The 57,671-nt window shown below is 31.6% G+C and carries 52 protein-coding genes and 2 tRNA genes (2 of these 54 cut by a window edge); 20 read left to right on the top strand and 34 right to left on the bottom strand.

Going from position 1 to position 57,671, the window contains the following annotated elements; translation table 11 throughout:
- Positions 1–579: the 5' portion of a restriction endonuclease subunit S gene (locus tag HSX10_RS05030; RefSeq protein WP_173587114.1), read on the bottom strand. The gene continues 9 nt to the left of window position 1, outside the view; only the first 579 of its 588 coding nucleotides appear in the window; its start codon is at positions 577–579; its stop codon lies beyond the left edge, outside the window.
- A gap of 142 nt (positions 580–721) precedes the next feature.
- Here HSX10_RS05030 and HSX10_RS05025 point away from each other — a divergent pair, with 142 nt between their 5' ends.
- Positions 722–1,048, top strand: a complete 327-nt coding sequence (locus HSX10_RS05025; protein WP_173587113.1) for a phosphotyrosine protein phosphatase — start codon at positions 722–724, stop codon at positions 1,046–1,048.
- A 218-nt stretch (positions 1,049–1,266) separates the two neighbouring features.
- On the opposite strand, the gene HSX10_RS05020 is transcribed toward HSX10_RS05025, so the two are convergent.
- The 3 genes from HSX10_RS05020 to mutS form a co-directional block, all read right to left on the bottom strand.
- Positions 1,267–1,350 (bottom strand) — tRNA-Leu (locus HSX10_RS05020).
- A 49-nt stretch (positions 1,351–1,399) separates the two neighbouring features.
- A tRNA-Gly gene (locus HSX10_RS05015) sits at positions 1,400–1,471 on the bottom strand.
- A gap of 92 nt (positions 1,472–1,563) precedes the next feature.
- Positions 1,564–4,176 (bottom strand): DNA mismatch repair protein MutS, encoded by a 2,613-nt coding sequence (gene mutS / locus HSX10_RS05010; protein WP_173587112.1) that lies wholly within the window; start codon positions 4,174–4,176, stop codon positions 1,564–1,566.
- Between the two features lie 183 nt (positions 4,177–4,359).
- Here mutS and HSX10_RS05005 point away from each other — a divergent pair, with 183 nt between their 5' ends.
- Complete coding sequence (locus tag HSX10_RS05005; RefSeq protein WP_173587111.1) at positions 4,360–4,896, top strand: RNA methyltransferase; 537 nt, start codon at positions 4,360–4,362, stop codon at positions 4,894–4,896.
- A 90-nt stretch (positions 4,897–4,986) separates the two neighbouring features.
- The gene (locus HSX10_RS05000; protein WP_254453199.1) at positions 4,987–5,634 is read left to right on the top strand and encodes a class I SAM-dependent methyltransferase; all 648 of its coding nucleotides are present in this window, start codon (positions 4,987–4,989) and stop codon (positions 5,632–5,634) included.
- A 124-nt stretch (positions 5,635–5,758) separates the two neighbouring features.
- Here the strand turns inward: HSX10_RS05000 and folK are convergent, their stop codons facing one another.
- Positions 5,759–6,907 carry a 2-amino-4-hydroxy-6-hydroxymethyldihydropteridine diphosphokinase gene (gene folK, locus HSX10_RS04995; protein WP_173587110.1) on the bottom strand — a complete coding sequence of 383 codons (1,149 nt, stop codon included), beginning with the start codon at positions 6,905–6,907 and terminating at the stop codon, positions 5,759–5,761.
- Positions 6,908–7,118: 211 nt separating this feature from the next.
- Between folK and HSX10_RS04990 the strand changes: the two genes are divergently transcribed.
- The 5 genes from HSX10_RS04990 to HSX10_RS04970 all read left to right on the top strand — a co-directional run bounded on the left by HSX10_RS04990 (position 7,119) and on the right by HSX10_RS04970 (position 12,701).
- Complete coding sequence (locus HSX10_RS04990; RefSeq protein ID WP_173587109.1) at positions 7,119–7,823, top strand: queuosine precursor transporter; 705 nt, start codon at positions 7,119–7,121, stop codon at positions 7,821–7,823.
- Positions 7,824–7,979: 156 nt separating this feature from the next.
- Positions 7,980–10,652, top strand: a complete 2,673-nt coding sequence (locus HSX10_RS04985; RefSeq protein ID WP_173587108.1) for an AsmA-like C-terminal region-containing protein — start codon at positions 7,980–7,982, stop codon at positions 10,650–10,652.
- A gap of 126 nt (positions 10,653–10,778) precedes the next feature.
- Positions 10,779–11,642, top strand: a complete 864-nt coding sequence (locus HSX10_RS04980; protein WP_173587107.1) for a sigma-70 family RNA polymerase sigma factor — start codon at positions 10,779–10,781, stop codon at positions 11,640–11,642.
- A gap of 219 nt (positions 11,643–11,861) precedes the next feature.
- Positions 11,862–12,056: a 30S ribosomal protein S21 gene (rpsU, locus tag HSX10_RS04975; protein ID WP_173587106.1), complete on the top strand. Its 195-nt coding sequence runs from the start codon at positions 11,862–11,864 to the stop codon at positions 12,054–12,056.
- A gap of 126 nt (positions 12,057–12,182) precedes the next feature.
- On the top strand, positions 12,183–12,701 hold the full coding sequence (locus tag HSX10_RS04970; protein ID WP_173587105.1) for a gamma carbonic anhydrase family protein: 519 nt from the start codon (positions 12,183–12,185) through the stop codon (positions 12,699–12,701).
- A gap of 28 nt (positions 12,702–12,729) precedes the next feature.
- On the opposite strand, the gene HSX10_RS04965 is transcribed toward HSX10_RS04970, so the two are convergent.
- The 9 genes from HSX10_RS04965 to HSX10_RS04925 all read right to left on the bottom strand — a co-directional run bounded on the left by HSX10_RS04965 (position 12,730) and on the right by HSX10_RS04925 (position 21,415).
- The gene (locus HSX10_RS04965) at positions 12,730–13,077 is read right to left on the bottom strand and encodes a GTPase (protein ID WP_173587104.1); all 348 of its coding nucleotides are present in this window, start codon (positions 13,075–13,077) and stop codon (positions 12,730–12,732) included.
- Between the two features lie 33 nt (positions 13,078–13,110).
- Positions 13,111–13,893: a glutamate racemase gene (murI, locus tag HSX10_RS04960; protein ID WP_173587103.1), complete on the bottom strand. Its 783-nt coding sequence runs from the start codon at positions 13,891–13,893 to the stop codon at positions 13,111–13,113.
- A 63-nt stretch (positions 13,894–13,956) separates the two neighbouring features.
- The gene (locus tag HSX10_RS04955) at positions 13,957–14,457 is read right to left on the bottom strand and encodes an OmpH/Skp family outer membrane protein (RefSeq protein ID WP_173587102.1); all 501 of its coding nucleotides are present in this window, start codon (positions 14,455–14,457) and stop codon (positions 13,957–13,959) included.
- 41 nt (positions 14,458–14,498) lie between these two features.
- A complete protein-coding gene (locus HSX10_RS04950; RefSeq protein ID WP_246293560.1) occupies positions 14,499–15,650 on the bottom strand; it encodes an OmpH family outer membrane protein in 1,152 nt (383 codons plus the stop codon).
- Positions 15,651–15,791: 141 nt separating this feature from the next.
- Complete coding sequence (bamA, locus tag HSX10_RS04945) at positions 15,792–18,359, bottom strand: outer membrane protein assembly factor BamA (RefSeq protein WP_173587101.1); 2,568 nt, start codon at positions 18,357–18,359, stop codon at positions 15,792–15,794.
- Positions 18,331–19,071, bottom strand: a complete 741-nt coding sequence (gene uppS, locus HSX10_RS04940) for an undecaprenyl pyrophosphate synthase (RefSeq protein ID WP_173587398.1) — start codon at positions 19,069–19,071, stop codon at positions 18,331–18,333. Before uppS ends, bamA begins: the two co-directional genes overlap by 29 nt.
- Before the next feature lies 1 nt (position 19,072).
- A complete protein-coding gene (gene porG, locus HSX10_RS04935; protein WP_173587100.1) occupies positions 19,073–19,765 on the bottom strand; it encodes a type IX secretion system protein PorG in 693 nt (230 codons plus the stop codon).
- 112 nt (positions 19,766–19,877) lie between these two features.
- A complete protein-coding gene (locus HSX10_RS04930) occupies positions 19,878–20,756 on the bottom strand; it encodes an NAD kinase (protein WP_173587397.1) in 879 nt (292 codons plus the stop codon).
- 2 nt (positions 20,757–20,758) lie between these two features.
- Complete coding sequence (locus HSX10_RS04925; RefSeq protein WP_173587099.1) at positions 20,759–21,415, bottom strand: CBS domain-containing protein; 657 nt, start codon at positions 21,413–21,415, stop codon at positions 20,759–20,761.
- 232 nt (positions 21,416–21,647) lie between these two features.
- On the opposite strand from HSX10_RS04925, the gene HSX10_RS04920 reads away from it, so the two are divergent.
- The 6 genes from HSX10_RS04920 to clpX all read left to right on the top strand — a co-directional run bounded on the left by HSX10_RS04920 (position 21,648) and on the right by clpX (position 27,066).
- Positions 21,648–22,364 (top strand): pyridoxine 5'-phosphate synthase, encoded by a 717-nt coding sequence (locus tag HSX10_RS04920; RefSeq protein ID WP_173587098.1) that lies wholly within the window; start codon positions 21,648–21,650, stop codon positions 22,362–22,364.
- A 27-nt stretch (positions 22,365–22,391) separates the two neighbouring features.
- On the top strand, positions 22,392–23,156 hold the full coding sequence (locus HSX10_RS04915; RefSeq protein WP_173587097.1) for an alpha/beta fold hydrolase: 765 nt from the start codon (positions 22,392–22,394) through the stop codon (positions 23,154–23,156).
- Between the two features lie 20 nt (positions 23,157–23,176).
- Complete coding sequence (locus HSX10_RS04910) at positions 23,177–23,524, top strand: phage holin family protein (RefSeq protein WP_173587096.1); 348 nt, start codon at positions 23,177–23,179, stop codon at positions 23,522–23,524.
- Between the two features lie 80 nt (positions 23,525–23,604).
- Positions 23,605–24,927, top strand: coding sequence for a trigger factor (tig, locus tag HSX10_RS04905; RefSeq protein ID WP_173587095.1), 1,323 nt, complete (start codon positions 23,605–23,607; stop codon positions 24,925–24,927).
- A 161-nt stretch (positions 24,928–25,088) separates the two neighbouring features.
- Complete coding sequence (locus tag HSX10_RS04900) at positions 25,089–25,763, top strand: ATP-dependent Clp protease proteolytic subunit (RefSeq protein WP_173587094.1); 675 nt, start codon at positions 25,089–25,091, stop codon at positions 25,761–25,763.
- A gap of 73 nt (positions 25,764–25,836) precedes the next feature.
- Entirely contained in the window at positions 25,837–27,066 is a 1,230-nt protein-coding gene (clpX, locus tag HSX10_RS04895) for an ATP-dependent Clp protease ATP-binding subunit ClpX (RefSeq protein WP_173587093.1), read from the top strand.
- Positions 27,067–27,179: 113 nt separating this feature from the next.
- Here clpX and HSX10_RS04890 read toward each other — a convergent pair whose 3' ends face one another.
- A complete protein-coding gene (locus HSX10_RS04890; RefSeq protein ID WP_173587092.1) occupies positions 27,180–28,697 on the bottom strand; it encodes a GH3 auxin-responsive promoter family protein in 1,518 nt (505 codons plus the stop codon).
- 52 nt (positions 28,698–28,749) lie between these two features.
- Here HSX10_RS04890 and HSX10_RS04885 point away from each other — a divergent pair, with 52 nt between their 5' ends.
- A complete protein-coding gene (locus HSX10_RS04885) occupies positions 28,750–29,541 on the top strand; it encodes a DUF2797 domain-containing protein (RefSeq protein WP_173587396.1) in 792 nt (263 codons plus the stop codon).
- Positions 29,542–29,587: 46 nt separating this feature from the next.
- Here HSX10_RS04885 and HSX10_RS04880 read toward each other — a convergent pair whose 3' ends face one another.
- Positions 29,588–30,322, bottom strand: a complete 735-nt coding sequence (locus tag HSX10_RS04880; RefSeq protein WP_173587091.1) for a LytR/AlgR family response regulator transcription factor — start codon at positions 30,320–30,322, stop codon at positions 29,588–29,590.
- Between the two features lie 2 nt (positions 30,323–30,324).
- The gene (locus tag HSX10_RS18870; RefSeq protein WP_173587090.1) at positions 30,325–32,496 is read right to left on the bottom strand and encodes a tetratricopeptide repeat-containing sensor histidine kinase; all 2,172 of its coding nucleotides are present in this window, start codon (positions 32,494–32,496) and stop codon (positions 30,325–30,327) included.
- A 211-nt stretch (positions 32,497–32,707) separates the two neighbouring features.
- Here HSX10_RS18870 and HSX10_RS04870 point away from each other — a divergent pair, with 211 nt between their 5' ends.
- On the top strand, positions 32,708–33,739 hold the full coding sequence (locus HSX10_RS04870; protein ID WP_173587089.1) for an SIMPL domain-containing protein: 1,032 nt from the start codon (positions 32,708–32,710) through the stop codon (positions 33,737–33,739).
- 5 nt (positions 33,740–33,744) lie between these two features.
- Positions 33,745–34,911, top strand: coding sequence for a vWA domain-containing protein (locus tag HSX10_RS04865; RefSeq protein ID WP_173587088.1), 1,167 nt, complete (start codon positions 33,745–33,747; stop codon positions 34,909–34,911).
- Positions 34,912–34,984: 73 nt separating this feature from the next.
- Here the strand turns inward: HSX10_RS04865 and HSX10_RS04860 are convergent, their stop codons facing one another.
- Complete coding sequence (locus tag HSX10_RS04860) at positions 34,985–35,998, bottom strand: PorP/SprF family type IX secretion system membrane protein (protein ID WP_173587087.1); 1,014 nt, start codon at positions 35,996–35,998, stop codon at positions 34,985–34,987.
- A 6-nt stretch (positions 35,999–36,004) separates the two neighbouring features.
- Positions 36,005–41,458 carry an FIDD domain-containing protein gene (locus HSX10_RS18810; protein ID WP_302476785.1) on the bottom strand — a complete coding sequence of 1,818 codons (5,454 nt, stop codon included), beginning with the start codon at positions 41,456–41,458 and terminating at the stop codon, positions 36,005–36,007.
- Positions 41,459–41,637: 179 nt separating this feature from the next.
- Here HSX10_RS18810 and HSX10_RS04850 point away from each other — a divergent pair, with 179 nt between their 5' ends.
- The 3 genes from HSX10_RS04850 to HSX10_RS04840 all read left to right on the top strand — a co-directional run bounded on the left by HSX10_RS04850 (position 41,638) and on the right by HSX10_RS04840 (position 44,286).
- On the top strand, positions 41,638–42,540 hold the full coding sequence (locus HSX10_RS04850) for a NifU family protein (RefSeq protein ID WP_173587086.1): 903 nt from the start codon (positions 41,638–41,640) through the stop codon (positions 42,538–42,540).
- 200 nt (positions 42,541–42,740) lie between these two features.
- Positions 42,741–43,436, top strand: coding sequence for a hypothetical protein (locus HSX10_RS04845; RefSeq protein ID WP_173587085.1), 696 nt, complete (start codon positions 42,741–42,743; stop codon positions 43,434–43,436).
- 37 nt (positions 43,437–43,473) lie between these two features.
- Positions 43,474–44,286, top strand: a complete 813-nt coding sequence (locus HSX10_RS04840; protein WP_173587084.1) for a mechanosensitive ion channel family protein — start codon at positions 43,474–43,476, stop codon at positions 44,284–44,286.
- Here HSX10_RS04840 and tsaB read toward each other — a convergent pair.
- From tsaB to cyoE, 15 genes are all read right to left on the bottom strand, one after another.
- Positions 44,283–44,954 carry a tRNA (adenosine(37)-N6)-threonylcarbamoyltransferase complex dimerization subunit type 1 TsaB gene (gene tsaB, locus HSX10_RS04835; protein ID WP_173587083.1) on the bottom strand — a complete coding sequence of 224 codons (672 nt, stop codon included), beginning with the start codon at positions 44,952–44,954 and terminating at the stop codon, positions 44,283–44,285. The genes HSX10_RS04840 and tsaB overlap by 4 nt on opposite strands.
- Before the next feature lie 74 nt (positions 44,955–45,028).
- Entirely contained in the window at positions 45,029–46,318 is a 1,290-nt protein-coding gene (locus tag HSX10_RS04830) for an efflux RND transporter periplasmic adaptor subunit (RefSeq protein ID WP_173587082.1), read from the bottom strand.
- A gap of 2 nt (positions 46,319–46,320) precedes the next feature.
- A complete protein-coding gene (locus tag HSX10_RS04825) occupies positions 46,321–47,652 on the bottom strand; it encodes a TolC family protein (RefSeq protein WP_173587081.1) in 1,332 nt (443 codons plus the stop codon).
- Between the two features lie 52 nt (positions 47,653–47,704).
- A complete protein-coding gene (locus HSX10_RS04820) occupies positions 47,705–48,862 on the bottom strand; it encodes an efflux RND transporter periplasmic adaptor subunit (protein WP_173587080.1) in 1,158 nt (385 codons plus the stop codon).
- 19 nt (positions 48,863–48,881) lie between these two features.
- A complete protein-coding gene (locus HSX10_RS04815; RefSeq protein WP_173587079.1) occupies positions 48,882–50,141 on the bottom strand; it encodes an ABC transporter permease in 1,260 nt (419 codons plus the stop codon).
- Position 50,142: 1 nt separating this feature from the next.
- Complete coding sequence (locus HSX10_RS04810; protein WP_173587078.1) at positions 50,143–51,387, bottom strand: ABC transporter permease; 1,245 nt, start codon at positions 51,385–51,387, stop codon at positions 50,143–50,145.
- Complete coding sequence (locus tag HSX10_RS04805; protein WP_173587077.1) at positions 51,380–52,081, bottom strand: ABC transporter ATP-binding protein; 702 nt, start codon at positions 52,079–52,081, stop codon at positions 51,380–51,382. The genes HSX10_RS04810 and HSX10_RS04805 overlap by 8 nt, the downstream gene beginning before the upstream one ends.
- Positions 52,082–52,241: 160 nt before the next feature.
- Positions 52,242–52,475: a hypothetical protein gene (locus HSX10_RS04800; RefSeq protein ID WP_173587076.1), complete on the bottom strand. Its 234-nt coding sequence runs from the start codon at positions 52,473–52,475 to the stop codon at positions 52,242–52,244.
- A gap of 2 nt (positions 52,476–52,477) precedes the next feature.
- A complete protein-coding gene (locus HSX10_RS04795) occupies positions 52,478–53,023 on the bottom strand; it encodes a DUF420 domain-containing protein (RefSeq protein ID WP_173587075.1) in 546 nt (181 codons plus the stop codon).
- A 52-nt stretch (positions 53,024–53,075) separates the two neighbouring features.
- Complete coding sequence (locus tag HSX10_RS04790; RefSeq protein ID WP_173587074.1) at positions 53,076–53,837, bottom strand: SCO family protein; 762 nt, start codon at positions 53,835–53,837, stop codon at positions 53,076–53,078.
- Positions 53,830–54,549, bottom strand: coding sequence for a hypothetical protein (locus HSX10_RS04785; RefSeq protein ID WP_173587073.1), 720 nt, complete (start codon positions 54,547–54,549; stop codon positions 53,830–53,832). The genes HSX10_RS04790 and HSX10_RS04785 overlap by 8 nt, the downstream gene beginning before the upstream one ends.
- Positions 54,550–54,704: 155 nt before the next feature.
- The gene (locus HSX10_RS04780; protein ID WP_173587072.1) at positions 54,705–55,151 is read right to left on the bottom strand and encodes a cytochrome C oxidase subunit IV family protein; all 447 of its coding nucleotides are present in this window, start codon (positions 55,149–55,151) and stop codon (positions 54,705–54,707) included.
- Positions 55,152–55,171: 20 nt separating this feature from the next.
- Entirely contained in the window at positions 55,172–56,173 is a 1,002-nt protein-coding gene (locus tag HSX10_RS04775) for a cytochrome c oxidase subunit 3 (RefSeq protein WP_173587071.1), read from the bottom strand.
- A gap of 36 nt (positions 56,174–56,209) precedes the next feature.
- Positions 56,210–56,809: a cytochrome c oxidase subunit 3 gene (locus HSX10_RS04770; protein ID WP_173587070.1), complete on the bottom strand. Its 600-nt coding sequence runs from the start codon at positions 56,807–56,809 to the stop codon at positions 56,210–56,212.
- Positions 56,800–57,671, bottom strand: the 3' portion of a protein-coding gene (gene cyoE, locus HSX10_RS04765) for a heme o synthase (RefSeq protein ID WP_173587069.1). The gene runs 31 nt beyond the window's last position; the window shows 872 of its 903 coding nt (coding positions 32–903); its start codon lies beyond the right edge, outside the window; the stop codon is at positions 56,800–56,802. Before cyoE ends, HSX10_RS04770 begins: the two co-directional genes overlap by 10 nt.

The raw sequence follows: 57,671 nt of genomic DNA, 5'->3' as shown, positions 1-57,671 counted from the left end.
GTTTAAAAGTTGTGTGGTTGTTAATTTATTTTTTAGTTCTATTATTTTATTACTAAGCGCGAATTCCTCATTATGAAGATTTGCTATTTTGGCTATCTTAGATTGTACCTCTAATGATGGAAGTACAATAGGTGTTTCTTCTAATGTTGTTTTATTAATACTAGTGTTGTAAGTGCCCGCTTCATTGGTTTTGAAATAATTTTGAACTTTTGACTGGTTGATATACCAAGCGATAAAGTCAGGATTAGCTATACCATCATCTACTTTAATAACAAATAAGGCAGATGAGGCAATGGTTGGAATATGATCAATTTCCTTAAATACTAGCGCGAAATTATTAGTTCCCTTTCCTGTAAATAGAATATCTCCAGATTCTAAGTAATACTTACTTTTTATCATATCGCTATCAACTAGATAACAATCATCACCTATATAAGTGTAATTTTCTTCAAAGTCTTTTAATTGTATCACTCGAACACCTCCATTATGAGTGTTCTTTATCTTACCTCGAAAAGAGTATCCAGAGGATAGACCTTGGTAGCTTAGAATTGATTTTAAATTGACTATCTTGCTTTGCATAATTTAAATTACATAATCATTACGGTGCAAATATAATCAAAACTTATTAATAAAACAAGTTTATTTATGCATAATCGTTATGATGCATTTTATTTAGTGTTGTTTAATACTTATATTTACACTGTAATTAAAAGCAACTGTCTTGAAAATTCTATTTGTATGTTCAGCTAATAAACAACGGTCTAAGACTGCTGAGGATTATTTTGCTTCAAAATATAATAGTCACGAATTTTTGAGTGCTGGCACCAATCTTAAAATTTGCAGAAAAGAAGGAACAACAGCATTAACTGAAGATCTATTGCAGTGGGCAGATAAAGTTTATGTAATGGAACAAAGACATCTTGGGCAAATACAGAAGTATACAGGGTCTAGGTATTACTCAAAAGTTACCGTACTGAATATCCCTGATATTTATAAATATTATAGCCAAGAGTTATTGAAAATATTAAAGGAAAAAATCACTATTTAAAACTACTAGTATAAACGTTCTTTTATAATAGCTGAACGATTCAACTTCAGTAAACTTTCGAGAAACACACCGCTTTTTGGTAATTATCTCATTATTTTACTATCATTTACTACTAAGCAATCACAAATTAAATGAATCTAAGAAAAAGATGAAAATGTTGTACCTATGTTGTACCTGAATAAAAAAAAGCCTTTGCAGGAAATCCTGCAAAGGCTTAGTACTGAAGACGGGACTTGAACCCGTACGTCCTAATGGACATTGGATTTTAAGTCCAACGTGTCTACCAATTCCACCACTTCAGCATTATAATTACAAATAAATGTAATCAAATTGGTATATTTTTGTATTCAGAGCGAAAGATGGGATTTGAACCCACGACCTCCACCTTGGCAAGGTGATGCTCTACCCCTGAGCTACTTTCGCAATTTTAATGAACGTTTCGCTCTGTAAGCGGGTGCAAATTTACACTTTATTTACATACCACCAAACTTTTTTCGAAAAAAATTAAAAAAAATTTAAACTGGCTTTTTCTTCACCAACATTCTCTTAATTTCATTGAGCTTCATTAAAGCCTCAACAGGTGTTAAGGTATCTATGTCCGTATGGATGATTTCGTCCTTAATTTCAACGAGTAAGGGATCATCTAAATTAAAAAAACTAAGTTGTAAATCGTCTTTTAATCCTTTTACTTTATCTGTTAGTTCTTCACTAGAATGCGATTTCTCTAATTTTGATAAAATTTTATTTGCACGTCGGATGACTTGCTGAGGCATTCCCGCCATTTTTGCAACATGAATACCAAAACTGTGTTCACTTCCACCTTCAACCAATTTCCGAACAAAAAGCACATTGTCTTTTAATTCCTTTACAGCAACGTTGAAATTTTTAATACGACCAAACGTCTCTGTCATTTCATTTAACTCATGGTAATGCGTTGCAAAAAGCGTTTTAGGCTTAGAGGGATGTTCATGTAGATATTCACTAATAGCCCAAGCGATAGAAATACCATCGTATGTACTAGTTCCTCTTCCTATTTCATCTAACAACACTAAACTTCGGTCTGAAATATTATTAAGAATAGAAGCGGTCTCATTCATTTCTACCATAAAAGTAGATTCACCCATCGAAATATTATCGCTAGCTCCTACTCTAGTAAAAATCTTATCTACCAATCCTATACGCGCTTCTCCTGCAGGCACAAAACTCCCTATTTGCGCTAATAATACAATTAAAGCAGTTTGCCTTAAAATAGCCGACTTACCAGACATGTTAGGCCCCGTAATCATAATAATTTGTTGCGTTTCTCTATCTAAAAAAACATCATTTGCAATATAAGGTTCACCGATGGGTAATTGTTTTTCAATCACTGGGTGACGACCATCTTTAATTTCTAAATCGTAACTATCATCAATTTGTGGGTACACATATTTATTTGCATTTGCTAAACTTGCAAAACCACATAAACAATCTAATTGCCCAATAAGTTGTGCATTCTGTTGTACCGAAATAATAAATTGATGCATCCAAGTGACCAACTCACCAAATAATTGTTGCTCTATAGCTAAAATACGTTCTTCTGCCCCTAAAATTTTTGCTTCATATTCTTTAAGCTCTTCGGTAATGTAACGCTCTGCATTTACTAAAGTTTGCTTTCTAATCCATTCTTCAGGTACTTTATCTTTATGTGAGTTACGAACCTCTATATAATACCCAAAAACGTTGTTCGATGCTATCTTTAAAGATGTTATGCCTGTTCGTTCGCTTTCGCGCTTTAGCATATTATCTAAATAAGTTTTTCCGGATTGAGACAAACCTCTTAATTCATCTAATTCTTCTGAAAAACCAACAGCAATTGTATGCCCTTTTAAAACATTTACAGGCGCTTCTTCGTTTAAGGTTTCCTTTATTTTTTCGCGCAATAAATCACAACGATGTAAATTATCACCTAGTATTTTTAGAGCTTCATTCTCGCAAGTTTCCGCTACCGATTTAATAGGCACAATAGCATCTAACGAGTTTTTAAGTTGAATAACCTCTCGTGGGGAAACTTTTACCGTTGCTATTTTTGAAATCAGACGTTCAATGTCTCCTATTTGTTTTATTTGCGTTTGAACTTTTTCTAAAACCGTTTCGTTTTCAAGTAAATATTTGACGACTTCGTGACGCTGCTTTATTTTTTCGGCATGCTTAAGAGGCAATGCCAACCAACGCTTTAGCATACGACCTCCCATTGCCGAAATCGTTTTATCAATAACGTTAATTAAAGTTACAGCATTAGCATTAGTAGAATGGTATAACTCTAAATTTCGGATGGTAAATTTATCCATCCACACATAATCATCTGTAGCAATTCTAGAAACCGTAGCAATATGTTCTAATTTATTATGACGTGTTTCTCCTAAATAATGAAGCACTACACCTGAAGCGATAATCCCTTCATATAAATCTTCAATTCCAAACCCTTTAAGCGTTTTAGTATTAAAATGTTTGGTTAAAGTTTCATTAGCATAATCGGCTTGAAAAACCCAATCTTCCAAATAAAAGGTATGAAAATCATTTCCGAAGGTTTCAGAAAACACTTTTCTACTTTTCTTTGAAATTAAAACTTCACTTGGATTAAAATTTTGAAGTAACTTATCTACATATTCAGCATTTCCTTGAGACGTTAAAAATTCACCTGTAGAAATATCCAAGAATGCAATTCCGATACGTTCCTTTTCAAAATAAACAGCTGCTAAAAAGTTATTCGATTTAGAATGTAAAATATCATCATTAAAAGCCACACCAGGCGTTACCAATTCTGTAACTCCTCGTTTTACAATCGTTTTGGTTTGCTTAGGATCTTCTAATTGGTCGCAAATAGCAACACGTTCACCTGCTCTAACTAATTTAGGTAAATAGGTATTTAAAGAATGATGTGGAAAACCAGCCAACTCAATTTCACTCTCACTACCCGCACCACGCTTGGTTAAAATAATATCTAAAATTTTAGACGCTTTAACAGCATCGCTACCAAATGTTTCGTAAAAATCACCAACTCTAAACAATAATAATGCATCAGGATATTTTACCTTAATGGCATTATACTGTTTCATTAATGGGGTTACTTTTTTTGCGGATTTAGCCAATGGTAATCTGGTTTTAAGTTATATTTTTGTCTTGAAAAATTTCAAGATTGCAAGTTTGCTAAATTACTTATATTTTGAGGCTTATTAAAACCGAAAGACTAGAAGTTATTTACAGATGTTGATAATTACACTTTTCAGACCTGCAAGGTTTTAAAAACCTGATAAGTCTCCAAAACGATAAAAATGCGTAAACTAAAAAACGAAGAACTAGACCGATTAGAAGTTTCAGAATTTAAAACAGCTGAAAAATCACCAATCATTATTATACTCGATAATATTAGAAGCTTAAATAATATTGGTTCTGTGTTTAGAACTAGTGATGCTTTTTTAATTGAAAAAATCTATTTGTGTGGTATTACTGCACAACCACCGCATAACGACATTAGAAAAACAGCCCTAGGAAGTACAGAAACCGTAGATTGGGAATATACAGAAAACACCTTAGATGTTATTGAAAAACTAAAGGCAGAAGATGTTAATATCTGCTCAATAGAGCAAGCTGAAAATGCTACGATGCTAAACAAATTTACACCTCAACCTCATAAAAAATACGCTTTTGTATTTGGAAACGAAGTAAAAGGTGTTGCACAAGATGTTGTTGATGCAAGTGATGTTGTGATTGAAATTCCACAATACGGAACCAAACATTCCTTAAATATTTCTGTGAGTTGTGGTGTGGTGATTTGGGATGTGTTTTCGAAGATAGAAGATAGAAGATAGAAAATAGAAAATAGAAAATAGAAAGTTATACTCTTATTTCTTGAACAAAGTTGAACAACTTCGCTTTTTATTTACCTTAATAAAGAACAAATGAAAAAACCTTGGCCTACTAAAGCCGTAATGGAACAGATTTACGACAAGAAACTTTGGGGCGGAAAAGACTTTGATTTCTATTCAGGTGAAGGTTCTCATCATACAGAAATCATTCAACCTTATTTAGATTCGATTATTAGCTTCCTTAAATCTCATGATAATGATTTAGTGGTTTGCGATTTAGGTTGCGGTGATTTTAATATTGGAAAACAACTCACTAAACACACTAAAAAATATATTGGGATTGATATCGTTGAAAATCTAATTGAAAGAAACAAAACACTTTTTAAAGCTAAGAATTTAGAATTTCATTGTTTAAATATTGTAGAAGATGAATTACATAAAGCAGATTGTATTATTATAAGACAAGTCCTTCAACATTTATCTAATGTTGAAATACTTAAGATTGTAGAGAAATTAAAAAACTATAAATATATAATTCTTACAGAACATTTACCTCAAGGTAATTTTGAAGTTAATAAAGATAAAATTGCAAGCCAAGGAATTCGATTAAAACAAAATAGTGGTGTTAATCTATTGAAAGCTCCTTTTAATTTAGAAGTAAAGGAAGAACATCTACTTTCAGAAATTCACCTTGAAGATAACAAAGGCTGTATTGTAACTGTTCTTTATAAAACTATTTAATAAAGTTTTAATTATTACGCTGAGATGCGCTGAGTAACACGAAGTTTTCACAGAGAGATTTCTCTCAATTTTAAAATTATCTTATTTCAATTTTATTAAGCCTAAACTGCTTACTGCTTACTGCTTACTGCTTACTGCTTACTGAAGAATCATTAATTTCACCCAATAGCCACAAATAATCTTCACGAGACTTTACAAAATCTTTATCTGAAATATCAATAATCTTCACATTCATCTCTTGTTGACTCTTTAAAAAATCGAGATAACCAGCATTTATTTTTTCGAGATAATCGTCCTTAATATCTTTTTCGTAATTACGACCTCTCTTTTTTATATTAGCCTGAAGTCTTTCTGTATTCTGATATAAATAAATGTACAAATCTGGCTTAGCGATATCTTTATAAACCTGGTAGAATAGTTTTCTGTACAATCTAAATTCATCTTCTGGTAAGGTGATTTTAGAAAAAATTAAAGACTTAAACACATCATAATCACTCACCATAAAATCCTTAAACAAATCGAATTGCGATAAGTCGTCACTAATTTGTTGGTAACGGTCTGCTAAAAACGACATTTCCAAAGTAAATGCATAACGCTCTGGTTCTTTATAGAATTTTGGCAAAAATGGATTATCTGCAAAACGTTCTAAAATTAATTTCGCATTAAAATCTTTAGCAATCTTATTTGCCAAACTAGTTTTTCCAGCTCCAATATTCCCTTCGATAGCAATATAACTATGATTATTAAAAGTGTATGCTGTTCTTGGATTTTCTAAGTAAAAATCTAAAGATTCAATTTCTGAATTATCCTCGCATTCTGAAAGTAATAGCTCAATAGATTTATTTAAAACAGGATGTTCAAAATCTTTCGCAATATCTAAAAGTGGCTCTAAAACAAACTTACGCTTATGTAATTCTAAATGCGGAATCGTTAATGTTTTTTCCTCAATAATTTCATCTTCAAAAAACAAAATATCTAAATCAATTTCACGAGACTCATAACCTTTAGTCGTTTTTGATTTTCGCCCCAACTCTACTTCTATAGTCTGGAGTTCTCTCAACACTCTTTTAGGTTTCAATTCTGTATCTACCGTTATGCAAGCATTATAAAAATCATCACCTTCAAATCCAAAAGCAAGTGTTTTATAGACTTTAGAAATCTTTTTAACTACACCAATACGCTTAAAAACAGCATCAATAGCCAATTGCAAATACTGCAATTTATGACCTTTGTTACTTCCTAATGCGATGTGAATGGTTTTGGTTGGCTTCATAAATAAATACGGATTCTATGCCGAATCGGGATGGACAAAATAACTAAAACAAAATCTATTATGCTAATGATTTAAGGACTGTTCTTTTAAAAATAAAATCTTTTGTTTTTCATCATCTTTTTCTAATCCAGAATAAACTTAAGTTTAAGTAACTATTACAACAAAATCAAATTCTTTATCTTTACTGAAAACAAACTACAACCACAGCTTAATGACATTAAGAGACAAACTTTTAGCACAACGTATTTATCTCTTACTTGGCGGACTTTTTATTACATCGCTTGTCGTTTCAAATTTAATATTTCAAAAATTCTTTTATTGGTATCCTCTAGATATAGAAATCTTTGGTTCTAAATTATTTGAGATTTCTGTCGGAATTCTGCCTTATCCTATAACTTTTTTAATTACCGATTTAATTAGTGAGATTTATGGAAAAAAAAGAGCCAATGATATTGTGGTGGTTGGAATTTTTGCCTCGCTATTTTCCTTATTAATTATTTTTACCGCAAGTAGCATGCCTGCTACAGAATGGTCTTATGTAGACAACAAAATGTTTGATACGGTTTTTGGAAATACCACAATTGCTGTTTTTGCGAGTATGCTCACCTACCTATTTGCGCAATTTGTAGATATTCAAATTTATCATTTTTGGAAACGTATTACTAAAGGAAAACACTTATGGATTCGGAATAATTTTTCCACTTGGCTTTCTCAATTTATAGACACTTTTACAATTGTCTCTTTACTTTGTAGCTTTGGCATTATAGATTGGGCTAATTTTAAAGGCTTACTCATAAGTGGTTTTATTTTTAAAGTTATAGTTGCCATATTAGATACGCCGTTTTTATATCTTGGTGTTTACTTATTCCGGAAACGTTTTAACTTAAAAGTTAATCAAGAAATAGATTTACTTTAACACCCATACAACTAAATAATAGTATTTTTATTAATACAAATTAGACCTTACTAAATCATTAAAATCTTCTTAAACTTATTGATATTAGCAACTTTTATGCAGAAATTTGCGTATATATAGTATTGAGATATTATTTTACCAACCCAAATAGAACTTATGAAGAAATTTTTAAAAATTATCGGAATCGTATTAGTCCTTTTTATTGCAATACTTGTAGCTATTCCTTTTGTTTTAGAATCTAAAATAGATGCCATTGTTCAAAACTATGCAGATGAAAATTTAAATGCTGATTTATCTTTTGATGATATTAGCCTTAGTCTTATTAGTAGTTTTCCTAAAGCAGAAGTTAGTGTTGAAAATTTAAAAGTAATTAATCGCGCTCCTTTTGCTGGAGAAAGTTTAGCAACTGCGCAATCAATTTCTTTTGAAATGGGAATGATGCAATTATTAAATGGAACAGAAGACCCGTTAGAAATCAATGAAATTATCGCTAATGAATTACTCTTAGTCATTAAAACCAATAAAACAGGTGCTGTAAATTACGATATTGTAAAAGAAAGTGAAACCACTACAGAAACACCAACAGAAACAGAAAGTTCAGCGGGCTTTAGTTTTGATATTGATAACTATGAATTAAACAATAGTGCCTTTACCTATATAGATGAAACTTCTGATATGGCATTCTACCTTACAGAAATTAACCATAAAGGAACCGGAATTTTCTCTGGCGGGAAATCTGAATTAGACACTAATACTGAAGCAAACGTTAGTTTTGCGATGGATAGCACTTCTTATTTAACTAACACCCATATTAAATTAGATGCGTTAATTGACTTAGATTTAGAGCAAGAAAAATATACCTTTAAAGAAAATAAAGCCTACATTAATGCATTACCATTAGAGTTTGATGGTTATGTGCAATTGGTAGAAGCCGGACAACAGATAGACATCACTTTTAAAAATCCGGGAGCTACGTTTAAAGATTTCTTAGCAATAATCCCTGAAGCTTATGCTAAAGATGTTGCCGATGTTAGCACAACAGGAAACTTTTCATTCACAGGAATTGTAAAAGGTTTAGTTTCGGAAGAAACAATCCCGACTTTAGATATTAATTTACTTTCGGAAAATGCTTCTTTCAAATTCCCTCAACTTCCAAAAAGTGTAAAAAATATAGGTATTGATGTTTCTATAAAAAACACAACAGGGAATGTTGATGATACCTTTGTTAATATTGATAAGTTAAATTTTCAAATTGATGAAGATGTTTTTAAAGCCGAAGCTTCTATTAAAAATCTAACTAAAAATATGTTAGTAGCAGCGAAGTTAGATGGCTCTCTAAATTTAGCAAACATCACCAAAGCTTACCCTGTTGAATTAGACAATGAACTTAGTGGAATTTTAAAAGCCAACATAAGTACCTCTTTTGACATGGATGCTATTGAAACCAACGCATACCAACGTATTAAAAGCGTAGGAAATATTTCGTTATCTAATTTTGTATTTTCTTCAGATGATATTTTAAATCCAATTCAAATTAATAAAGCCGATTTAAGCTTTAAACCAGGAACTGTGAGTTTAAATAGTTTTGATGCCTTAACCGGAAAAAGTGATTTTTCTGCAACAGGAACCATCAACAACTTACTTGGTTTTATGTTAAGTGATAAAAACCTAGAAGGTAATTTCAACTTAAACTCTAACACATTTGCCCTTTCAGATTTTATGTCTGAAGATACTGTTACTACAGAAACAGAAACCTCTAGTGATACTAAATCAAACGAAACTGCAACCGTTGCCGAGTCTCTTAAAATTCCAGCATTTTTAGATTGCACTATCACAGCCAATGCTAAAACTGTTATTTACGATAATCTAAATTTAAAAAACGTAAAAGGTAAATTAGTCATTAAAGATCAAACGGCTAGTCTTCAAAATATGACTACAGATATTTTTAATGGACAATTAGGCATTACAGGTAGTGTTTCTACTAAAAATGAAAAACCAACCTTTGATATGAAGTTGGGAATGCAAAATTTTGATATTTCGCAGTCCTTTTCAAAATTAGAAATGCTAAAATCTATAGCACCAATAGCAAAAGTACTTCAAGGTAAATTTAACTCTACTATAGATGTTAGCGGATTACTAGACAGTAGTCTTTCTCCAGACCTAAGTACTATTTCTGGTAGTGCTTTAGCTAAAATCCTAACAGATAAGGTAGATACAAGTAACAGTCCTCTATTAAGTAGTTTAGATAGTAAACTAGATTTTATTGATTTTAATGGACTTGACCTTAAAGATATTGTAGCTAACTTAAGTTTTGAAAATGGAAATGTTTCAGTAAAACCATTCACTATCAACTATAAAGACATTCCTATTGAAGTATCGGGCACGCATAGTTTTACAAACACGATGAATTATAGTGCTGTTTTACAAGTACCAGCTAAATATTTAGGAAGTGAAGTCAATCAATTAATAGGAAAAATTAATGATAGCGAGGTAAATAACCTTACAGTTCCTGTAACGGCAAATATCGGCGGCACATTTGCGAGTCCTAATATCCAAACAGATTTAACAAGTGGCGTTACTAACTTAACAAAACAATTAGTTGAAATTGAAAAACAGAAATTAATTGGCAAAGGAAAAGATAAAGTTAGCGATTTATTAAGCGGTCTTGTCGGAGGAAATTCAAACACTACAAAAACAGACTCTACAGCAACATCTGAAGAATCTACAAAACAAAGTACAGAAGATAAAGTGAAAGAAGGTGTCGGAAATATTCTTGGCGGACTCTTAAGTGGAAAAAATAAAACTACGGACGATAAAACAGAAGATTAGACCAAAATAAGACCGTTAATCGGTTAAAATAAAAAAAATCAACCACTTTTTGTTAATAATTCCATAATTTTTTGGAATTCTTAATAATTAGGTTACATTGAAGGTTCACAAAATTTCAAAGGATACATGAGGCAATTAAAAATCACCAAGCAGGTTACCAATAGGGAAGATAAATCTTTAGATAAATATCTACAAGACATAAGTAAGATTCCATTGATAACAGCTGATGAAGAAGTGGAATTAGCACAACTTATTAAAAAAGGTGATCAAGCTGCACTAGATAAATTAACAACAGCCAATTTAAGGTTCGTTGTATCAGTTGCAAAACAATATCAAAATCAAGGATTAAAATTACCAGATTTAATTAATGAAGGTAATGCAGGTTTGGTAAAAGCAGCAAAGCGTTTTGATGAAACTAGAGGTTTTAAGTTTATTTCTTATGCTGTATGGTGGATTAGACAAGCTATTTTACAAGCTTTAGCAGAACAGTCTCGTATTGTACGTTTGCCTTTAAATAAAATTGGTACTATTAATAAGATTAATAAAGCCTTTTCTCATTTAGAGCAAGTAAATCAAAGACCACCAAATGCAGATGAAATTGCTGGTGAACTAGATCTTAGTGTTCGTGAGGTAAAACAATCAATGAAAAATTCTGGTCGTCACCTTTCTATGGATGCGCCATTGAAGGATGGAGAAACTTTTAGTTTGTATGATGTTGTAAGTTCTGGTGAATCACCAAGACCTGATCACGATTTAATGCGTGAGTCATTAAATGTAGAAGTAGAACGTGCTTTAGAAACATTAACACAGAAGGAAAGTGATGTTATTCGCTTAAACTTTGGTATTGGAGATCAACCACCAATGACATTAGAAGAAATTGGAAGTATCTATGATCTAACACGCGAACGTGTAAGACAAATTAGAGAAAAAGGAATTAGAAGATTAAGACATGCTAGTAAGAGTAAGATCTTAAAAACATACTTAGGATAAATTAACTGCTTTAAAATAATTTTACTTTAAAGCCTGAAACATAGATTCTTCTACTAATGATATAGGTTTAGCCTAATGATTTTATAGTAAGAATAGTATTGAAACTTTTAAATTTAAAAATAATTGTTTAAAAGTTTCAATTAATTTTTTATTTTCAAATAGTTAAAGTATATTTGCCGACCGTTTGCAAGAATTAGTTAATAAAAATATATCGATATAATGATTAAAATCGAAATCAAAGAAGGAGAAAATATAGAACGTGCACTTAAGCGTTATAAGCGTAAACACAGAAATGTGCAAATTATGCAAAACTTAAGAGAAAAGCGTTATTTCGCTAAACCTTCTGTAACAAGAAGAAGAGAAATTCAGAAAGCTGAATATATCCAAGGCTTAAGAGATGCTGAAAACGTATAGTTTTCTCATTCATAAAATTAAGATTAAAGAGTAGCAAATATGCTACTCTTTTTTTGTGCCATATTTTATCATATTCAAGTTTTTCATTTTATCTTTAAGGTATAATAATTCACTAAAAAAGAAGTTATGCCACTTATAAAAACCGTACAAGGAAAACACCCTCAAATCCCAGAAGATTGCTACGTTGCAGAGAATGCAACTATTGTTGGAGACGTTACATTAGGAAGCCAATGCAGCATATGGTTTAATGCCGTAATTAGAGGCGATGTACACTACATTAAAATAGGAAACAAGGTGAATATTCAAGACGGTGCTATAATACATGCAACGTATCAAAAATCACCAACAACAATAGGTAACAATGTGTCTATTGGCCATAATGCAATGGTCCATGGTTGTACGATTCAAGACAATGTACTGATCGGTATGGGAAGCATTGTTATGGATGATTGCGTTATAGAAAGCAATAGCATTATTGCAGCAGGAGCTGTGGTTACTAAAAATACAATCGTAAAATCTGGAAGTATTTATGCTGGTGTTCCTGCTAAAAAAGTAAAAGACATTAGCAAAGAATTAATTTCAGGTGAAATTGATCGTATCGCAAACAATTATGTAAAATATTCAGGTTGGTTTAAGGAAGAATAAGAATTGTTTTATAGATTATTCTACAAAATTAAAGACTCACTTTCAATCTCTCAATTAAAGCTTCAACAGATGAAATTTCATTTAAGATGTCTGGAGTTAAAACTGTAGTAAATTGAATTGTTTCTAGTTTTAATATTGTAGGATAATTTAGCTTTACACTAGGGAATTTGGTTTCAAATTCATCTTTATGATAAAATTCCATTTGAAACTGACTTTCTGCTCTAAAGTTTTTCCATATTGTATTTTCCTTAAACGTATCATGTGTTAAAGCACAAAGACTGCATTGATATGTTGAAGGACTCAATAATTTATGACCAATATCTAATAGGTTATTTAACTTTCCTGAGTTCGCATTATAAACAAATAGTAATTTCATAAAGTCTTAGTATGGAAAACTTAATTAACCTTACTAAAATTTTAAATGAGTTACATTAAATTTATTATCGAGTATTGTATTTAAAACTGCAATATCACTGTTTGATAACAATTCTATTTTTGGATTTTCTGAAGAAGGATTGAGCAAATCTAAAGAAGCTAATACCACTTTTGTTTGGTTTGCTACAGCTCTTCCGGAGTCAATAATTTTAATATGACTAGGAAGCATTTTAGATAGCATAGGTATTAAATAAGGATAATGTGTACAACCCAACACTAGGTGATCTATATTCTGCTCTAACATGGGCTTTAAATAGATTTCTAAAAGAGATTTCATCTTATTAGAATTTAACTGACCAGATTCTATTAACTGAACAATACCATCCCCTTCTTGTTCTATAATCTTAATTCCTTCAGAATATAGATCTGTAGTTTTATGAAAAAGTTGACTACTTAAAGTTCCCTTTGTAGCCAATATACCAATAGCCTTGGTTTGTGTATTTAAAGCCGCAGGTTTAATAGCTGGCTCTATTCCTATAAAAGGAATATTATAGTTTGCTCTTAAGTAATCAATAGCATTTGTAGTAGCCGTATTACAAGCAATTACAATAATTTTACAACCTTTATTTATTAAGTATTCAGTATTTTTAATACTAAGCTTTATAATGTCTTCTTTAGACTTATTTCCATAAGGAGCATTTATACTATCGGCTAGATAAATGCAATTTTCATTTGGTAATAGGGAATGAATTTCTTTAAAGATAGAAGTCCCACCAATACCAGAATCAAATATACCTATAGGTTGTTTATTACTCATGAGTACAAAAATAAAAAGTCGCTTAATAATAAGCGACTTTCTAAATAATTATTTTAATAAGGATTACATCCCTAATTGCTTTTTAACATCTGCCATAAGATCTTTTCCGTCAGCTACAATAAGCATTGCAGAATCAACTACATACTTAATTCCTTGAGCTTTAGCTACTGCTTTAATTGCATTATCTGCTTTTTCAACAATAGGTTTTAAAAGATTAAATTCTTTTTGTTGTAAATCTTTCTGAGCTTGTTGTTGAAACTCACCTAAGCTTTGCTTAATTCCTTCAACTTCTTGCATACGCTTCATATTTTCTTCTTCAGATTTCGTTGCAGATTCAGCATCATATTGCTTTAATTTTGCATCTAATTCTTTAATAGAAGTTTGAATATTAGCTTCGTAAGTTTTACCTAATTTTTCAATTTCAGATTGCGCTTGTGTATAAGCTGGCATTGACTTAATTAATTCTTGCTTATTGATATGAGCAACTGTGCTTTGTGCAGAAGCTAAACTTGTAGCCCCAATAAAAAGTACTGCTGCAAATAATAAAGATTTTAAATGTTTCATTTGATTTAATTGTATTACGTGTTATTTAAATTTATTGATTATTAATCTTTTTTAGCATTTGCTATAGAATCATTCTTTCTAACCTGTTCTTCACGATCTTTACGTGCTTTTAGTCTTTGATCTATAATTCTCTGCTTTCTTTCTTCTAATTCTTTTGCTCTAGCTTCTCTTTCTTTTAATTTTTGAGCGCGTACTTCAGCAGCTAATTCTGCTGCAGTTTTTGGTTTTTTTATTGTTGTAGAATCGTTTTTAATAAGTCCTTCAACTTTCGTGCTATCCGTTTTTATAATTGACTTTTCTACAGCTGTAGTATCTTTTTTAATAGTTACAGAATCAACAGCTTTAACTTCTTCTTTCGCTTCCTCTTTAGTTTCTTCCGAAACCTCAGTACTTTTATTTCTTGCTTCTAGAGCATTTTGCCTACGCTCTTCTGCCTCTTTCTTTTTAGCTTCTCTAAGTTCTTCTTGTGCTTTTTTTCTATCTTCAATTGCTTTTTCGCGCTCTGCACGTTTAGCTGCTAATTGAGCTTCACGTTGTACTTTACGATCTTCTAAAGCTTGTTGTCTTGCATCTTTATCTCCATCAACTACTGGCACTACTTCCTCTTCATCTAAAGCTTTACGTTCTTTTTTATTTTTAGCTTGTGTACGTTTTGATGTTCTAGTGATTGTTCTCAGAACTTGTTCACTCATATCGTAGCGTTCTGCTGAGTAAAGCATAACAACATCTGCAGATCTATCAAAAACAAAATCGTAACTTTTAGTTTCTGCAATTTCTTGTACAGCTGCAAAAATTTGATCTTGAATAGGCTCTATCAATTGACGTTTCTGAATCATTAAATCGCCTTCAGGTCCAAAACGTTTTTGCTGATAATCTAATACCTCAGCTTCTTCAAAAGAAATATCTTCAAAACGCTCATCGTATAACTCTTTAGTTAAAAGAACACTTTCGTTATTTAGTTCTTTCTTCTTTTGTTCAATAGCATTTAATTTTGTTTCAATTTCAGATTTCCATCCTTGAACTTTTTTATCTAACTGAGATGAAGCTTCTTGATATTCTGGCACATTTTGTAAAATATACTCAGTATCAATATAACCGATTCTAACACCACGTTGCGCATGTGCACTAAAACTTAGTAGACCAATGATTATTAGTAAAAAAAGAACTTTAAATTTCATCATTTTATTTTTCATATTTTGAGACAATTTAATCGTAATGCTAAATATACTATTCATTTAGTATTACTAATCTTCAAATTTAACGAAATATATTCTTAAAAATTTTAACAATGTGATGAAATACTTATTTTAATATTAGAAAATATCGTGCCAAACTTAAAATTGTTGCCCGATGATGAAGTGAGTTTCCCAGTTTTTAACCTCTGTACCATAAGGTGAATCATCAAATGCATGACCAAAGTCTATACCTAATAAACCAAATGCTGGCATAAAGATTCTAAGACCAAAACCTGCTGATCTCTGAAGTTTGAAAGGATCAAAATCCTTAAAGTCATTTACAGATGAACCAGCTTCTAAGAATGATAATGCATATATTTTAGCTTGAGCACCTAAAGTAATTGGGTAACGCAACTCTAAAGAAAATTTATTATATATTGATCCACCATCACTATCTGAAAGTGATTGATTAGGATATCCACGAAGTTGAATAACCTCTCTACCATCTAAAGAATAATTGGCTAAACCATCACCTCCAACAAAGAATCGCTCAAAAGGAATAACACCTCTATCGCTATTATAAGCGCCAAGGAATCCAAATTCCATACTTGGTCGTAAAACAAGTTTTTTAGTTAAGGCTTGATACCAATCTGCTTTAAATTTAATTTTATAAAATTCTAACCATTTAAAACGTTCTTGATCTATCTCTGCAACACGATCATTATCTCCCGCGTCTAATGCATCTTCTCTTTCATCTGCTAACTCACCGTAATCTACACCGTTAACTAAAGAATAAGGGAAAGAAAATTTAGCTGACACAGAAAAGCTAGATCCACCTGTTGGATAAACAGGGTCTACTCTAAGATCATTTCTGCTTAAACCTATTGTATAAGATAAATTATTTGAGCTTCCGTTTCCAAAAGTAAATAAACCTGTAGAATAATTTTGAAGATCGTAATGTTGGTAACTTATTGCCTGAGATAACACAAAATAATCATCTGGTTCTGCTAATCTTGTTGATAGACCAAAAGTTAATCCTAATATGTTAAAGCTTTTATCATTATCGGCACTTCCTGTTGATGAATCATATAAAAACTGCTTAGAATATGATAATGATGATGATAATTGATAAGGTTTTTTACCTCCAAACCATGGCTCACTAAATGAAAAACTATACGTTTGATAATATTCACTTGCCTGAAGTCTTAATGCTAAACTTTGACCATCACCTCTAGGAACGGGCTTGTAAGCATCTTTTTTAAATAAATCTTTAATAGAAAAGTTATTGAATGATAACCCTAAAGTACCAATGAAGCCTCCTCCACCGTAACCACCTTGTAGTTGTATTTGACTAGAACCTTGTTCTACAACAGAATATTGTACATCTAAAGTACCATCAACTGGATTTGGATTTTTAATATCTGGCACTATTTGTTGTGCATCAAAAAAGCCTAATTGTCCAAGCTCTCTAATGGTTCTAATAATATCAGATTTTCTATAAAGTTCACCTGGACGTGTTCTTAATTCTCTATATATAACATGATCATTTGTAACATCATTACCAACAACAGAAATATTATTGTAATAAGCTGGTTTACCTTCAGATATACGGATCTCCATATCTATTACATTTCCTTCTGCACTAACCTCAACAGGGTTAATTGTAGAGAACATATAACCAAAGTTTTGATAAGCATTGGTAATATCATTTGCATCAGGGTTTTCCTGATTAGCGATACGCTCTCTTAACTCTACACCATTATAGGTATCTCCTTCTTTTATTCCTAATAAGTTAGATAACTGCTCATCTGAATAAATTGTATTACCTACAAAAGAAATTTTACCAAAAGTATATTGGTCTCCTTCTTCAACTTTAATATCTAAACTGATTGTTTTTTTATCTAAATAAGAAATAGAATCCGAGATAATTCTTGCATCTCTATATCCATTCTCTTTATAATAATCTACAACACTTACTAAATCTGCTCTAAAATCATCTTCAATATATTTAGAACGTTTTAATACTCTTATAAACTTTTTCTGCTTCGTACTTTTCATTGCTTTACGAAGCTTTTTGTCTGTTATCTTTTCGTTTCCATCAAAATCAATTGACTTAATTTTTACTTTTTCTCCCTTATCAATAACAAGACGCATATCTACACGCTCTTTTTCAACAGAATCAATGACTTCAGAAGTAGTGATTTTTACATCAGTATTTAAAAATCCTTTTTTTCTATACTTATTAGTTAGATAATTTTTAGTCGTTGCAACAAGGTTTTCTGTAACTTTCTGACCAGGTTTTAATTTATTCTCGTCAATAATTTCGTCTTTTTTACCTTTCTTAACACCTTCTATTGTTAATTCTTTAAGCTCTGGTAAATCACTAAGATTAATTTCTAAGTCTGCAGTATTACCATTTATATTAGTGATATAGATATCTATACTACTAAATAAATTAGACTTCCATAATGTTTTTACAGCATTAGCAATTTTTTCACCCCCTACCTGAATTTCTTCATTCTTTCTAAGTTTAGAATAGGCAATAATAGTTTGTGCACTAAAGTTAGTGTTTCCTGTAACTGCAATTTCATTTATTAAATAAGTTTCGCCGTCTTCTACTTGAGCGTAACTATTAATTGAAATTGTAAAAAGTAATGCAATAAAAATTCGCTGAATAAATAATCTCAACGTTGCATAATTAGGTAAGTTGTTCGCTTGTTTTTCCAAATCTTCGTTCTCTGTTTTGATAATTTATGATTGCCTCGTATAGATTTTCTTTTTTAAAATCTGGCCATAAAATATCTGTAAAATATAGTTCTGCATAGGCTATTTGCCATAGCAAAAAGTTACTAATACGTTGCTCTCCACTTGTGCGTATAAGCAGGTCTACGTCTGGTAAATTTTGCGTGTAAAGATGCTTATTAATAATTGATTCGTCAATACTTTCAGTAGAAATTATATTATTTTTAACTTTAGCTGATAATTCTTTAACAACATTAACGATTTCTTCACGCGATCCGTAACTCAACGCCAAAGTTAATGTCATATTTGTATTATTCTTCGTTTTATCTATAACATCTAAAAGTTCTAAGTGTGCTTTTTTTGGCAAATCATTTAAGCAACCTATTGCATTCAGTTTAATCTTATTTTCCTGTAGTGTCTTTATTTCTTTCTTAAGAGATTTAACTAAAAGTTTCATCAATGTTTGAACTTCTAATTTGGGCCTATTCCAATTTTCTGTAGAAAATGCATAAAGCGTGAGATTTTTAATTCCTAATTCTGCACTAGCTTCTACAGTTTCTCTTACTGATTTCGTTCCGTTTTCATGACCTATAACACGTAACAAACCTTGTTGTTTAGCCCAACGACCGTTACCATCCATTATAATAGCTATATGGCTGGGTAATTTTTCTATATTTATTTGTTCTTTTAAACTCATTTTAAAAATTGCAATAGCAAGGTCTTCTACCAAAGGTGTATGTTAGTGTTATTCCTGTAAACATATACCAATCGTTATTATTTGTATTTCCAAAATTCACATACTCTCCTATGTCTTCAGAATCTGCTACACTACCATCTAATTCATCTGTAAAAGCATAACGCGCCCCTATCTCAGCAGCCAAAATAATCTGATTACTAATATTTGTTTTATAGCCAATTGCCATAGGTATTCCTAAAGCCCAACTAGATGTACCTTCTGAAGTATATTCTCCTACTGGTGAAAAATAATAATTATCGTACCCTGTAAGCGTAAGTCCTGAATATAAATATGGTGTTCCTTTAACTCCTGACGTGTGAAGATCGAAATCTAAAAACGTAAATTCCATTCCTGCCGAAAGTTCAACAATATTGGAATTAAATTCATAATCTCGTTGTTGTCTTCTAGGATCATCGGATTTTGCATCCACACCATTTAGTTCTGAAAAAATAACGGAAACTCTAAATGAATGCCTTGCACTTCTATTCCATCTTGCAAGCACACCAAAAGCAAGTTGATTTGGAGATATATAATCGGTCGCACCAACGTCTCCTATAAAATTACTTCCACCAGCAAACACACCAATTTCGTAAATTTGGGCATCAACATTTTCAGTGATAAAAACGCATAATATTAACAGAAATAAATACTTCATAAAATTTTCAAAGTTTGCAAATATAGCAATTATGATTTGCGTACAGTAATTTGGCGCAAATTGTCTTACAAATAAACAGTTTTTAGAAATAATTATTGTGTTACTAAATAGTTTAGTTTCGACGATCTTCTCCCCAAAGTAATTTTTTTCGAAGTGTTGCTAAGAAAGATTCATCTAACAACTCTACCATTTTTATAACAAAATCTGCTTTTTTCACGGTTACTATTGTAGAGTTAGAAAGGGTAACGATCCTTGAGTCTAATGACATTAAAAACTGATCTTCTCTACCATTAACCTTTAATCTCACCGTTTTACTATCTGGAATAACCAATGGACGCGCACTTAAATTATGAGGTGCTATTGTTGTTAATACAAAATTCTTAGCATTAGGTGCTATTACTGGTCCACCACAACTTAAAGAATACCCTGTAGAACCTGTTGGTGTAGATAAAATAAGTCCATCTGCCCAATAGGTTGTTAGAAACTCATCATCGAGATGCGTTTCTATAGTAATCATTGAGGTTGTATTTTTTCTACTTATAGCAATCTCATTTAGCGCAAAATGTGTATTAACCACATCCTCATGCTCGGGGTCTGTAGACACACTAAGCAATGCACGCTCTGAGATTTTGTATTCGCCATTAAAAATTTCCGTTAAGGCTGGTTCAATATCATCTATTTGAATTGTCGCTAAGAAACCTAATCGTCCAGTATTTATACCAACAACAGGAATATTTAAATCTCTAACATAAGTAATAGCTCTTAAAATAGTACCATCACCACCAACACTAATCAATAAATTAAAACTTGTATCTAAAGTATGAAACGTCTTTATCTTAGTATTATCCTTTACATGATTAAATTGTATTTCTAAAAACGCTTCTTCAACATAAACCTCAGCATCTTTTTCTAATAAGACCTCTATCAGTTTCTCTACTGCTTGTTGAGTGATTTCTTTTAAATAATTCTGACCGTAAACTGCGACTTTTATCATTACATATTAAGGTATTTGTCTAAATACTTAGAACGCGATTTTAAGCTTTCGACATAAGAATCATCTTCATGACCAGAAATAATATTATAACTATAGCGCCTAAATGTCTGAATAACTTCATTTAAACTTCCATTTCCTATTTTTAAAGTAATTCTTGCTAAATTTCCTTCAATTTTAGAAACAAAAGCACCTAAAATTTTAGCGTCATTAGATTCTACAATCTGACTAATTTCACTAAAAGAATAATCATTAACTCCTTTTTCTACCATAATAATTCCACCTGGTTCAGAAAAAAAAGGAGTTTCATTAAATAAATGTATAACATCATTTAATTCATAATAACCAAGATACTTGTTATTATGATCTAGTATGGGCATTATGTTAGTATCGTTTTGCGCAAAAGCTTCTAGAACATCTAACCAAATTGTGGCAGGCCTCACAAAAAAACCTTCTACTGCATAATGGCAATCTTCAATAATTTTTTCGGCCTCAAAACAATGTGCGTCAGTTTCAGAAACACACCCCATATATACACCGTCCTTTTCTATAGGAATATGAGAGTAAGTTAACTGATTAAAGAGCATTTTTATATCGCTTACTTTATCAGTTACATCGAGTGGTTTTATATCGTTAATTATATAATCTTGAAGTTCCATTAAAACGGTATTAAATATGGTGCAAATTAACGAAAAATAACCACAAAACACCTTTACATGTCACCAGAACTCTGCTCCTTTTTCTTTTAATTTAAAAAAAAACAAAATAAACTAGATGCATTCATCTTTTTAATATTTCACGGTGTAACTATTAAACAATAGTGAAACTTTTTAGTTTACAATTAAAAGTAAAGCTGAGTTCTGTATTTTTGTAGTTCAAATTCAAAATAGTATGACTAAGTTAAGTGTTAATATAAATAAAATCGCAACGCTAAGAAATAGTCGAGGTGGCGATGTACCAAATTTAATACAGTTTGCAAAAGATGTTCAAAATTTTGGTGCTGAAGGTATAACTATTCACCCAAGACCAGATGAAAGACACATTCGTTATCAGGATGCGTACGATTTAACATCTGCCGTTCACACAGAGTATAATATAGAAGGAAACCCTATTCCTAAGTTTGTAGATATGGTTTTAAAAATAAAACCAACACAAGTTACTTTAGTTCCTGATTCTATTGATGCCATTACGTCTAATGCTGGTTGGGACACTATTAAACATAAAGATTTTTTGGCTGAAGTAATTAAGGAGTTTAAAGCCAATGGAATTAGAACATCCATATTTGTAGATCCAGATTTACACCAAATAGAAGGAGCAAAAGAAACAGGTACTGATCGTATAGAACTTTACACAGAAGCCTTTGCTCACCAATATGGTTTAGGAAATAAAGAAGCGATTAATCCTTATATGAAATGTGCCGGATTAGCAAACACACTTCAACTAGGCATTAATGCAGGTCACGATTTATCTTTGGATAACATTAAATTCTTTAAAGAAAATATTACTGGACTATTAGAAGTATCTATTGGACACGCCTTAATTACTGAAAGTTTATACATGGGAGTAGAAAATGTGATTAACATGTATCTTGAAAAATTAAAAGATTAATTACCCAAGAACAAAAAAGAAAATAGCATGACATTACATTCTAATATAATAGGAGAAGGAAAACCATTTATAATTCTTCACGGATTTTTAGGAATGGGAGATAATTGGAAAACTTTAGCAAGACAATTTTCGGAGTCAAACTTTGAAGTACACCTTGTAGATCAAAGAAATCATGGTCGCAGTTTTCACTCTGATGATTTTGATTATGAATTATTAGCTGAAGACCTAAAAGCATATTGCCAAACCAACAACTTAGAAGACATCGTTTTGTTAGGCCATTCTATGGGAGGAAAAACAGCAATGCTTTTTGCTGCTAAATATCCTGAATTGGTAAATAAACTAATCGTCGCAGATATTTCACCTCGTTATTACCCCGTTCATCACGATGCTATTTTAGAAGGTTTAAGTCAACTAGATTTTTCTGAAATAAAAACAAGAGGAGCTGCAGATAAAGCTTTAAGCAACTATGTTACCGATACAGGAACACGAATGTTTCTACTTAAAAATTTATACTGGGTAGAGAAAGGACAATTGGGATTACGCATTAATTTAAAATCTTTAAAAGAGAATGTTTCTGAAGTTGGAGAAGCACTCCCAGTACACGCAACCTTTAATAAAGACACTTTATTTCTTAGAGGTGATCGTTCAGAATATATCGCTCAAGCTGATGAAGCTGTAATTCATCGTCATTTTCCCAATGCTAAAATTATAACCATTTCAAATGCTGGGCATTGGTTACATGCAGAAAACCCAAAAGATTTTTACGCAGCTGTTATGAATTTTGTATCTTAGAAATATTAAAACGTAAAATTATGAATTTATTAATTAGACTTTTACTTAATGCTTTGGCCGTTTTTATTTTAGCAAACATTCTTAGCGGCGTTACTGTAGACGGATATGTTGGTGCTATAATTGTAGCATTAGTACTTTCAATACTTAATTTATTAATAAAACCAATACTAGTAATATTAACATTACCAGCAACGATTTTTACGCTAGGTCTTTTTCTTCTAGTCATAAATGCACTAATCATATTACTAGCAGACAAACTGATTGACGGATTTGGTGTTTCTAGCTTCTGGACCGCTTTATTATTTAGCGTATTACTATCTATTTTGCAATCTTTATTTCAATCCTTATTAAAAGATGATAAAAAGTAGCTTAAGGTCAAACATTTAAAACTATTGTTGGGTTGTAAAAAATATTGTATTTTTGCAGCCCAATTTTAGTTTCAATAAAAATGAACATTACAAGAGAAAACATCGATGCATTAAATGCAGTTGTAAAAGTGGATATCGCTAAAGAAGATTATAGCGATAAAGTAGAGAAAATCTTATTAGATTACCGTAAATCTGCTAACATTCCTGGCTTTAGAAAAGGTCACGTACCAATGGGAATGGTAAAAAAACAATATGGTAAAGCTGTATTGGTAGATGAAGTAAATAAATTATTACAAGATGCTCTTGGTAAATATTTAGTTGAAGAAAAACTAGATGTTTTAGGTAATCCTTTACCAAAAGCACAAGATGATTTAAATTGGGATGCTGAAGCATTTACATTTGAATTTGAATTAGGTTTAGCACCAAAATTCGAAGTAGAATTAAAAGGTAAAAAAGCAATTACACATTATAATATTGTGGCTGATGACAAAATGATCGATGATCAGGTTGAAAACATCCAAAAACAATATGGTAAAATCATTTCTCAAAACGAAATTACTGAAGCTTCTGAAATTACAGGAACTTTTGCTAACGAAGAAGAAGGAATCGATAACACTACAATGATCACTTTAGATAAACTAAAAGGAAAAACAAATTCTAAGAAATTTATCGGAGCTAAAGTTGGAGACGTTATTACATTAAAAACAAAAGGGTTATTTAACGATGATCACGATTTAATGAATTTCTTAAAAGTACCTCATGATGATGCTCATGGTTTAGAAATCGAAGTAACTTTTACTGTTACTGAAATTAACGAACGTGAAGCTGCAAATTTAGATCAAGAATTATTTGATAAATTATTTGGAGAAGGAAAAGTAACTTCTGTATCTGAATTAAAAGATAAAATTAAAGAAGATTCTGAAAAGCAATTTGCACAACAAGGAGACCAAAAGTTATTAAATGACGTTACTGAGAGTTTAGTTGAAAATACTAAATTCGATTTACCTACTACATTCTTACAAAAATGGATGCAAACAGCAGGTGAAGAACCAATGACTGAAGAGCAAGCTAAAGAAGAATTTGAAAAGTCTGAAAAAAGCATGCGTTACCAACTTATTGAAGGTAAATTAGTTCAAGAACACAAATTACAAGTTCAGTTTGAAGAATTAAAATCATTTTCTATGGAAATGATAAAAGGTCAAATGGCACAATTTGGTCAAATGAATCCTTCAGATAAAGAATTAGAAGACATCGCTGCACGTATCTTAGGAAACCAAGAAGAAGTAAAACGTATGTCTGAACAGTTATTAAGTCAGAAATTATTAAACTTATATAAAACTGAAGCTAACACGAAGACTAAAGAAATCACTTACGATGATTTCGTAAAAGAATTCTATAGTTAAGCAGTCTTTAAAATTATTAGTATCTTTAAGGCGTAAAATGTAAAAATTTTACGCTTTTTTTTGGAATTCATTTTCCATTAGAAAACAAATACAAATGATCTATTAAGCTCTTTTAAAATGCTTTAATAGACACAACATTAATTAAAAGAATTAAAAGCTATATGGATTACGGAAAAGAATTTGAAAAGTTCGCCACTAAAGATCAAGGCATCAATGGTAATTATTATCAAAAAATAATTACAAGCATGAATCCTACTAATTTAACGCCAAACATTATTGAAGAGCGTCAAATGAATGCGGTTTCAATGGATGTGTTTTCACGTTTAATGATGGATCGTATTATCTTTTTAGGAACAGGTGTAAATGATCAAGTTGCAAATATTATACAAGCACAATTATTATTTTTACAAAGTGTAGATGCCGTAAAGGATATTCAAATCTATATTAACTCTCCAGGAGGAAGTGTTTATGCTGGTTTAGGTATTTACGATACTATGCAGTTTGTTAAGCCAGATGTGGCTACAATTTGTACAGGTATTGCTGCATCAATGGCAGCTGTATTATTATGTGCAGGACAAAAAGGAAAGCGTTCTGCTTTAAAACACTCTCGTGTAATGATTCACCAAGTGAGTAGTGGTACACAAGGACAATTAAGTGATATGCAAATTGCCTTAAAGGAAACTATTAGAGTGAAAGAAGAATTGTACGAAATAATAGCAAACCATTCTGGTAACACTTTAGAACAAGTAGAGAAAGATTCTGATAGAGATTATTGGATGCGCTCACCTGAAGCTTTAAAGTACGGAATGATTGATGAAATTTTAGAACGCAAGTAAGTCACATTACTTTCGACTAACAATTTAAAAGTAAAATGAGATTTCTGCTTTGCAGGAATTAAAAAAAATTAAAATGGCAAAGGAAGAACTAGAATGTTCATTTTGTGGTAGGAAAAAGCCAGAAACAAGCTTATTAATAGCAGGTTTAGACGCACATATATGTGATCGCTGTATTGAACAAGCTCACGGTATTGTAATTGAAGAATCTAAACAATCTGATGATTCAGATTTAAGTGCAGAATTGATACTTAAAAAACCTAAAGAAATCAAAGGCTTTTTAGACGAATATATCATCGGACAAGACAACACTAAGCGTGTAATGTCAGTTGCTGTATACAATCACTATAAGCGTTTATTACAACCACAATCTGATGATGACATAGAGATACAAAAAAGTAATATCATCATGGTTGGGCAAACAGGTACTGGTAAAACATTAATGGCAAAAACAATTGCTAAGATGTTAAATGTACCTTTAGCAATCGTTGATGCTACTGTATTAACAGAAGCTGGTTATGTTGGTGAAGATGTAGAAAGTATATTAACACGCTTACTACAAGCTGCAGATTACGATCTAGAAAAAGCACAACGAGGTATTGTTTTTATTGATGAAATTGATAAAATTGCACGTAAGAGTGATAACCCTTCAATAACTAGAGATGTCTCTGGTGAAGGTGTACAACAAGCTTTATTAAAACTTTTAGAGGGTACTGTTGTTAATGTTCCACCAAAAGGAGGACGTAAACATCCAGATCAAAAATTTATTGAAGTAGATACTGAAAACATCTTATTTATTGCTGGTGGTGCTTTTGATGGTATTGAACGTGTCATTACTAAGCGAATGAACATGCAAGCCATAGGTTATAGCGCAATGAAAACAGATGATATTGACAAGGATAATATCCTTAAATATATCTCGCCAAGAGATTTAAAAAACTTTGGATTGATTCCTGAAATCATAGGACGTTTACCGGTATTAACTTACATGGATCCATTAGATGCAAAAACACTAAGAGCTATTTTAACACAACCCAAAAATGCCATTATTAAACAATATAAAAAGTTGTTTGAGATGGATGATGTTGAGTTTACCATTACAGATGATGCCTTAGATTATATTGTAGATAAAGCTATTGAATATAAACTTGGTGCCCGTGGTTTAAGATCGCTTTGTGAAGAGATTTTAACTGAAGCTATGTTTCACTTACCAAGTTCAGATGAAACTAAACTAAACGTTACTAAAGCTTATGTTGAAGATCGTTTAAATAAATCGACACTTAAAACGTTGAAAGCAGTTTCATAAACTTTATTAAACGTCATAAAAAAAGCCACAATTTCAATATTGAAAATTGTGGCTTTTTATTTTTAGCTTATCATGAAACTAAATATTAAATCATGCTTTTTAAGAGTACATTTTTAAAGGTTATTAATACGTAATAATTCTTCAACATAAACCCTAGAATTAGATAAACGCGGCACCTTATGCTGACCTCCTAATTTATTATTTTCTTTTAACCAATCATAAAACAAATTGGTTCTTGCACTGTGCATTTTTGGTTTATTAAGCGTCATATTATTTAAACGCTTAGCTTCGTAATCTGAATTTAAAGACTTCAATGCATCATCAAAAAGTTCTTCAAAATGAGGCATATTTTCAGGTGGTGTCTTAAATTCAACAATCCACTCATGCGCTCCTTTTTCTTTACCGTCCATAAAAATTGGTGCTGCAGTATAATCTACGATTTCAGATGAAGTCTGTTTACAAACATCTCTAAACGCATCTTCAGCATTTTCAATAATTAATTCTTCACCAAAAGCATTAATGTGATGTTTCGTTCTACCAGAAACTCTAATTCTATGAGGGCTTAAACTTACAAACCGAATTGTATCTCCAATTTTATAGCGCCACAAACCAGCATTAGTTGTAATTACAACAGCATAATTTGTATTAAGCTTAACATCACTTAGTGGAATTACTTTTTGAGCTTCGGTTCCATACGCATCCATGGGAATAAACTCATAGAAAATACCATAATCTAGCATCAATAATAGATCACTCGAATTATTCTGATCTTGAATTGCAAAAAAGCCTTCTGAAGCATTATAAGTTTCGTAATACCTAAATTTATCTGATGGTAAAATTGCTTTATATTGCTCTACGTAGGGGTTAAAACTCACACCTCCGTGAAAATAAACTTCTAGGTTTGGCCAAATATCAAGAATATTGTCTTTTCCTGTTTTCTCTAAAACATTATTTAATAACACTAACATCCAAGAAGGCACACCTGCCAAACTCGTTACATTTTCTTCTATAGTTTCTTCAACAATAGCCTGCATTTTAGTTTCCCAATCACTCATTAGAGAAACACGATTACTCGGTGTGCTACTAAATTCTGCCCAAAAAGGCATATTATCAATAAGGATTGCGCTTAAATCTCCAAATACAGTTCCGTTTTCTTTATAAAGTTCTTTACTTCCTCCTAAACGCAAACTCTTCCCCGTAAACAATTGTGAATCTTCATTATTGCTTAAATACATACACAACAAATCTTTACTTGCTGCATAATGACAATCCTCTAAAGATTCAAAACTTACAGGAATAAATTTACTTTGGGCATTAGTCGTTCCGCTAGATTTAGCAAACCATTTTATCGGTCTAGGCCAAAAAATATTCTGCTCGCCATTTCGTGAACGTTCAATTAAAGGATGAAAACCTTCATAATCAACTACAGGAATTCGTTCATTAAATTCTCTATAGCTCTTAATAGAATCAAAATCATATTGCTTGCCAACCTCAGTATCTTTGGAAAGTTTTAATAAACTAAAAAGTAATTCATTCTGTACTTCGTTTGGGTATTTTAAAAACAATTCAATTTGATGAAATCGTTTTTTCAAAAACCAAGACGCAATAGAATTTACAATAGGAATTGGCATGGATTAGCTATCTTTACACTATTAATTAATGATAAAAATACTAAATTCTTTTATGGTTTACTCAGGAGTTCTCACAAAAATGCAAACTGAATTTTTAGAGCCAATTCAATACTATCTTGTCTTTAAAAATGACTTTATCAATGTGAATCAATTACTGAACAAAACCATTGATATTAAACTGATTGGACACCAATGTTTAAGCTGTGGATTAGACAAACCTATTTACAGACAGGGATTTTGTAAAAGCTGTTTTTTTGACAAACCATTTGCTGGTGATTGGATAATGCGCCCCGAATTGAGCACTGCACATTTAGATCAGGAAGATCGTGATTTAGAATATGAAAAAAGAGTACAACTACAACCTCATATTGTGTATTTAGCGAACTCTAGTAACGTAAAAGTGGGAGTCACCAGAAAGAGCCAAGTACCAACACGTTGGATTGATCAAGGTGCTCATGAAGCTGTTGAGATTGTAGAGGTTCCTAACCGTTATTTAGCTGGAATTACTGAGGTCGCTTTAAAAGACCATGTTGGAGACAAGACAAATTGGAGAACCATGTTAAAAAACGAGATTAAAGATGAAGATTTACTTGAATGGAAACAAAAATTAAAAGCTTTTATTCCCGAAGAAGCTTTACCTTATTTTATTGAAGATAATGCAGAAACGCATATTATGTTTCCTGTAGAGAAATATCCTGAAAAACTAAAAAGTCTTAACCTAAGTAAAACTCCCGAATACTCAGGGAAATTAGTAGGCATCAAAGGTCAATATCTAATTTTTGAAGATAACACCGTATTTAACGTACGCTCTAATGAAGGAATGGTTGTAGAATTAAGCCTATAAACACACCTTGTAAATTTATAAAGATCCCTTTTTTAAAAGGGATTCTTTATTTAAAATAAGATAGTAAATCTGCTTTTTTTGAAGCAGAAACCATAATTTCTTTTCCGTTACTTAACACAACGCTTCCGCCTTTACCTTTTACGTATTTTACAATTTCATTGACGTTTACCAAATAACTTTTATGTACTCTAGCAAAGTTGGCATCCTTAAGACTTTCTTCAATATACTTTAAAGTTTTACTAACCAATTTCTTCTTATTGTTATTTAAATAAATCTCGGTGTAGTTATCATCTGCTTTACAATACATAATATCTGCAGTTTCAATAACCTCAAAACCATCTTGCTGCGGTAGTGTTATTTTTCCACTCACAGCATTTGTTTTTGGTACTAAAACTTGATCTTGAAGCGCATCTTCTTTCGTTCTAATTTCAGTAACATAATCTACGGCCTTAATCAATTCATCTATAGAAATTGGCTTCATTAAATAATAAGAAGCGTGTGCATTTAGAGCTTCAATTGCATAATGATTATAAGCGGTAACAAATATGGTTTCAAAATTAACATCTCCAACTTTATCTAATAAATCAAAAGCATTTCCATAAGGCATTTCTACGTCTAAAAACACGACGTCTAAATCATGATTTCTAATTAAAACTAAAGCTTCTTCAACATTAGACGCCTCACCTAAAATGGAAATATTTGGGCAATATTTAGTCAAATAATTTCTTAAAATAAGTCGGCTCTGTGCTTCGTCTTCTACAATTATGGCATTCAATTTCATACTTAATCCTTTTTTAATGTTACAACCACTTTTGTTCCGGCATCTTCTAATTCTTGAAAATCACCAATCGTTACATCTACTTTATCCTTATACATTTCATTAAGAATAGCAACACGTTTTTTAATGTTGTTCATTCCTTTTGAGTTTTGCTTTTTTTGATGCTCTGTTTTTAAAGCTTTAGATCGCAAACGACCAATACCGTCATCTGCAATAGTTATAGTTATTTCGTCTTTAGATTTTGGCAGAATTTGAATCTTTAGATGTCCTTTTTCTGTTTTGTAACGTAAGCCATGCCATACTGCATTTTCAATATAAGGCTGCAATAACATTGGTGGAATCTGAAATTCGTCTACATTAATTGCTTCATCTATCTCTATGGCATAATCAAATTTATCTTGAAACCTAAAGTGCTCTAGTTTAGTATATAAATTAAGTAATTCAATTTCTTTTTTTAGAGGTATAAAATCTTCTTCACTATTTTCTAAAACGGCACGCATTAATTGAGAGAAATCTGTTAAATATTTATTAGCTGTACGTTCATCATTAGTAGCAATAAACGTGTTTACAGAGTTTAAAGCGTTAAAAATAAAATGCGGATTCATTTGACTTCGCAACGATTTTAAAGCCAATAAATTATTTGCTAAACGTTGCTGTTTTATGTATTTAAACATTAAATAACCAGTAATTAAAAGCAAGATTAAACCGCCGATTAATGAGTAAATAATGAGTTCTTGACGTTTATTTCGTTCTTGAGTTAATTCATATTTACTTTTAGATAAAGCCCGATCACTTTCTAAAGTTGTTATTCTATTTTGCTGATCAGCAATGTTTCTGCTAAAACGAGCGGCTTGAGAAATTTCTTGTATTTTTTTTGCATATAATTCGTCAACAACATTTTTATATTCATTGTTATAAGCAATTGTTTTTTCAGTATTTCCTAATTTAGCATTGACCTCAGAGAGTTTACGCGTTGCATCTAATTTCACTTCTAAATCTCCTCTTTCACCTGCCACTTCTCTACTCTTCTCTAGATACGGAATAGCGTTTGTAAAATCATTACTGAGTAAATAAGCATTACCAATTTTATAATTTTGCTTTTGAGAGGTAATCGGACTTTCGTTACTAATTATTGAATCGACTTCAATATCTTTAATACCTTCAATAGCTTCTTTTCTGAGTACAATTTCACTCTCGTAATCAGCATTTATACTATTAAACTCTGCAACTTTTACCTGTTCTTCAACCGCTCGTTTTTTGTTTTCGCTTTTTGCTAAACTTAACGAATTTGAAAAATAGCTTTTAGCTTTACTTGTTTGACCTTTCTTACTATAAACTTCTGCTATTTTAGAATTTAAATCTGTAATTTTTGGAGCTATTAAATGTTTTTGAGCCACCTTTAATCCGTCTTGGTAAGCTGTAATGGCTTTTTCAAAATTTTCTGTTTTTAAATTAGCGTCACCAATGCCTTCAAACCAAATTGTTTTCTCATAATTCGTTAAGCTCTTTTCATCTATTTGCTGATAAGATGAAAGGCTCGTTTTAAAATCTCCATTGTTAAGGTAAGCTTTTGCTAATTTAAGTTTTGCAGAAGCTTTTTCAGTATTCTGAAGACTCACTTTATAGGCAGATATAGCCAAATCATATTGTTTCCAATAAACATAAACATCACCTAATAATTCATGTGCTTCCGCATTTTGATTGGTATTTATATTGACATCTAGGGCATCACCTATAAATTTTATACTTTTCTCTGCATCTTTTTTAAGATAGACATCGGCAGAATCTATCATTTTATTAAATCGTGTAAAATCACTTTTGCTTCTACTGCTAAACTTAGATTGTGTTGAATCTATAACTTCTATCGTGATGCGTTCATTAGATTTTACAGTATAATAAATAGTTTCAAAATCGGGATGTTTAATAATTAATTCATCACCAATTTTTGCTTTAATATCAAAAGAGCCGTTAAAATCAGTAGTAACATAACGCCCACCATTAACTAATACTTCTACATTTTTATAAGGATCTCTTGTCTCTTTTTCATACACAGAACCTCTAATTGTAAACGAAGCGTTATTATCTTCAGCATGCTCTAATTCTCGATTCTGCCCAAAAGCTAAAAACCCAATTAGAAAAAATAGGATTGTTATATAATATGTTTTTATAATTCTCACTTAATTATTTATTAGTCGGACTAAGCTACATACTTTATTTGGTTTCAAAAAATGAGTACTCCGTAATTAGTTGCCTTTTACGTGTAAAATAACCGCTTCTACTAAATTTATAAAGCTTCTCACTCATTGAGAACACTACTTTACTCATTCTGACTTTTACACTCTCTATTTTAGACTGAGCTTTACACTATAAATCAAAAAACAAATCCTCATGAAAAAAAGTAATTCAACCCTTCTTCTATTATTATTTAGCATCACGATCCTTTTAGCTCAGCACAAAGGGAATTATAGCGAAATTACTCAAGATATCTCGAGACAGAATATATTAACCTCCGGGAATGCTCAAATCTACAACCCTACAGTTCAAAAACAAATACACCAAAATTTACAACCAAGTAATGTTTTAACAATTGATGTAAAAGCACTTCAAAATGTAAGTGCAACAACATATACGGCCATTTTTAATATCTCTCAAATTGGACCAACAGCCGAGAAAACAAACCAGTTACTAAAAAAACGAATAGATAGTATTAAACAGCGATTAAAGACCAAAGGCATCACGGAAAACAATATTGCCATTGATGTTATTTCATTTGTTCCAATTTATGAGGTTGAAGTGACTAAGAAACTATTCAGTAAAACCTATACAGAAGTCCCTAAAGGATTTGAATTACAACAAAACATTCATATTCAATTTACAAAAACCAATCAATTTGAAGCCATCTTAGAAGCTTGTGCAAAAAGTGAGATTTATAATTTGGTTAAAGTGGATTATTATATTGAAAACATTCAAGAAATCTATAAAAATTTACAAGATCAATTATTGAAACTTATTGAAGAAAAAAAAGCCTATTACAAAGTTTTAGGTTTTGACATGCCAACTTACGATGTAGCTATTGCAGACGATAAATATTGTTATTTCCCTAAAGACTTCTACAAAAGTTACCAAGCTTATAATAGTATTTCTATTGAAGCTTTAGATAAAAACAAAGGTGTTACAACAGCCAAAAAGCAAACCTCATATTATTACCAGCCCTTAACCTATGAAAATTATGATGTGGTTATCAATCCTTCAATTTTAGAACCCGTTGTTCAAATTGGTATGAATATAAAATTACACTTTACACCAAAACCTAAAGAAAAAAAAGAAGCTCCTATTGTAGAAACAAAAATAGATCATAAATACTATGTAATATCTCCAAATGGAACCATTGATGTTAAAGAATTAAATACAAAAAATTAAAACTTATGAAAACACCTTTTAGAACCTTAATATTTGCATTCAGCTTAATATCACTTACTGCTTGCAATGCAAATTCAAAAAACAAACCTCAAGATTTAGCCATCACAGAAACGGTAATTAAAACAATATCGAAAGCTGATAATCCTGAAATTAAAGTAGCATTACTTTTAGATACCAGCAACAGTATGGATGGTTTAATTGACCAAGCAAAAGCACAACTCTGGAAAATAGTTAATGAACTCTCTTATGCTAAATGTGAAGATAAAAGTCCTAATCTTAAAATTGCTCTTTACGAATATGGAAATGATAATCTCAATGCTGATGAAGGTTACTTAAGACAAGTTCTTTCCTTTAGTGATGATTTAGATGAAATTTCGAAATCGCTATTTTCATTAACAACTAATGGCGGTAATGAATACTGTGGCAAGGTTATTAAAACGGCTTTAAACCAATTAGATTGGGGAAATAACACAGAAGACTTAAAACTTATATTTATTGCAGGAAACGAGCCTTACTCACAAGGTGATGTTAGTTATAAAGACGCTTCAAAATTAGCACACAAAAATGACGTAACCGTAAACACTATTTTCTGTGGTGATTATAATCAAGGTATAGCAACAAAATGGAAAGACGGAGCCGATTTAACACACGGAAATTATATGGCAATTAATCATAATGAAGCTACCGTTCATATTGCTTCACCATACGATGACAAAATATTAGAACTCAATAAAAAATTAAACACCACCTATATTGCTTATGGATCTGCTGGCAGAAGAAAAATAGAAATGCAAGCCGAACAAGATGCTAATGCCATGAGTTATAATAAAGCTAATGCAGTAAGTAGAACAGTAAGTAAAAGCTCTAGATTATATAAAAACAGTTCTTGGGATTTGGTTGATGCTGAACAGGAATCTGATTTTTCTTATGATGATTTAGAAGAAAGTGAATTACCTGAAGAATTAAAAGGAATGCCTAAAGCTGAAATTAAAGCTTATGTTGAAAAGAAAAGTGAAGTTCGTAAAAGCTTACAAGATGAAATAGCAACCTTAAATTTAAAACGACGTGAATATGTAGCGAAACAAGACAAAGACAATTCTAGCAGTTTAGAATCAGTAATGCTTAAAGCCTTAAAAACACAAGCAGAAAATAAAAATTACAAATGGGAATAATCATCTATTAAGACAAAACAAAAGAGGCTCAATTTTCATTGAGCCTCTTTTGTTAATTTTAGTTATTACTATCCTAGTTTAAAGCAGGACAATTACACTCATATTTCTCTCTTCTACAGTTAAAGTTAAATCCTAATGTTAATTGGTGAAAACCACCTGTATTAAAATTCACTGTATTTGCTTGGTAAGAGTACGTATATGCAAAAACAAAATTGTTATAATCTACCCCTATAAATGGAGTGATATATTGTGCTTTTTCGCTATCAATACCAGATCCACTTTGAAATTCAGCAGCATCGAAACTACGTCTATAAGATAATCCACCCCAAATTTTACCAAAATCCATTTCTCTATATACTTTAGCATTAAAATCTATTGAAGATTCTTCAGTTGCATCTCTATACATATACATAAGTGAAGGTTCAATACTCCAGTCACTACCATATCTGCTAAATGTATAACCAGTAGATGCTAAATAAGTTCTTAAATTATCATATTCAAAACCGTCAAGTCCATTCCAATTAATACCTTCATTATTTAGAATATTTTTAGCCGTAAAGTGTGCATAAAAATCTACGAACTGGTAAGAAAAGCCAAAATCAACATTAAAATTTGTAGCACTTTGTTCAATACCAGCAACAGCTTGATCAAATTCGCCTGGAGCTAACCAACTTGTTTCATCTAATTTGTATTGTATAAAACCTGCACTTAAACCAAAAGATAACATATTTAAGTCAATCTCATTTCTAGAAAACATCAAATGATATGCAAACGTAGCATAACCACCAACTGTAGAATGATATCCATTAGAGTCATTAAAAATAACCCCTCCAACAGCAACAGGAGAATCACCTATTCTTCCATTAATACTTAATGTTTGTAAACTAGGTGCATCATCTACTCCAAACCACTGCTGTCTTGCCGTCATTCTTACTTTAGCACAGTTTGCAACACCCGCCATAGATGGATGAATTAAATAGTAATTATCTGTTAAATAATCAGAATAAATAGGAATACCTTCTTGTGCAAAGCTAAAATTTGCTAAAAATGCTATAAATGCAACTAAACAATACTTTTTTAATTTCATAATTTTTTATCGTTTCAATGTAAAATGAGCTTTAAATTCTTTGCGTTCTCCTGTGCTTGGCTCATCGTATTCTACTGTAAACCAGTAACCATCTGTTGCCATCGCTTTACCATTATACGTTCCGTCCCATCCATCACCATCTGGACTTAGTTGTTGTAATAACTTACCGTATCGGTCAAATATATAAATTTTTGCATTACTACCAACACCTTCAATGTTCCAAGTTTCATGATTTCCATCTCCATTGGGGGTGAAATACAATGGATAATCTAGTACAAACTTAGATGATGATCTCAATCCACATCCGTTTCTGTCTCTTGCAGTGATCTCATGATCTCCTGATGATACATTGCTAAAGATTCCTGAATCTTGCCATGGACCGCCATCTAAACTGAACTCATAGACTCCGATTCCTACTGCTGTCGCCTTTAAAACGTGATTATCGGCAAAAGCTTGTGTTAAGAGATCTATGGTTATACTTGGTGGCTCACTTTCTATAACTTCTGTGCTATCACTGATAACGCAATTAGTCTCACTTGATGTACTGATATCGGTAACAGCAACGCTATAGGTTCCTTCTTCTAATGGAACTATACTTGATCCTGTTTCGCCTACCATTTCTACAGCATTAAAATACCATACAAAACTGTAATCTACTGCTGACAAATAAGTATCTATAACCAAAAGCTCTAATACTTCTGTGTCATTAGTGTTTATACAAAGAATATAACGATCATCTAAATCTAGATCTGGTAATGGATTAACTTCTAGGGTTAATTCTGCTACAGCATAACATATAGAAGTGTCGTTACCTGTAGTTGCATCTGGAGTATCATTATCGACTCTTGCATAAATCACTTGTGGATTTACAGTGTTTTCATACAACGTTGGTAATGGATTCTCTTTTAAATCCGCATCTTCTTGAGTCCCATAATAGGTTACAATATAATTTAAAGGATCCTGAAGGTCTAAAATATCTTCATCCATCGTGGTTAAATCGAATTGAGCACTACCATTGGTGTAATCCCCATCAATTTCATCATCACATATTTCATATAATATTGGGTTCATATCTGGATTAGCTTGTGCCGCCTCATCAACTTCAATATAAAAACTCTGTGTACTTATTGAACAACCTGTTACGTTATTTGTGATTGTAACAAAGATTTCTTGTGGATTACTTGTATTATTATAAGGACTTACTAAGCCACTTACTCCTGCTTCTGCATCAGCTAAACTTTCGTGATAACTTACTATGAATTGTGTTGCGTCTTGACCGCCTAGTACTTCTTCATCTTTTGTTGTTAAATCAAAACTATCAACCCCATCAGTAAACAATTCACATTGTACAATATCTGTAACAGGAACTACTGCTGGTAAAGGATGCACTACAATAGTAAAGTCTACTAACGAATAACACCCTGTACTGTTTCTTGTTATTCTTACATAGATTTCTTGTTCTGGCGTATCTATATTAGTGTATTGTGTTGGATCTGGTATTGCATTAGAGTCAGTATTCGCATCTTCCTGAGTTTCATAATAACTTGCCGTTACACCTGCTTCTCCGTTTAGAATTAAAACTTCATTTCCTGTTAGATCAAAAACCTCTACACCATCTCCTGTATTTACATCATCACATAACTCGATGTTTGGAATATCTTCACTTGGTGTTGGCGTTGGATTTGGCAATACACGTATGGTCAATGTTACATAATCTACACAACCTGTATTTGTATCTGTAACTACAGCATAAAGCGTTTGTGGATTCGCATCTAATCCATCTACAGATGTATTAGTATACTGCGTTGGATCTGGTATCGCATTGATTTGAGACTGTGCATCGGCATTAGTTTCATAATACGCTACAGACAAACTTCCGTTACCTCCTGTAATTTCATCATCTTTAACGGTTAAATCAAAAACCGTAAACTCATCACCTGGTGTTTCTCCTAAGTCATCACATAAACTTAACTGTGTCGGCTGGATTGCAACAGGTAAAGGATTAACGATTAATTCTAAATTTGTTATTTTGTAACATCCTCCAGCACTTGTATGATATTCGACTCTTATCCAAATAATTTGATTAAAAGGAACATTATTAGTGTAAACTGAAGGGTTGGGTATTGCATTTGTTCCTGATTCAGCGTCAGATTCATTCTCGTAATAACTTAGAATATATTGCGTCTCATCTTGACCGTTTAATACTTCTGAAGATTTACTTGTAAGGTCAAAACTAATATAACCATCAAAGGAATTAATATCTTCACAAAATTCTAATGCTGTTGGAGCTGTTAATTGTGGTGTTTCCTCTACTATTAATTCTACCACAACAATCGTTGCACAAGCTGTTGTTATCGTTGAACTTTCTACACGTGCATATAGTATTTGAGCATCTTGAACAATATTTTCGTAATCTATAGATGTATCTATAGCATTTACTCCAGTATCTGCATTGGTTTGTGTTTCGTGATAAGTAACATCTAATCCTGAAGCACCTCCGGTAATTTCAGCATCTAAATTACTAAGCATAAATATCCCATATCCATCGTTATCTGGATCACAATAAACAAAAGGTTGTGGCGTATAGGCTGCAGGAGCCTGTTGCACAACTAATTCTAACCTTGTAGTCACAGAACATCCTGTAATGTTATCTTCTACCCGTGCAAAAATAAATTGTCCGTTACTTGTATTTGTATACAGCGTTGGTAATGGATTAGTACCTAATTCTGCTTCTGAAATTAACTCATGATAAGTAATTGTATAATCTGGATTACCACCTGTAATTTCTGAATTCTTCAAAGTTAAATCCATCTCCGTAAGACCATCTGGTGTACCATCGTCACAAACTTCTAATGCTGATGGATCAGTTATCACCGGTAATGAATTTACAATTAAATCAAAAGATGTCGTTGCATAACAACTTGAATATAATGGGTCTTCTACACGAGCATAAATCGTTTGTGTATTTGGTGAACTTGTATTTTCATAATTCGTTGGTAAGACTCCAACATTATTTTCTGCATCATCTTGACTTGCATGAAAACTAACATTATAAACAGAAGCATCTTGTCCGCCCAAGATTGTTGTTTCTTGGTTACTTAAGTTAAAAGTTGCAATACCATCTCCACTGAGATCATCACACATTTCTAAATCTATTGGAGCTGTTGCTAATGCTCTTGTATTAACGACTAAATTAAATAAAGGTGTTGCTGTTGAATTGTAACAATCCGAATCTCCAATACTAGTTACTCTTACATAAATAGGTTGTGAATTAACCGTATTAGCATATGTTAGCGGTAAAGCGTTGCTTCCTAAATCAGCATCTTCTGCTGTTAAATAATAAGTGACTTCAAAATCGGCCGCAGCTTGTGATCCTAAAATTGTAGCTGTTTGATCGCTTAAGTCAAAAGTTGCTAAACCATCATTAGAATCATCATCGCATGTCTCTAAATCTAATACTGAATTGATATCTGGAGCCAAAGCAGCAGATAATTCAAATGAAGTCGTTACAGCACATGTTTGAGACATATCTGCTAATCTCACCCATATAGTTTGAGGACTTGATACATTGGTATAAAGACTTGGTAATGGATCTATATTATCAATAGCATCTTCTTCGGTAAGATGATAACTAACCGTATAATCTGTAGAACTAAAATCTCCCAAAGCAGCACTATCATTTGCAGACAAATCAAACTCTTCAGTTCCAGAGGCACTACAAATTGCTATATCTGGAACAGCATTGACTGTAGGATTATCCCTAAACTCAACTAAAATAGGATCCGAAGCTCCAACGCAAACACTAGCATCAAACTCAGCATAATAAATTCCTGGTTCTGTAACAGTAAGTGTTGTAGATGATTCACCAGGTATTAAAACATCATCTTTATACCAAATATGAGTTACCTCTTCTGGAAGACCTGTATCTAAAATAACTTCTTCCCCATCACATAACGCATTACCTGATGCTATCGTAATATCTTCCCCTAAACTACCTCCTAAATCAAAACTTCCTGCCTTAATAAAAACTCCTGAATCATATGAACTATCTCTATCGTCTGCAATCACTAATTTAATCGTATATACTTCATTTGGAATCACATCTGCGTGAGCTAAAAAAGGTACTGTCCTTCCATCAAAAGCAATAGGCGCTCCATTTGAGGGGGTATATACATCAAAATATTCTTCATTAACTCCTCCACAATCTTGACCATTATCAGGATGAATATTGGTCACTAAAATAGGGTCTGTAGTATCAGGTATAACTGCTAAATTAGATACATTACCCGATGAATCTGTTAATATAAAAGCAAAAGCATCTGAGTAACTACATTCAAATGACCCCATATCGTATTCTTCAGAAGCCATTAAAAATTCAAAACTTATTTCATTTCCTAGAGGTATGAATGTAAATTGAATATAAGTAGCATCATTAGAATCCACCCCTAATAAGTCATCTAAGTCATCATCACCATCCCAAGAACCATCACTTAAAGTTACATTATTAGGACCACCAGCCCTACTAGCATCACCACTAGTTAACAATAAACCTTCTTCAAAGAAATCATCATCCCCATTACTAAAAAAATAACCTATACCATTTGGGTCATCAGGATCAAGTGTCGACCCTGTTGAGTACTCGATATCAGAAACAGAAGCACACGGACTGTCTATTAAAACATCTTCAATCAATTCTTCTACAGTAAACATATCTTGGTCTACCACAAGATTAGGCCCTAAAACAAAAACCGTAATTGTATCAGTATCTGAACAACCTTGGGGATTAGTATCCGTTGCAGTAAGAGTTACTATATAAGTTCCTGGACTTGTAAATGTATTTGTTACATCTGCTCCAGTAGCTATATTTCCATCATCAAAATCCCAACTATAAGTAGCTCCTGTATCATCTAAAGAAAATGTAGCACTTCCTGAGAAATCTACTGTATCACCCGGAAGTATCCCAATAACCCCTGTTGCACTAGGAGCTGGAGTTGTGCTATCAATTGAAGCAACAATATCTTGACATGCTGTTGCACATAAAATCTCTGCAACCCAACCATCAGCAGTCCCAGAATCATCTGAAATAAACTCAACAGTTAAACAACCAGATGTATTAGAACTCGATGCACTAACCTCAAATGGATTAGTAGCCGGAATATAAACTACACCTGAGTAACTTCCTAATAAAGGTGCAGAAGTATCATCTCCATCATAAATATTCATTACATCTTCTGCTCTTGTCCAAAAATATGTAAAATTAAGAATCGTAAACTGATCTGCATTTTCTGGGCAAATTGTAGTTATAAAATTCTCACCATTACCGTAACCAGTATACTGTGTTCCTGAGTCATAAAACATATTTGGCTCACAGCGCAGAAAAACTCCATCTTCCATGGATACGTCTTGAGAAAAACTAAAATAAGAAATAAATAAAGTTAAGAATAGTAATGTTTTTTTCATAAAATTCTGATTAATTATCGCTGGTATTGCCCAATGAGTTGAAATAATAACAAAAAAGCAACTTAAATTTGACACGAAATTTAAACAAATAATATTAGACACATAGAATTTAATAGATATAAAACATAATCTATAGGATGAAGGTATCAATATGATATTTCATACTTTTGCTAAAAAAAATGTTAGAAACAAAAATATCCGTAGTATCAACATCTAATGATGCAATCAAGAAATTTGAGGCCGACAGATTCTTAACCAATCACAACAGCTTTGAATTCAACAATATAGACGACGCTAAAAACTCTCCTTTGGCTCAACAATTATTTTATCTTCCATTTGTTAAGAAGGTATATATTGCATCTAATTTTATAGCAATAGAACGCTATAATATTGTTGAATGGAAAGATGTAGAAAATGAAGTTGCACTTCAGATTGAAGAATATTTGTCTAAAAACGAGGTTGTCGTAATAGAAGATACATCAAAACCTAAAGCAGCAGTCACTATTTATGCAGAAAGCACTCCTAATCCTGGAGTTTTAAAATTTGTATGTAACAAAGTACTTGTTCCTAATTTATATGAGTTTAAATCTATTGAAGAAGCAAAACCATCTCCATTAGCAACTGCTTTATTTCAATTTCCTTTTGTAAAAAATATATACATGGAAAAGAATTTTGTTTCAATCACAAAATTCGACATTATTGAATGGGAAGAAGTCACTTTACAATTAAGAGAGTTCTTAAAATCTTATGTTGAGGATGGAAAAACTATTTTAAATGATGATGCCCCAAAAAAATTAGAAAAAACAGAAAAAGCTATTGAACAAAAATTTGAAGCTTTAGATGATACTTCAAAAAACATCATTAATATACTTGAAGAATACATAAAACCAGCGGTTGAAAGTGATGGTGGTAACATTGAATTTATATCTTATGATGAAACTTCAAAAGAAGTAAAAGTATTATTACAAGGTGCATGTAGTGGTTGCCCATCATCTACTTTTACTTTAAAAAACGGTATTGAAAGTATGTTAAAAGAAATGTTAAATGACAATTCGATCATTGTAAACGCTATAAATGGCTAATTTTTTCTATTTTTAAGTGACAAATAAAAAACTTTAGTGTCTAATAAGTAAGTCCTATTCTAAACTTCTTAAAATATTGAATCTATAAATACTAAAAAAACAAAATGTATTTAATAAACAGAAACAATATTAATTAGCTTATAATTAACCTTAACAGATATTAAAGTTATATAATTAATAATATTAAATCCAATAATTTTATGACACACATTAAACAATTTATCTTCATAACACTAATTACTCTTAGTGGTATTAATACAAGCAATGCACAAGATCTAAATCACCAAAGTACACAAAACCTTTTAAATGGTTTTATTAGTACAATCAATAATGATTTTGATAAAGTAAAAAATGCAAAAGGCTCACCATACATTAGTGATATATTTGAAGTTGTTAAACTTAAAAGATTTGGTGATAAAACATTTTACGGTAGGTATGATGCAAATCTTGGAGAAATGCAACTTAAACTTGACAATGACACCATCGTTTTAAATAATGCAGAAAAATATGAGATTACTTTTGTAATGGGTAAAAAAATATACAAAAGCTATAACTATAAAAATGATGATGATATTTTAAAACAAGGATTCCTTGTTGTATTAGGAGAAACAGATTCAATGGCCTTTTTAAAAGAAGAAGTGGTAAAATACTATGAAGAAAAACCATCAACTAATGGTTATGATGAAGCAAAGCCTGCAGAATACAAAAGATCTAAAGATGTTTTTTACTATAGATCAGGAGATGACATCACTTTATTACCTCAAAAAAGAAAAGATTTTTTAAAATTATTCCCTAAAAATTCTGAGGATTTAAAAGAGTTCATAAAGGAAAATAAAATTAGCCTTAAGGATGGTGAAGATTTAATTACATTGTTTAAACATATTAAAACTCTATAAATACACTACTTAAAATAAATATATTTAATACAGAAGAATGGATACACAAAAATGGATTGACGCAGGCTATAACTTAATTATAGAATATGGCCCCAAACTTATTATAGCAATACTAATTTGGATCATTGGATCTTGGATTGTAAAAATGCTAGTAAAAGGTGCTAAAGCAGCCATGAACAAAGCTAATTATGATGAAAGCCTAAAAAAATTCTTATTAAATCTTATTAGTTGGATTTTAAAAATTGTACTAATTATAGTTGTGTTAGGTACAATGGGAATTGAGACAACGTCTTTTGCTGCTATTATTGCTGCTGCTGGTTTAGCTATTGGTTTAGCGCTTCAAGGTTCTCTTGGAAATTTTGCAGGTGGAGTATTAATTATGATTTTTAAACCTATTAAAATAGGTGATTTAATTGAAGCTCAAGGTGAAATTGGAGTTGTAAAAGAAATTGAAATTTTTACTACAAAATTAATTGGCCTATCTAATAAAGAAATCATCATTCCTAATGGATCACTTTCTAACGGAAATATCGTAAACTATACTACACAAGGTACCCGTAGAGTTGATTTAGTATTTGGTGTAAGCTATGATGCTGACATTAAACAAACAAAAGAAGTTTTTAGTAAAGTATTAGCAGCGCATCCTTTAATTTTAAAAGATCCAGCTCCAACAATTGCTTTATCTGAACTTGCAGATAGCTCTATTAACTTTGTTGTTAGACCATGGGTTAATACTGCAGATTACTGGACAGTTTACTTTGAAGTAACTGAAAGTGTAAAAGAAGCTCTTGATGCTGCTGGTATTGAAATTCCTTACCCACATCAAGTAGAAATACATAAAGAAGCTTAAGCCTTCTTTTTTAAAGCTACAAAATCCTTTAAATAATAGGGTTCAAAATAAGCGACATCTTCGGTGTCGCTTTTTTCATGCTTCATTTCTGACAAAAACGACATCTCATTTGCAGATGGTAATTTCCCTTCTATAAAAATTGCATTAGGATGCTGAATTAGAGTTTTTGTCTTTTCCACACCGTTACCTATAAAATAAACTTTATTGTTTTCTAGAAGTGTGCTAAAACTTTCTTCGTTAAGAATCTCTGCTTCTATAGCTCTGTGTAATTCTAATTTTGAATTATAAATAGCAGAATAAACTTCCATACGTCTGGCATCTAACATCGGTACAATAAAACCATCTTCGACCTTAACCTGATGTGCTAAACTTTCTAAAGTAGAAATAGAAATTAGAGGCTTATCTAAAGCAAAACACAAACCTTTAGCTGAAGATACACCAATCCTTAAACCGGTATAAGATCCTGGACCTTTACTTACGGCTACAGCATCAATCTCTGATGGTTTTAATTTTGAAATTTTAAAAAGCTCATCAATAAAAAGATGCAAAGTTTCTGCATGAGAATAACCAAGACTGTTATCTTCTTTTAAAACTAAAGTCTCCCCATCTTTAGACAGAGAGACTGAACAATTTGTTGTTGCTGTTTCTATATTTAGCACTAATGCCATATGCTGTTGTTGTTTTTGGTAAAACTACAATATATTAATCAAAAATGACATTCTTTAACTTTAGGAATTTGCCCCTATTTATCTTCCATTTCTTTATTTGGAACAGCAATTAAATCACCTGGATTTAAATTTTTAGAAACCATACTATAAGGTCCTGTTATAATTTCATCATCTTCAGCCAATCCTGAAATAATTTCAATATTAGTATCATCCTGAATACCTGTTGTAACCACTCGTAATTTAGCTTTACCATTATCATTAACAAAAACACATTCAAATTTCTGTTCTTCTTGCCCTAAATTACGCTCTGTCATTTCTGTAGATTTAACATAAGTCTTCTTTGTTGAGCTTGTATCTGTTTTAATTACAATAGCACTAATTGGTACTGAAATTGCATCTTTTCTAGTTTTTGTAATAATATCAACTGTAGCTGTCATACCTGGTCTAAATGGTGAATATGTTTCAGGTTTACCTTCTGTTAAATCTTTATAAGACTCTTCAATAATTCTTACCTTAACTTTAAAATTAGTAACCTGATCTGCTGTTAAAGTTCCTTCTGCAGAATTAGCTATTGCGGTAACAATACCTTTAAATTGCTTCTTTAAATAAGCATCAACCTCAACAATTGCTGAGTCACCAATACTCACTTTTACAATATCATTTTCATTAACATCAACTTCTACTTCCATATTCTTTAAGTTAGCTACTCTAAGAATTTCTGTACCTGCCATTTGTTGCGTACCAACTACACGCTCACCAAGTTCTACACTTAAAAGTGAAATAGTCCCGGTCATAGGCGCATAAATCGCAGTTCTATTTAAATTGTCTTTAGCTTCATTAACTGTTGCTGCTGCACTCTGAACATTATAATATGCTGAATTTTTTCCGGCAGTTGCTGTTTCATAAGCCGCAATAGAACTGTCCCAATCTGATTTTGAAATCACACCTCTATCAAAAAGCGTTTTATTTCTTTCGTAATCTGCTTTTGCTTGCTTTAAGTTAGCTTCTGCTTGTGCCATACCCGCTCTTACATTTTGATAAGATGCTTGACTTCTACTGTATGCAGACTGACTTAAATCTGGGTTTACTTTGACTAATAAATCACCCTTCTTAACTTCTTGCCCTTCTTTAAAAGGTAGTTCTAATATTTCACCTGAAACCTCTGAAGAAATCTTTACCTCAACCTCTGGCTGAATTTTACCTGTGGCAGATACCGTTTGTACAATATCTTTTAAAGTTACATCTTGAAGAACTACCTCTTTAAAATCACTTTTTTCACCAAACCATCCCATTTTAGAACCTGCTACTAAAACAAAAAGTGCAATGATTACAATTCCGATAATAATTTTTACTGTTTTACTCATAATTATAACTTTGATTCTGTTACTGGTATTCCAAAATAAAACTCCAATACTTTTAACTTAAATATATAATCGTATTTAGTTCTAACCACTTCACTTTGTGCGGATTCTAGATTGTTTTTTGATTGATTAAAATCAAATGAATTTAATAACCCAACGGTATATCGTTCTTGAGAATAATTAAAAGCTTCTTGTCTGGCTATTAATGTTTTTTGTGCAGCTTCATAAGCTTTCAAAGCTCCTTTAGCGTCATTAAAAGATTGGTATACATTAGTTTCTAAATCTAACTCTGTTTGTTCTAACTGAAACTTGCTAAGTTCTAAACTAACTTTACTTCGTTTTACATTATTCTTTACTGAAAACCCATTAAAAATAGGAATATTCAAACTCAAAAAGAAGTTATGATTCTTATTATCAGATATTTGATTTTCAAAATTAGGTGTATCAAATAATTCTGAAGTAAAATAATTTGAACTAAAACTATAACCACCTGTTAAAGAAGGTTGTAAACTAGCTTTTGCAATTTTTAAATCATACTCTGCTATTTCGTTATTATTCTCAGCAATCTTAATATCATAACGAGCTTCTCTTGCTTTTTCAAAAATAGACCTTGGTGTTTCGTTTAAAATGTTTGCTAATGGCACATCGTACTTAAACTCTTCGATATCAAAATTTTCATAATCTTTTAATAAAAGCAATTGTGCTAAACTAATTTTAGATAATAAAATAGCATTCTCAGCATTAACAACTTGTTGTTCTTGAGAAGCTAATGTAGCTTGGATTTCGTACAAATCACCTCTAGGTAATGAACCCGCATCTACTAATTCTTGTGTACGATTAATATCTTGCTTTGTTACCTCTTGCTGAGCTAAAGCTACTTTTAACTGTTCTTTATTAAATAAAACTTGAACAAAAGCATTTGCTACGTTTAATGAAATATTATCTTTCATATTATCTAGTTGATATTGACTAGATAATAATTGAAGATTAGAACGTCTTAATTGGTTTACATTACTCAGTCCTCTATAAATATCAACAGAAGAACTTATACCTCCACTTAACGTTCGAGTTGTTGAATTAACAGCATTAAATGTTACAGGGTCTTGATTTAACCCAATACTCCAACTCAGTCTTGAAGACGCATTTAATGTTGGTAAAAAATTACCAATAGCATCTCTTTTATTAAGTTCTGATGTTAGAATATCTAATTCACTCTGTTTTACAGAAATATTATTTTCTAAAGCATAATCGACACATTCTTTGAGTGTCCATTGCTTATTCTGTGATTGTGCTAATACTCCAAAGAGAAGTAATACTATTATGATTGATTTTTTCATGATGTCTATTGGTCTATGTAAGACTTAAAATGTTACACTTAATTTAAATATATTACTGCGCATAATCTGGAACACCCTGTAATTGATTCCAAACTTTTATTTTATCGGTTTTAGAAATACCACTTTTAACTTCAACTAAAATACCATCACTAATACCTAATTCTAAATCTTTTCTTTCAAATTTTTGATCACCAATCGCAACTTCAACAAATGGTTTTTTAGTTTCCTCATCATATTGAACTAAAGCCTCCTTAATAGCTAAAACTTTCTCTGCTTTATTTAAAATAATTGAAGCATTTGCACTTAAACCCGCTCTAATAAATGTTGAGTCTATTTTTTTTAGAGTTCCTTTTATTTCAAATTGAACAGCTCCATTTTCTGCAACACCTTTTGGTGCTATATAATCTAAAACTGCTTCAAATTGCTTATTTTCTATGGCACCAACTGTAATTTCTAGTGGTAAACCTTCTTTTATTTTTCCGACTTCGCTTTCATCTACTTTACCTTCAAAAATCATTTGCTTTACATCAGCTAAAGAGGCTATTGATGTTCCTTCATTAAAATTATTGGCTTCAATAACTTGATTTCCTGCTTTTACAGGCACATCTAAAACCATCCCAGAAACTGTTGCTCTTACTTGTGTTTGTGCTATGTTTCCTAAACCAGAAGTTGTTCCTGTTTTAATGATATCGTAATTCTGATTGGCCGAATTCACATTAATTCTAGCCTGCTCAACACTTTGTTTTGTTTGTAAATATGAATTATTTACGCCTTCAAAATCATTAGCTGAAATGACACCCTTTTTAAACAATGCTTTCTGCCTATCGTAATTAGCTTGTTGTGTCTGTAAATTTATTTTTGCTGTTTGAAGTGCTGTTTGGTTGGTTGCAATACTATTCTTAGCACTTGTTAAAGTTGATGCATTTGGAATCACTTTAATTTGAGCAATAAGATCTCCTTGTTTAACATACTCACCTGCTTCAATAAAAATTTCTTCAATAACACCTGAAATATTTGGTTTAATTAAAACTTCTTCTTTTGGTACAATACTACCTGTTGCTACAGTTTTTACAATAATCGTTTCTTCCGTTGGCGACTCTAAAGCATAAGTAATAGGATTTTCTTGATTTTTCTGCCATAAATAGAATAGTGAAATTCCGAACAAAGCGACAATTGCTATTAATATAATTACAGTTTTAGTTCTTTTCATGATTGTGATTGGTATAAATTTAGTCTATTCTTAAGGCATCTACAGGTTTCATTTTTGTGGCACTATTTGCAGGAATTAATCCGGCTAATACACCTGAAACTATTAATATAATTAAAGCGGTAAATATAACTTGCATGCTAACACTTGGGTTTGCAAAATTATCTACAGGACCTACATTGTCTAAAATGGTATTCATTACCCAAATAACAAATGCAGCAAATGAAATACCAACCATACCAGATAGAATGGTTAATATTAAACTCTCTTGTAAAATTTGTGATTTAATTGCCCATGGGCTTGCTCCTAAAGCACGTCTTACTCCAATTTCTTTGGTACGTTCTTTAACTACAATAAGCATAATATTACTGATACCAATAATGCCAGACATTAACACTAAAGCTCCAACAAAATACCCAACAAAAGATAATATTGAAAACAAACCACTAACGCGTTCAAATTGCTCGGACAGATCAAAATGTCCGATAGCACGATCATCTGTTGGGTCTACTTTATGCCTAGATTTCATTAAATTAAACACTTGTTGCTTTAAAGAGGTAATAGTAACACCATCTACAGCTGTTACAGCCATCCAACCTACATTTTCTCCTCTATTAAAAGCTTGACCAAATGTGGTAAAAGGTATATAAATGGTACTTGCATCTTGCTCTTCATCTCCTTGACTATTACTCATTTTAAAAGTACCTACAACCAAAAAATTAACGCCATTTACTTTAACGTAAGTTCCTAAAATTTCTTCTCCTTTATCGTAAAGTCCATTAACTACACCTGTTCCTATAACACATATTTTACGCTTGGCATTAATATCTGAATAACTAATAAAACGTCCTTGAAGAATATCTAAAGGTTGCTGATTAATATATTCTGGATAATCACCATAGATTTCAAAAGCTCCTGTTTTAGTCCCTCTTGTCACATTGTTAGCACCATTAAAACCACCTAATTGGTTTCGTGGTGATACATATTTTAAATTTGGAATTTGAGCTTTAATCGCTGCAACATCATCTATTTTATAACTAAAACTACGTCCTTTGGGCAGTCCTTTGTAGGGTTTAGATGTACTTTGGGTCCACATAAACATAGAGTTGGTAGCAAAATCACCAAAATCTGACATGACTCCATTTTTTAGCCCATTAGTCATGGCCAATAATAATACAAGAATTGTAATGCCCCAAAAGACTCCGAACGCTGTTAAAAACGTTCTAAATTTATTAGCATTTAATGCTTCAAGTATTTCTTCCCAACGGTCTCTACTAAACATATTATTCGTCTCTAAGTGCTACAATTGGTTTAATTTTGGCTGCTCTATAAGCAGGAATAAATCCTGCAATAGCACCTGCAAATACTAATAAAAAGACTGTAGTAATTGCGATATTAAAATCTACTTGTGGGTATTTTATAAAATCACTTTCAATTTGTGGTCCAACGAGTTCTAATAAACCTAATCCTAGGATTAACCCAAATAAACCAGAAAACATAGTTACAAAAATAGCCTCTTGTAAAATCATACCAACAATAGACATCGGTAAAGCACCTAAAGCTTTTCTAATTCCTATTTCTTTAGTGCGTTCTTTTACAATGATTAGCATAATATTACCAACACCGACAATACCTGCAATAATTGTACCTATACCAACAAACCAAAACACAGCACGTATCGTTGCCACTAAGGAATAAATTTTCTCTGCTTGTTCTAAGGTATTATTAACCCTAACAGCACTTAAATCGTCTGGTGCTACGGTATGAATTTCTTTGATTTTTTGCTCAACCCCTAAAGCTATAGCATTAGATCTTTTTACAGCTTCATCAAAATTATCAGCCATCTTAACGGTAAAGGCCATATTTCTGATATTTTCACCTTGATTAAATACTTTTTGTGCTGTAGAAAGCGGAATATAAACTTGACCTTCTTCTCGGTCTCCACCTGGGTCATAAAAAACACCGACTACTTTAAAGTTCATTCCGAAAACCTGAATATTCTGATTGATTGGGTCTTCACCTTTAAAGATATCTGTTTTTACTTTGTTTCCAATAACAGCTACTTTTTTGCTTTCATTGATATCAGATTGATTTATAAAACGTCCTGAGCCAATATCTGCATTTTCTATAAATTGATTATCTGGCATGGTTCCACGAACTCGGTAATTACCTGATTCATTTTTAAAAGTAACTGCTCCTCCCCAAATCATATAATCCTTAGTTCTGTATTCAAAATAATCACCGTACTGATTATCAATAGCATCAAAGCTTGAATTTTTCAATTGCACATAACGGCCTGGATTTAAACCTTTATAACTTTTAGTGGTTACACCAGTCCAAACAGAAATCTTATTTGTTGCATCTTGTTCAAATTGAGATTTTACACCATTAGAAATTCCTTCACTAAACCCTAGAAGAATTACCAAAATAAAAATACCAGAAGCTACAGATAAACCTGTTAAAAACGTTCTTAATTTATTTTTACTAAGTGTTTCAAATATTTCTTGCCAACGTTCTAAATCAAACATGTGCAGAAGCTCTTATTTGTTCTACTGGACTATCATCTATAATTAAACCATCTTTAAGATTAACGATACGCTTAGTCATGTGTGCAATATCATCTTCGTGAGTCACGATTAAAATCGTTTTTCCTTCGTCATTAATCCCTTGTATAAGCTCCATAACCTCGTAAGATGTTTTGGTATCTAATGCCCCTGTTGGCTCATCTGCTAATAATACTTTAGGATCACTTGCTAATGCTCTTGCTATGGCAACACGCTGTTTTTGACCTCCAGAAAGTTCGCTTGGTAAATGATGAGACCATTGTGCTAAACCTACTTTTTCGAGATAATGCATAGCGCGTTCAGTTCGTTCTTTACGTTTTACACCTTTGTAATATAAAGGCATAGAAACGTTATCTAAAGCACTTTTGTAATTGATAAGGTTGAAGGATTGAAAAATGAATCCGAGAAATTCATTTCTATATTTGGCGGCTATTTTTTCATTAAGATTCTTAATCGGAACATTATCTAATATGTATTGTCCTTCATCTGCTTCGTCTAGCATTCCAAGAATATTAAGCAATGTAGATTTACCTGAACCAGAAGAGCCCATGATAGATACAAGTTCTCCTTCTTTAACATCAAAATTAATACCTTTTAATACGTGAAGTGAATTACTTCCCATATGGTAAGACTTGTGCAAATCCTTTATTTGAATCATAATGTAGTTAGGTTAGCGGATACAATTATTTTATAACTTGAAAAGTTTTACACCTACAAATTATGAACACCAAATAAACATTAAATTACACCTATATGTAGATATGAATGAAATGATTAGTTATACATAAGACGAATATCTTTAAATAATGTTACAGATATTAATCTATATTTTCTGAATTATCTGTCTTATTATATTTTCGATAAATAATAAAACCTATAGTAGCTACCAAAATATAAGGTACTGCCATTAAAAAAACGATACCATCATTTATACCTTCTGCTGCAGATTGATCTTCTCCACTTTCTAAAACAGCTCTACACATGGCGCATTGAGCATTAGTAGAGATAAAGAAAAAAAATGCAATAAGTGATAAACCGATTTTACGTTTCATAATTAAATGTAATAAGGTGAGATCATAAGATACACAATAACTCCCGTTATTGCAACATACAACCACATAGGAAATGTGATTTTTGCTATTTTTCTATGGCGTGCTCTATCATTAGTAATTCCTCTTACGTAAGTGATAAGCACAAACGGAATAATTACAATACATAAAATGATATGTGTAATTAAGATAAAATAGTAGATGTATTTAATAGTTCCTTCTCCTCCAAAAGGTGTAGAATCACTTGTCATATGATATGCAACATACATTACAAGAAACACAACAGATGTCCAAACAGCAGTAGTCATTAAGCTTTCGTGAAGTACTACATTCTTTTTTCTAATAGCAACAAATGCACTAATTAGAAGTAATGCAGTAAACCCATTAATGGTAGCATAAATTGGAGGTAAAAATGTTAACGGTGCTACATCAAAACCCAAGTCTTGTAGTTTAACTCGAGATAAAATAGCTACTACAACAGGAATGATTATAGACAGCACAATAATCCACTTATTGTATTTCTTAGCTTTTTCAGTATCAATTGTATCCATATCCATAGGTATTGTAGCTTCTACAGCTAGTTAAAATAATAAGTGAGGCATATTACTCTTTCAGTAATTTAGCAATATCTTCTTTTAAGATAGTGATTTCTTGAGTAATACCATCATCATCTATACCAATAGCTTCTGAAATTAATCCATTATAAAAAATCTTTGGGTTTCCGAAATCATCAACTCTAGATCTTATAAATCCTTCTTTATCAATTAATGCAAAATTTCCCGAATGTTCAAATCCACCTTCTGCAGTATCATCTTTAGCAATGTAAAGATTAAAACCTTCGTTTGCTAACTTATAAATAACAGCTTCATCACCTGTCATAAAATTCCAATTTGGATTTGTTACTCCATATTTTTCTGCATAAGCTTTTAAAACTTCTGGTGTATCTATTTCTGGTGAGATAGTAAAAGAAGCAACTCCGAAATTTTCAAAATCTTTAAAATCTTCTTGAACATCTACCAAATTCCTGTTCATTATAGGGCAAATTGTTGGACATGTTGTAAAGAAAAATTCTACAACATAAACTTTACCTAAATAATCTTCATTAGTAATCGTCTTTCCATCTTGATTTGTAAAACTGAAAGCAGGTACTTTTTTAGATACTCCATTGATCTCTAAATATGCTAAATCACTTTTATTATGCTTAGCACCTTCTACTGATGAATTTAAAACATTAATACTTCGACTTTCATCTCTAATAACATCTCCTTCACTTACACGATCTATAATTTTAGGAACAAAAATAATTCCAAAAACTAGAATAATAAACGCAATTCCGATATACGAATAGTTTGTTTTTTTACTCATTACTCTTATTTATTTCTTTAGTTCTTCTTGTATTAGAGCCTTCAAATTTACCTGTTCTCTTTTGACGATATTCTGTAAATAAAATTCGAACATCATCACTCATCATGTTTTTTATTTCGGCTACTTGAATCGCATCATAAGAATAAACACTAAATTTTGGTTTATTTTCTTCTATCTCTCTTTCGTTTCTACCATCAATCCTTCCGCGTTGATTAAGATCTTTATCTACAATAAAAACATTACTTACAGATAAATCATCTGATAAATTAACTTTAGATTTTAATGAACTATAAAGCATTTTTATTTCACCTTCTGTAGCAAAAGCATAATGCCAATACTTTAAGTCTTCGTAAGTATTTATTTCTTTCTTAAGCGCTTCAATTTCTTTTTCTGTGCCTTCAGGAACAACAATTACAATTTGAAAATTCTTAAACCCCTTAAACTTATCGTAGACTAATTCTTTTAAGTTTGAAGCAGCAATCATATGATCTAAAGGAGATTTACCTAAGAATCCTAAAACGGTTATATGATCTTTTAATAAAAGCTCTCCATCTCTATCTGAATGAAAACCATCGATATCAGATACTTTTTCATTTACGATGTTTAATGGTATGTAATTATGTTTTGCTGGATATAGCATTAATAAGAATGCCACTGGTAGGAAGAATAATATACCTAGAACGATATAGCGTTTTACTTTAACTATTTTCATCTGCTGAGAACTATAGCTCTTATTTTAATGGCTTTATAATGTATAATCTATCTTAGATTACGAATATGCAAAAATAAAAAAGGTGGTTTAGAAAAACCACCTTTTAATTGTATTTAACACTTAGCTTTTACTTAGTGTTAATATGTTGTTTTTACTTAAAAATCTTTCTTTATTAAAGCATGATCAGCATTATAAACACTAAACACATATCCTCCTTCTTGTAAAAGGATAAAAACTAAGTAACAGATTAAGAAAACTCCTGTCCAAACTATCATTTTTCTAAAACTTCCTGTTTCATCTCTCAAGTGCATAAAGTCCCATGCAATATAATAGGCTTTTACAATTGTTAACAGAATGAATATTAAGTTTAAGGGTTTCATGTATACGATAGGTGATAAAATCATGTTTCCTATTGTAGCAAAGAATCCGCCTTCTAATGGATCTAACCATGTATGCATTAATATTTCTGGTTTATAGATACCTAATATAACTTCAACTGCTGTTATTACAGATAAGAATACTAAAACTCCCCAGATTTTCTCGATGTTAGATTTAAATTTCCAACGTCCTCTAAATATTTCTAATTTATGCTCGTGTGCCATAATATAATCTTAATTTCTTTTTATACTAAATAGAAAAATGTGAATACAAATACCCATACTAAATCGACAAAGTGCCAGTATAACCCAACTTTCTCAACCATTTCATAACTTCCTCTTCTTTCGTAAGTACCTAATACAACATTAAAGAAAATAATGATATTAAGTATTACACCTGAAAGTACGTGGAATCCGTGAAAACCAGTAATGAAGAAAAAGAAATCTGCGAATAAAGATGGCCCATATTCATTAACCTGAAGGTTAGCTCCTTTAACGACTAATTTACCGTTTTCTTTTATTTGTTTTAAAGACTCTGCTCTAGACAATACAGTTTTATGACCGTTTTCATCAAGAATCTGATTTCTTACTAAAACATTTTCATTTGCAGCTAAACCTGCATAAATTTCATCTACTGAGAAAAGTGGTAAAGTACCTTCATCTGTAAACCATATTCCGTTTTTACGCTCATGGTCTACACGCTCGCTTGGTTGAGTAATCGCTAAATCCTCAATTGATACACGCTTAAATGTTTTTTCACCATCAACAGTAATATATTCTCCAAATTGTAGAATATTTCCACCATTAGTTTGAACAGCACCGTAATCACCTTTAATAAAAGTTCCCCATTCCCAAGCTTGAGAACCTAAGAATATAGCTCCACCAATAATGGTTAAGAACATGTATATGGTTACTTTAGATTTGTTCATGTGATGACCCGCATCTACAGCTAATACCATAGTTACTGATGACATAATAAGGATGAACGTCATAAACGCCACATAAATCATTGGCAAATCTTGACCATGTAAAAACGGAACGTGTGTAAACACTTCGTCCGCAATTGGCCATTCGGTCATGAATTTAAATCTTGAAAAACCATAAGCTGCCAAGAAGCCTGAAAATGTTAATGCATCAGATACAATGAAGAACCACATCATCATCTTTCCGTAACTTGCCTTTAGTGGATCTTTACCACCACCCCAAGTTTTTTCTTCTGTACCAGTACTAACTACCGTAGAATCCATAGAATTTATTTAAATTTTTTAGATGGACAAAAATAATCAAATTATATATTTAAAAAAATATAAAAACAAAAAGAGCACAAGCCATAGTATATCTACGAAATGCCAAAAGTTTGCTGCGAGTTCAAATCCCAACATATTATCGGGATTATACTTATGTCTAAAGTTATTAAAAATCACAACAATTAAACACCCTAGCCCAGCAATAACGTGCGCTATGTGCAATACTGCGATAACGTAAATATAAGACATTGTGATATTACTTGTTGGTCCTGTAAAATAATAACCATCAGAAATAATCTGTCCAAAACCTGTAAATTGACTAAAAATAAATCCAATCCCTAAAGCTAAAGTCACCAATAAATACACTGATACCAGTTGTATTTTGTTTTGTTGCAGTGCTCGTTTTGCTAAAATAAAGGTTAAACTACTTATTAAAATAAGTATTAAACTTATAAAAAAAGCATTTGGTAATTGAAAATCAACTAACCAATCTTCATTAAGTCTTTGTTTACTACTCACTATAAAAGCACTTAGTAAACCTGCAAAAGACATAATTAAAGAACCTATGGCGAACCATATCATCATTTTTTTAGACCTAGCGATTTTTTGCGCACTTGTCCCTTGTGTTAAATCCATTCTCTTAAAAATTTATCTGCAACATATATAATTTGCAACATTGTAATATAAAACACACTAGATAGCATGAGTTGTTTTGCGGCTTTTATTGTTCGCTCTTTAAACAATCTAAAAGCATAGAACAACATTACCAAACCTAATATAAAAACTAAAATAGCACCAACAATAGATAATTTTAAATCACCCGACATACCGAATACAGGTATTATAGAAGCAATGATAGTCCAAATGCTATACATAATTATTTGCACAGCAGTTCCCTTATCTGGTTTCCCTGTTGGTAACATATGGAAGCCTCCTTTTTTGTAATCATCGTGTAAAAACCATCCTATAGACCAAAAGTGAGGGAATTGCCAAAAAAATTGAATCGCAAATAAAGTCCCTGGCTCAATACCAAATTCGTTACGAGCCGCTACCCAACCTAACATAAAAGGAATAGCTCCAGGTAAAGCCCCAACAAACACAGATAATGATGTTTTTGTCTTTAAAGGTGTGTAGACACTTGTGTATAAAAATATTGAAATTGCCCCATACATGGCTGTCTTAGGATTAATAATATATAAAGTAACTAATCCTAAAATGGTAAATGACACAGCTATTATAAATGCTGTATTAACAGACATACGCCCTGCAGGAATAGGTCTGTTTTTGGTTCTATCCATTAGCACATCTAAATCGCGCTCAATGATTTGGTTATAAGCATTTGAAGCACCAACCATAAAATAGCCACCAAAAGCTAATAAAGCAAGCGTTGCAAAATTAATAGTATCTGCTCCAAGAAAATAACCAGCAATAGAAGAAAATACCACACTTAAGGACAAACCCATCTTGGTAATTTCCTTGAAATCTGTTACCACAGAAA

The sequence above is a fragment of the Winogradskyella undariae genome, assembly GCF_013285155.1.
Classification (GTDB): domain Bacteria; phylum Bacteroidota; class Bacteroidia; order Flavobacteriales; family Flavobacteriaceae; genus Winogradskyella; species Winogradskyella undariae.
The sequence above is the reverse complement of the archived record's forward strand: the minus strand, read 5'-3'. Positions and strand labels throughout refer to the sequence as shown.

What these genes read in the sequence shown, in the direction of transcription:
- HSX10_RS05005 (WP_173587111.1), top strand. Translation starts at nt 4,360, where the DNA reads ATGCGTAAACTAAAAAACGAAGAACTAGACCGATTAGAAGTTTCAGAA.
- HSX10_RS05000 (WP_254453199.1), top strand. Translation starts at nt 4,987, where the DNA reads ATGAAAAAACCTTGGCCTACTAAAGCCGTAATGGAACAGATTTACGAC.
- folK (WP_173587110.1), bottom strand. Translation starts at nt 6,907, where the DNA reads ATGAAGCCAACCAAAACCATTCACATCGCATTAGGAAGTAACAAAGGT.
- HSX10_RS04990 (WP_173587109.1), top strand. Translation starts at nt 7,119, where the DNA reads ATGACATTAAGAGACAAACTTTTAGCACAACGTATTTATCTCTTACTT.
- HSX10_RS04985 (WP_173587108.1), top strand. Translation starts at nt 7,980, where the DNA reads ATGAAGAAATTTTTAAAAATTATCGGAATCGTATTAGTCCTTTTTATT.
- HSX10_RS04980 (WP_173587107.1), top strand. Translation starts at nt 10,779, where the DNA reads ATGAGGCAATTAAAAATCACCAAGCAGGTTACCAATAGGGAAGATAAA.
- rpsU (WP_173587106.1), top strand. Translation starts at nt 11,862, where the DNA reads ATGATTAAAATCGAAATCAAAGAAGGAGAAAATATAGAACGTGCACTT.
- HSX10_RS04970 (WP_173587105.1), top strand. Translation starts at nt 12,183, where the DNA reads ATGCCACTTATAAAAACCGTACAAGGAAAACACCCTCAAATCCCAGAA.
- HSX10_RS04965 (WP_173587104.1), bottom strand. Translation starts at nt 13,077, where the DNA reads ATGAAATTACTATTTGTTTATAATGCGAACTCAGGAAAGTTAAATAAC.
- murI (WP_173587103.1), bottom strand. Translation starts at nt 13,893, where the DNA reads ATGAGTAATAAACAACCTATAGGTATATTTGATTCTGGTATTGGTGGG.
- HSX10_RS04955 (WP_173587102.1), bottom strand. Translation starts at nt 14,457, where the DNA reads ATGAAACATTTAAAATCTTTATTATTTGCAGCAGTACTTTTTATTGGG.
- HSX10_RS04950 (WP_246293560.1), bottom strand. Translation starts at nt 15,650, where the DNA reads ATGAAAAATAAAATGATGAAATTTAAAGTTCTTTTTTTACTAATAATC.
- uppS (WP_173587398.1), bottom strand. Translation starts at nt 19,071, where the DNA reads ATGAGTTTAAAAGAACAAATAAATATAGAAAAATTACCCAGCCATATA.
- porG (WP_173587100.1), bottom strand. Translation starts at nt 19,765, where the DNA reads ATGAAGTATTTATTTCTGTTAATATTATGCGTTTTTATCACTGAAAAT.
- HSX10_RS04925 (WP_173587099.1), bottom strand. Translation starts at nt 21,415, where the DNA reads ATGGAACTTCAAGATTATATAATTAACGATATAAAACCACTCGATGTA.
- HSX10_RS04920 (WP_173587098.1), top strand. Translation starts at nt 21,648, where the DNA reads ATGACTAAGTTAAGTGTTAATATAAATAAAATCGCAACGCTAAGAAAT.
- HSX10_RS04915 (WP_173587097.1), top strand. Translation starts at nt 22,392, where the DNA reads ATGACATTACATTCTAATATAATAGGAGAAGGAAAACCATTTATAATT.
- HSX10_RS04910 (WP_173587096.1), top strand. Translation starts at nt 23,177, where the DNA reads ATGAATTTATTAATTAGACTTTTACTTAATGCTTTGGCCGTTTTTATT.
- tig (WP_173587095.1), top strand. Translation starts at nt 23,605, where the DNA reads ATGAACATTACAAGAGAAAACATCGATGCATTAAATGCAGTTGTAAAA.
- HSX10_RS04900 (WP_173587094.1), top strand. Translation starts at nt 25,089, where the DNA reads ATGGATTACGGAAAAGAATTTGAAAAGTTCGCCACTAAAGATCAAGGC.
- clpX (WP_173587093.1), top strand. Translation starts at nt 25,837, where the DNA reads ATGGCAAAGGAAGAACTAGAATGTTCATTTTGTGGTAGGAAAAAGCCA.
- HSX10_RS04890 (WP_173587092.1), bottom strand. Translation starts at nt 28,697, where the DNA reads ATGCCAATTCCTATTGTAAATTCTATTGCGTCTTGGTTTTTGAAAAAA.
- HSX10_RS04885 (WP_173587396.1), top strand. Translation starts at nt 28,750, where the DNA reads ATGGTTTACTCAGGAGTTCTCACAAAAATGCAAACTGAATTTTTAGAG.
- HSX10_RS04880 (WP_173587091.1), bottom strand. Translation starts at nt 30,322, where the DNA reads ATGAAATTGAATGCCATAATTGTAGAAGACGAAGCACAGAGCCGACTT.
- HSX10_RS04870 (WP_173587089.1), top strand. Translation starts at nt 32,708, where the DNA reads ATGAAAAAAAGTAATTCAACCCTTCTTCTATTATTATTTAGCATCACG.
- HSX10_RS04865 (WP_173587088.1), top strand. Translation starts at nt 33,745, where the DNA reads ATGAAAACACCTTTTAGAACCTTAATATTTGCATTCAGCTTAATATCA.
- HSX10_RS04860 (WP_173587087.1), bottom strand. Translation starts at nt 35,998, where the DNA reads ATGAAATTAAAAAAGTATTGTTTAGTTGCATTTATAGCATTTTTAGCA.
- HSX10_RS18810 (WP_302476785.1), bottom strand. Translation starts at nt 41,458, where the DNA reads ATGAAAAAAACATTACTATTCTTAACTTTATTTATTTCTTATTTTAGT.
- HSX10_RS04850 (WP_173587086.1), top strand. Translation starts at nt 41,638, where the DNA reads ATGTTAGAAACAAAAATATCCGTAGTATCAACATCTAATGATGCAATC.
- HSX10_RS04845 (WP_173587085.1), top strand. Translation starts at nt 42,741, where the DNA reads ATGACACACATTAAACAATTTATCTTCATAACACTAATTACTCTTAGT.
- HSX10_RS04840 (WP_173587084.1), top strand. Translation starts at nt 43,474, where the DNA reads ATGGATACACAAAAATGGATTGACGCAGGCTATAACTTAATTATAGAA.
- tsaB (WP_173587083.1), bottom strand. Translation starts at nt 44,954, where the DNA reads ATGGCATTAGTGCTAAATATAGAAACAGCAACAACAAATTGTTCAGTC.
- HSX10_RS04830 (WP_173587082.1), bottom strand. Translation starts at nt 46,318, where the DNA reads ATGAGTAAAACAGTAAAAATTATTATCGGAATTGTAATCATTGCACTT.
- HSX10_RS04825 (WP_173587081.1), bottom strand. Translation starts at nt 47,652, where the DNA reads ATGAAAAAATCAATCATAATAGTATTACTTCTCTTTGGAGTATTAGCA.
- HSX10_RS04820 (WP_173587080.1), bottom strand. Translation starts at nt 48,862, where the DNA reads ATGAAAAGAACTAAAACTGTAATTATATTAATAGCAATTGTCGCTTTG.
- HSX10_RS04815 (WP_173587079.1), bottom strand. Translation starts at nt 50,141, where the DNA reads ATGTTTAGTAGAGACCGTTGGGAAGAAATACTTGAAGCATTAAATGCT.
- HSX10_RS04810 (WP_173587078.1), bottom strand. Translation starts at nt 51,387, where the DNA reads ATGTTTGATTTAGAACGTTGGCAAGAAATATTTGAAACACTTAGTAAA.
- HSX10_RS04805 (WP_173587077.1), bottom strand. Translation starts at nt 52,081, where the DNA reads ATGATTCAAATAAAGGATTTGCACAAGTCTTACCATATGGGAAGTAAT.
- HSX10_RS04800 (WP_173587076.1), bottom strand. Translation starts at nt 52,475, where the DNA reads ATGAAACGTAAAATCGGTTTATCACTTATTGCATTTTTTTTCTTTATC.
- HSX10_RS04795 (WP_173587075.1), bottom strand. Translation starts at nt 53,023, where the DNA reads ATGGATACAATTGATACTGAAAAAGCTAAGAAATACAATAAGTGGATT.
- HSX10_RS04790 (WP_173587074.1), bottom strand. Translation starts at nt 53,837, where the DNA reads ATGAGTAAAAAAACAAACTATTCGTATATCGGAATTGCGTTTATTATT.
- HSX10_RS04785 (WP_173587073.1), bottom strand. Translation starts at nt 54,549, where the DNA reads ATGAAAATAGTTAAAGTAAAACGCTATATCGTTCTAGGTATATTATTC.
- HSX10_RS04780 (WP_173587072.1), bottom strand. Translation starts at nt 55,151, where the DNA reads ATGGCACACGAGCATAAATTAGAAATATTTAGAGGACGTTGGAAATTT.
- HSX10_RS04775 (WP_173587071.1), bottom strand. Translation starts at nt 56,173, where the DNA reads ATGGATTCTACGGTAGTTAGTACTGGTACAGAAGAAAAAACTTGGGGT.
- HSX10_RS04770 (WP_173587070.1), bottom strand. Translation starts at nt 56,809, where the DNA reads ATGGATTTAACACAAGGGACAAGTGCGCAAAAAATCGCTAGGTCTAAA.